Here is a 54765-nt window from a genome sequence, read left to right on the forward strand (position 1 = left end):
AACGATGTTGCATGACGGTTCGGGCTGGGGCGCTCTGGTTGGCATGTCCGCCGCCATTCTGGCCGAGCGCGGATTTACCGGGGCGCCCGCCATCACAATCGAAGCCGAGGCCGCCGCCCCCCATTGGGCTGATCTGGGACAGTTCTGGCAAATCGAGCATCAATATGTGAAACCCTATCCCATCTGCCGCTGGGCGCATGCGGCGATTGATGGCGTCCGGGCGGTGATGCGGGACAACAGCCTGTCCTCCGGTCAGATTCAATCCATTCAGATCAACAGTTTCCATCAGGCGGCCTGCCTATATGCCGGGATGCCGGGCACGACGTCCCAGGCTCAGTATTCTCTGCCCTTTGCCGTAGCTGTGCAGGCCATTCACGGACGGATCGGTGTAGAACACATATCCGGAACTGGTCTGACTGATCCGGAAGTGGCGGATTTGATGGCGCGCATCCAAGTGACAGAGAACAAGCGCCACAACGCCCGTTTCCCCGAAGGTCGCTGGGCGGATGTCAGCATCACAACCACCGACGGGCGGGTTTGGAAATCCGGAGACATTAACGCCCGTGGCGGTCCCGAGGCACCGATCAGCCGGGATGAGGTTATCGCCAAATATATGGAATTCGCGGCCCCGGTTATCGGAGCGTCGCGCGCCGAGGCGATCCGCAAGGTCATTCTGGGCTGGGTCGCCCCGAACTCCCAATATTCCGAATTGTCACCATATATTTTTGGTCCCTGACGCTTGCCTTTCCGACCAAAGATCCGTGTGGCACATGTCCTGATGCCTATTTCTTTCCGTGTTAGAGCCTGTGTCACTCTTCCTTCAAAGTCGCGAAGAGATCGGTAATCCTCTGTCGAGTTTCCGCGCTGTCCTGCAATAGTGCCTCCGCATCGGCCAATGGTTTTTCTGGAATACGTGCCGGTAAGGCTAAAAGGCCCCGAGTTGTATTCGCAACTCGACTGAACCTCGTCCCGCTATCCCGCTCTGCCTCCTCCGTCAGATCGGCCAGCCAGAACAACCGGTTCGCTTCATCCGTGTGACCCGAGGCGCGCATCAACTCGCCAGCCGCCGCGAAATCACCCGCAGCTTGCAGGGCAGCGGCCCGCAGTGAAACAGCCGCTTCGGTGGAATCTTCGGCCAGTTCCAGCATTGCCTGATGCGGGCGCCGGGCCAGCAGTGCCGCCTTCGCCCGCAACCGGGCCCGTTCCCCACGCTTGAGCCTGTCCTGAGGACGTTTCGCCAGGGCCTGCGCCTGTCGGGCGAAACCCAGCCTGGCCAGCCGGTCCGCAACGACGATTGCCGCATTGGTTGTCAGCTCCTTTATCTGGACGTGCGACAGGCTCAGGGCGCGACGCAGAAAGGTTGCATCGTCGGCCCGTTCAGTCAGCACAAACACCACGCGGTTGAGCGTTTCTGTGGAGGCGTCACCCTCTGTCAGTTCTGCCACCACGTCCAGCGCCGCGTCGAATTCTTGTCCCAGGCTCAGGGCAACCGCGTGCGTTTGTTGCATCATCGGACCGATATCTGATCGGCGAAACTCGACCGTATAGGACTCCGCCAGATCCAGCTCTTGCGGTGAAACTGCGCCGCGTTCCAGCCAGCGTTTGTCGACCAGCCGAGCCAGCGCAAACGGGGCTTCAAGCGTGGCGTCCGGGGCCGCAAGCACTTCGGTCAGCAAGGCTTTGGCCCGGGGGGTATCCTGCTCGGCCGCTGCGACTTTTGCCTTTACCTGCGTGGTGTCGGCGCTGGTCCGAGTCTCAACACGGTCCACCGAGCGCAAGACGCGCCGGGCGGCTTCCAATTTCTGCCCGTCCACCAGAATGTCCGACAGCATCGGTCCGACAAAGCGGCGCAGGTGATCCGGGAGCTGCGCAAAGGTCTGCTCGATTGCCGCCAGATTTGCGTCTTCGTGCAGGTTGCCCTCGGTCAGAGCCGCCCACATGGCGGCATCGCTGGCACAACGCTGAAGCCCGGCAAAAGGATTCGTTTCATTCAGCGGCCTATTGTCCAGAACGCGGGCAATGGTGGCGATACGTTTGGTTTCCAATGACTGCTCGCCCAGCAATTCCAGCGCCCTGATGGCTTCAGAACCGAACCCGGAATAGGCAAATAACTTGGCCAGTTTCAGCGCGCGGGTCTCGTCGACGGTATCGAATTCCTGAAACAGATCCGCCCTCAGCTGCGCAGCTTGTTCGGCAAACGGGCGTTCATCGGACCAGTCGTCAAAGGCAAGCTCGGCGCTGGGCACGCAGGGGGGGCGACGTTCCAGCTGTGGCACATCCGGACCCAAAAGCCCGTTCAGATCGCCCAGAATTGAGGTCACCTGAACGTTCAGTTCCACATCAGATGGCATGAGCAGACTTTGGTTGCCAATAGAGGCCCGTGGCCCCACAGGAGCAATGGTCAGATCGACAATGCCGCGGTCAGCACCCTGCAAAAGACGCGCTGCAAGCTGGTCTTCGAAGCCGCTCGCGTTCAGGTTCAACAAAGGCAATTCCAACGCAGAAATAGTCTGATCCCGAACTGGTGTCTTGCCGTCCTCGGGTGCCTTGGGCAGGGTCAGGGTTGGAATGTCGCTGGTAGGCGGCGGCAGGTAGGTACCCGGCGCGATGTCCACCACAATCATCGTGTTTTTGAACAGAAAGGCCGAAGCAACACAGTCACAGCCAAACTCCAGCTCAAGGGGGGCACCGGGTTCAGCCTGTGAAAGGGCAGCCAGGCGGTTCTGGGTCAGGCGTTGAAACACCGCGCCTGTCTGAAACGCCACATCCTCCAGCGCAACGTTTAGGCGCGCGCCGTTCTTCGTCTGCTTCAAGACCCAGTCGGTGTTTTGCGGAACCTGGACAACCAGTCTGGTATACCCGTCATGTTCGCCCGAGCGCACGGTCACATCCCGCGCGGTGGCGCCGGTGGCTGCTGCCATCAGCGCGGAAACAATCAGCACAATCCGGGTCATGCGGCTGCCTGCTTGAGTTCTTTCAGCGCTTCTTCAAGCTCGGTGAAGTCCGGGCGGTTATGGGTCGGTGTGTTCTGACGCCCGACCTCGATACACATGGCGGCATTGTGGTTGTGCAGGTTGGCGACCAGAACCTCTTTGATCAATTGGTAGAAATGGTTGTCCTCCTCCACTACTGCTTTCAGCTTGCCCGCGAAGGGGCCGACCAGACCATAGGCCAGAAACACGCCCAGAAAGGTCCCCACCAGCGCACCGCCGATCAGTTTGCCTAATACCTCAGGCGGTTGGTCGATCGAGCCCATCGTCTTGATCACCCCCAGAACCGCTGCCACGATGCCCAGGGCGGGCAGGCCATCGGCAACCGTCTGCAGGGCGTGGCTGGAATGCATGGCGTGGTGAAAATTTGCCTCCATCCGCTTTTCCAGCACTTCTTCCACCTGATGCGGGTCGTCGTAATTCATTGATGCGGACCGCATCGTGTCGCAGATCAGATCAACCGCTTCTTTGTCGGCTTGAATCTTGGGATAGGTCAAAAACAGCGTCGAGTTATCTGGGTCTTCGATATGTTGTTCAACCTCGACCGGGTTGGCCTTGGCGATGCGGATCAGCGAAAACAGCAGGCACAGCAGGTCGCGATAATCCTCGGGCTTCCATTTTGGGCCTTTGAACACTTTTCCCATGTCCTTGACCGTGTGTTTGACGGCGCTCATGTCGTTGCTGATCATAAAGGCCCCAACAGCCGCGCCGCCGATCATCATCATCTCAAACGGCAGCGACTTCATGATGATGGCCATCTTGCCGCCCGCAGCCAGATAGCCGCCGAACACCATGGCGAAAATGACGACAATTCCGATTAATCCGATCATGGGTGGTCTCCAGCAAAGTCCTGTGCGGGTTGAAATGCTATTCCTGCGGCGCCGCGGCGTTACGGCCAGCTATGATGACGCTGATTGTATAAGCGGCTTCAGGGCTCAGCCCGGCCAGAACGCCCGCCGCCGCGTCCGGCGGCATCCGTGACAGAAAGCCGGCGGCAAAACTCGGATCCATCGTCTCAAACAGGGCGGCGGCGTCTTTCGGTTTCATGTTCTGATAAACATCCGTCAGGCGCGTCAGGTCGGTCTCGGCGGCCTTTTCGGCGATGGAGAGCGTTTCGCGCAGGGCTTCTTCGGCCTCTTGCAGCGCAACCAGGCGGGTCTCGATCGCCTGATCGGCAATGGCCAGCGCCTTTTCCTTGTTCAGGACTGCTGCCTCGCGCTGTTCCAGCGCCTCTTCCCGGCGCAGCAATTCAGTCAGCAAAACCTGCGCCCCCGGCAACTCGGCCCGCGCCTGCTTGGCTTCGGGCATTGACGGCTCGACGCCTTTCGCCAGCGCGGGACCAGCCTCCAACCCAATGCGAATCGCGGCGGATCCGATCATCAGCAACGAGATGACTGCCAGCACGCCGCTCTTTGGGCGTCTTTCGGTTGGCTTGCGGGTCATGTCGCGACCTCATCCCGGGAACGGTCGTGTCGGAAGAACATCAAGCCATCGGGCCGCTTGGCAGGAGTTGTGGCAGGTGTTTCGGTTTCCTGCTCTGCAGGCTGATCGCCCGCCTCAACTATGTCTTCCGGCTGTGCAGGCTCTTCGCTCAACTCAGTAGTGTCTTCCGGTTCTGCCGCAACTGCTTCAGCATCCGTATCGGGTTTTGCGCTTGTTTCCTCCGGAGGGGTGACAGATTCCTTTTCCGCTTGATTTGCGGCCTTGTCCTCGGGCGGAACGACGTCATGCATCGATGCCATCATCAGCTCGAGGCGCTGGGCAACCGATTCGGCCCGCTGCGTCAGCTCTTTCAGAACCTCACCGGACTGGTCCGACGCCTCACGCGCCGTACCAAGCGACTTTTTCAGCTCATCGGCCTGAGTCGACAGGACAGCAACTGCACCGCCAACGCCCTTTTCCAGATCGGTAAACCGCTTGAGCCGCCGGGACAGTACAAAACAATAAAGACCCGCACCCAGCGCGCCGGCGACCAGCAAAATATCTGCAATCAGCTCCAATTTCGCCTCCTAGTTCAATACGAATTCCATCACGAGGACATCGCGCACGCGTCCCTCGCCGACGACAATTTCAATGCGCCGCAACAGATGTCCGCGGATGCGGATCAGGGCCAGCGAATCCTCAAGATCCGACACTTCGACCGCGCGCAGATAGCCGTTCAGGATGTCCATGATTCGCGGTTTCATCTTCTCGACATCGGCGGCGTATTCGCCGTTCACCTCAAGCTGAGCGTGAAACTTCAGGTGCCGCGAATCGCCTGCGTTCACCGAAACGATGACCGGCGGCAGATCGATGAAACCCACCTGTGGCAACGCCTTGACCGGTTTGCCCTTATCCATTTCCTTGGCCTCTTTCACCGTGGGTTTGCCGCCGAAAGGCAGCATTCCGGACGTGGTCAGGAAATACCCGCCTGCCGCCCCGGCCACGGCCAGAATCACTCCGATAAGAAGACCTTTTTTACCGGATTTTTCAGGTACTTCTGCCTGTTCTGCAGTCGCGTCAGTCATGACGTCCTCATTTGTCCGTTCTGCAATTGTCATAACCCGGCAGGGACTAACCGATTGTTAAGGGCAATCGTCCAAACAGGAGGTGAGCCGGGCAGAATGTCGGCGAGTCGGAGGTGAGCGTGCAGCAGATCGGAACTGTCTGGGCAAGTTTGGACAGGCGTAAGCAAATCATCGTTGCCGGTGCGGTTGTGCTGGTGTTTCTTGGGGTCCTTGCGATGTCACGTCTGGTGACGGCGCCATCGATGACCTTGCTCTATGCGGGGTTGGAAAGTGGCGCCGCAGGGGATATCGTCCACTCGCTGGAACAGCGCGGGGTTCCGTATGAAATTCGCGGCGGCTCGATCTATGTGCCCGGGTCGCAGCGGGATGAGCTGCGCATGACTCTGGCCAGCGAGGGCCTGCCAGCGAATGGCAATCAGGGATATGAACTGCTGGATTCGCTCAGCGGCTTTGGTACCACGTCGCAGATGTTCGATGCAGCCTATTGGCGGGCAAAAGAAGGTGAGCTGGCCCGGACCATAGTCGGCAGCCCCCATGTCAGCCAGGCGCGCGTTCATATTGCCAACGGGTCGACCAACCCGTTCCAGCGCAGCGTGGCGCCGACGGCCTCGGTTTATCTGGTGCCGTCGGGTGCCCAGGTAACTTCCGACCAGGCCAAGGCAATCCGGTTTCTGGTGGCTTCTGCGGTCAGCGGCTTGGTGCCCGAGAATGTCACCGTTGTCGATTCGAACGGAGCGGTGATCGGGGCACAGGAGACAGCCGTGGCCACTGATACAGCAGATGACAAGGCAAGACAGCTGCGTGAACGGGTGATGCGGTTGGTTGAGGCACGCGTTGGTGCCGGGAATGCGGTGGTTGAGGTCAGTGTCGATACGGTGACCAAGACCGAGTCCATTCGAGAACGCCGCTTTGATCCCAATGGCCGTGTCGCCATCAGCACCGATATCGAGGAGCGGTCCGACAGTGCCCGCAACCAGTCTGCTGATGTAACCGTGGCGTCGAACTTGCCGGATGGGGACGGTGCCGGAGGCGACGAATCGAACTCCAACGCAACGCAGACCCGTGAACGGGTGAATTACGAGGTCTCTGAGACCGAGTTGGAGGTGCACAATGCGCCGGGTGCAATCAAGCGACTGACCGTGGCGGTTCTGGTCAATGGCACGCGAAGCGTCGATGCCGCTGGGATCGAGAACTTTGAGCCGATGCCCGAGGCCGAGATGGACGCGTTGAAAGAGCTGGTGGCTTCGGCCGTAGGGTTCGACGAGGCGCGCGGGGATGTCATTACCCTGAAATCGCTGGACCTGCCGCTGGTTGAGCCGCAGGGCACGATGGCCTCGGCCTCGATCTGGCAAAAGGTGCATTTCGACGTGATGTCGGTGATACAGATGGCGGTTCTGGCGATTGTCTCGCTGGTGCTCGGCCTGTTCGTGATCCGTCCGATCCTGACGAATCCGGCGATGGCACCCGCGCTGCTGCCTGCAGGGACCACTCCTGAGCCCGAGGCCTATCTGACCGGTGAAATTTCAACCGACGAGAACGGTCAATTCACCTCGCTGCCGGGCCAGATACCTGCTGGCGACGTTCCGGCGTTGGCCGCTCAGCAGGGCACTGATCCGGTGGACCGTTTGCGCGCGATGATTGGCGACAAACAGGAAGAAACTGTCGAGATCCTGCGCAGCTGGCTTGAAGAAGGGGAGGAGCGTGTCTGATGTCGATTGCCCATCTTCTTGAGGATTTCACCCTGCAGGCCGGTGGTGGCAAACTGCACCTTCTGGACGAGGACGCGCTGGAAGAACAAAGGCTGGCCGCGTTTGAACAAGGCTACAGCGCCGGTTGGGAAGACGCGGTTCAGGCGCAGGAACAGAGCCGGGGGCAGGTTTCGGCCGAACTTGCCAAATCGCTTGAGGATATGTCCTTCACCTATCACGAGGCCGCTACCCGGATGACCCTGTCGCTGGAGCCGATGTTTCAAAGCCTTGTACAGGTTGTTCTGCCCGAAACCTTGGATCGCGGCTTTGCCGCGCGGCTGGTGGAACAGCTGGCGGACATGGCGCGCGAACAGGTCGGTCAGCCGATGCAGATTTTAGTGCCCACAGGTTGCGGGACAGAGGTTGAGGCCCTGTTACCGCAGGATCTGTCGTCGCCCACCCGCGTGATTGAGGACCCGTCATTGGAGCCCGGGCAAGCCCGATTGCAGGTCGGCACCTCTCAACGCGAAGTGGATTGCAGCGGTCTGCTGGCCTCGGTCGCCGGGGCATTCGACGCATATGTATTTGAGGCAAAAGAGGCAGTGAACGATGAGTGAGTCCCAGACCCCGAAACCCGAGAAAGCCAACCCGTTCGAAGCCGTTCCGATCGAGGTCACAGTCTCGGTCGGGCGCGCGCGGCCCTTGATCCGCGACCTGTTGAACATGGGTGAGAATGCCGTGCTGACGCTGGACAAGCGGATCGAGGACCCGGTTGACCTCTATGTCGGCGATCAACTGGTCGCCCGTGGCCTGCTGGAAGAGATGGAGGGCGATCAGGCCGGGCAATTGGCGGTGCGCCTGATCGAGATCGCGGACTTGCAAAACGGAATCGGTTGATGCGGGTTCTGCTTTGGCTGGTTGTCGCGCTTGCGACCCTGTCCCCATCCTTGGCTGTGGCACAGGAGTTGTCGCTGTCACTGGGCGAAGGCGGCTCGATCTCGGCGCGGACCATCCAGTTGATCCTGTTGATCACGGTGCTCAGTCTCGCGCCGGGGTTGGCGATCATGATCACCTGCTTTCCGTTTCTGATCACGGTTCTGGCGATCCTGCGACAGGGCATTGGGTTACAGCAATCACCGCCCAACATGCTGATTGTCAGCCTGGCGGTGTTCCTGACTTATTTCATCATGGAGCCGGTGTTTACCGAGGCGTGGACCACTGGCATCGGGCCCATGGTCGAAGAAACGATGGAGGTTGAGCCGGCGCTTGAAATTGCAATCCAGCCGTTCCGCGCTTTCATGGCTGCGCGGCTGGACCCCGATACGTTTTTTTCCATGGCGGCCCTGCGCCCCGGTGGCGACGCCATCGCGCTGTCACCCGAGGCACCGCTGTCGATCCTGATGCCGTCCTTCATGTTGTCCGAGGTTGCCCGCGCCTTTCAGATTGGATTTCTGATCTTCCTGCCTTTTTTGATCATTGATCTTGTGGTGGCGGCGGTCCTGATGTCGATGGGGATGATGATGGTGCCACCCGCGACCGTATCGCTGCCGTTCAAACTGGCGTTTTTCGTCATCGCGGATGGCTGGTCGCTGATCGCCGGAGCACTGGTGCGCAGTTACATGACCTAGAGCGGTCATTGCCGGGTGATCTGCAGCCGCGCACGCAGGCCCTGATCCCCGGTCTCGAATCTGAGAGAGCCGCCATGCTGTTCGGCAATCGTAGCCACGATGGTCAGGCCAAGGCCGAACCCGTCCGAGGACCCGATATTGGACCCGCGGCGAAACGGGGCCATCAGCGCCTCGATATCTGAAACGGAGAGATCGGCCCCCTTGTCCTCGACTGTGATGGTGGCTGTGCGGGCATCTGTTTCCAGTTGCACCTCCGCATGGCGGCCATATTTCAGAGCGTTGTCGATCAGGTTGGTCAATGCGCGTTTCAGCGAGATCGGCCGCCCCATGACCAGCATCCGTCGCGTTTCCGGCAGCGACCCGCGCCCGCGTCGCGACATGAAAAGCGACGGTGCACCCTCGACGGCGACTGGGGCAGTTTTCCTCAATGACACCGGCAGGTTCATGTCCTGGTAGTCGGCAACCAGAGACTCGACCAGCGCGGTCAGTGAAATCTGACGCGGTTCTTCAACGCTTAGTTCTGATCGGGTGTACGTCAGCACGCTTTCGATCATGCCGGTCATCTGGTCTACATCCGCCTCTAGCTTTTCGCGCAGTTCGTCATCGGGGATCAGTGCTGCCCGCAGGCGAACCCGGGTGGCGGGCGTGCCCAGATCGTGACTGACGCCAGATAGAACGGTGGCGCGCTTTTCCAGCTGCGCCCGCTCGGCGTCCAGATGGTCGTTGACCGCCGAAACGATCTCGCGCAGTTCCGCCGGACCATCGGCGTCATAGCTGTTCGGTCCACCCAGGCGCTTGCGATCGCGCAGAGCGCCTGCAAACCGGGTGAAGGTATCCGAGACATTGCCGACCGAAGTCAGGATGACCGCCAGCGCAACGACCGCAGCCAGAATGGCAGGCAGGCGCAAGTCGGCGGGGGCGGCCTTGCAGCCCCAGACATCGGTACCATCCACCTGCCGCCAGTCATTGCGTCCGAACCGGGCGATCAGGATAGGTTCGCTGCAATAGGTGGCCAGCAGGCGGGTCAGGTTGCCCATCTTCTCGGCCCCGGTCTGATCAATGCGTGAGAGGATATCTGAGACCGGATAGACCAGCCGATCCGACATCACCGCCAGCGTCAATTCGCGGCCGGCCAAAGGGGTATTATTATCGGTCAGGAGCGAAAGGTTGGTGACAAAGCTGCGGTCCGACAGGCCGGGCAATTGCTCGAACTGGCCTGCATCGGCCAGTTGCGCCGCTTCGGGCGACAAGGCTGTAACCGTGACTCCGGGCGGAGGAGTTATTCCGACTCGTAACTCTTCGTAGACGGCAAAGCCTGAAACATAGGCGCGGGTCAGAAACTCATCCCAGGCGCGGGCCGAGGAAAACCACAACCCTGCGGACAACAAGCCCGAGGCAAAAGCCGCCCCGGTCCATATCCAGCCCAGGCTGCGCAGGCGCGGCGCGCGCGCTGTCATGCCTCCTCTTCCACCGACACTTCGGCGGCGAAAACATAGCCGACGCCGCGTTCGGTCCGCAGCAATTGCGGGTCTTTCGGGTTGGTCTCGATCTTTGACCGCAACCGCCCGACCAACACGTCGATGGCGCGGCCCTGCGCCTCGGGTTTGTCCGCACTGCCGGTGACGTCCAGCGCAGCGGCGATCTCATCCCGGGTCAGGGGGATATGCGGGTTGGCCAACAGGACTTTGAGCAGCGCGGTTTCCCGTTGCGACAGGGGCACCAGATAGCCCTCGGGCGAATGCACCTCATCCCGCTTGCCGTCGTAAGTCCAGTCATTGAAGCGAAAGCTTTGCGTGCGGCGGCGATAGGCCAGTGAGGGCGTGCGGCGCGCGCGCTGCATCACAGCGCGAACCCGCGCCAGCAACAGCTGCGGATTGAACGGTTTGGCGATATAGTCATCGGCGCCGACCTCATATCCTGCCATCCGCTGATGATCAGCCGATAGGGCCGAGACCAGAATAATCGGCACATCCTGCTCGGCCCGCAGGCGAGCGCAGATCTCGACCCCGTTCTCATCTCCCAGCATCACATCCAGCAGGATCAGGTCGATCCGGCCTGCGGTCAGGTGCGATCGGATTTCGTTTTCCGAACTGGCAGGCAGGGCAATGAACCCGTTCTTTTGCAGGAACTGAGTCATCATCGACCGCATCTCGGGGTCGTCATCCACCACCAAAAGTCGCGGAATGCTCACGCGGCTTGTCCTCCCAATTTCTGCTCCTCCGACACCATGCATTGTAACGAACGGAAACAGATTCAATGTCAACGTAACACGCTGTAACAAAAGCGGTGAAAATTTGGGCGGTGGGGGAGGTTTAGCGCGGATTCTGCGTTGCCAGACGATGACAGGCTCTCAGTATGGCGGGCATCGCTGTTTCGGCAGCCACAAAGTTCTCAGGGAGGAGACACTAAAATGAATCGTTTTGCATTTGCCACCGTATCGACACTGGCCATCGCGGCCGCGTCGTCCGTTGTGGCCGAGCCACAGGCGGAAGTTCTGCATTGGTGGACGTCGGGTGGTGAGGCCAAGTCGGTGGCCGTATTGCAGGAAGAGTTCGCCTCGAACGGCGGCACCTGGACCGACATGCCGGTTGCTGGTGGTGCAGGGGATGCGGCGATGACCGCGCTGCGCGCACGGGTTTTGTCCGGAAACCCGCCAACTGCCGTGCAGTTGAAAGGCCCCGCGATTCAGGAATGGTATGAAGAGGGCGTTCTGGCCGATATCTCGTCCGTGGCCGAAGCCGAAGGCTGGGCCGATGTGCTGCCTGCGTCGATCGCGGGTCACATGATGTGTGAAGGCACATGGTGCGCAGCTCCTGTGAACGTGCACCGAGTGGACTGGATCTGGGCCAACGCGGATGTCCTGGCGGCCAATGGCATTGAAATGCCGACCACCTGGGACGAATTCAATGCAGCTGCCGTCAAGCTGATGGATGCCGGAGTGATCCCGCTGGCCCATGGCGGTCAGTCCTGGCAGGACGCCACCGTGTTCGAAGCGGTGGTGCTGGGTCTCGGCGGGCCCGAATTCTATCAGAAAGCACTGGTCGATCTGGATCCCGAAGCGCTGACATCGGACACCATGGTGCAGGTCTTTGATCAGATGCGCACGCTGCGCGGTTACGTGGACGAAAACTTCTCGGGCCGCGACTGGAACCTTGCCACCGCCATGGTGATGAATGGCGAGGCCGCGTTCCAGATCATGGGCGACTGGGCCAAAGGTGAGTTTCTGGCAGCAGGTAAGAAACCCGGCGAAGATTTCCTGTGCGCCTCGACCCCCGGCGACGGCTATCTGTACAACGTCGACAGCTTTGCCATGTTCAACGTGGAAGGCGACGACAATCGTGCCGGTCAGGACCTTCTGGCCAAGCTGATAGTGGGACCAAGTTTTCAGAAGGTGTTCAACCTGAACAAAGGGTCTATCCCAGCGCGGACCGACGTGGCGCTGGATGACTTTGACATTTGCGCCAACCTGTCGGCAGAAGACATGGGGTCGACCTCGGCCGCGGGCTCGCTGCTGCCGTCCTATGCCCATGGCATGGCGCTGCGCGGTGCGCAGGCCGGAGCGATTACGGATGTTGTGACCGCGCATTTCAACTCGGATATGTCCTCGGCTGACGCGGTTCAGCAACTGTCGGACGCAGTGGCAAACAGCTACTGATCCGAACCGGTTCTGCCCCTATACTGCGGGGCGGAACCTCTTTTCTCCCGGAGGAAAAAATGTCCGAATGGCTGGAAAACCACCTGCCCAAGGTGGTGCTGGCACCGTCGTTCATCGCCGTATTGATCTTTGTCTACGGCTTTATCGGATGGACGGCCTGGGTGTCACTGACCCGATCGAAACTATTGCCGAAATACGAGATCAAGGGATTCATCCAGTATGAACGCCTGTTCGACTCGCCCCGCTGGGATACGGCAATCAACAACCTGTATATCTTTGGCGCGCTGTTCATCGTGATCGCGATGGTATTGGGCCTGTTGCTGGCCATCCTGCTGGATCAGAAAATCCGCGTCGAAGGGGCAATCCGCACCATTTACCTGTATCCCATGGCGCTGTCGATGATCGTAACCGGCACTGCTTGGAAGTGGATTTTGAACCCCGGACTGGGCATCGAATCCATGGTGCAGGGCTGGGGCTTTACAAACTTTGAATTCGACTGGCTGGTGAACCCCGATTACGCCATCTACACCATTGTGATGGCCGCGATCTGGCAAAGCTCGGGCTTCGTCATGGCGCTGTTCCTCGCCGGGCTTCGTTCAGTGGACGGAGAGATCATCAAGGCCGCGCAGGTCGATGGCATCCCCACATGGCGCATCTACACGGCGATCATCATCCCCTCGATGGCGCCGATCTTCCTGTCTGCCTTCATCGTGCTGGCGCACCTTGCAATCAAAAGCTTTGACCTTGTCATCGCCCTGACGGGTGGCGGACCGGGCTACGCAACCGATCTGCCAGCCACTTACATGTATGCCATGGCGTTTTCGCGCGGCGACATTGGTCAAGCGGCCTCGTCCGCGATGATCATGATGCTGGTCGTCTTCGCCATCGTGGTTCCCTATCTTTACTCAGAGCTGAGGGCGAAAAATGACTGATTTGTCGATGCCCCATACCGAAACCCGCACCCATAGCGCCACCGGCAAGATTGCCCTGCGTTGGCTGCTTTACGTCCTGCTGGGCCTGTTCGCGCTGTATTACCTGATGCCGCTCTTTGTGATGCTGACCACATCTCTGAAAAGCCTCGAGGAGATCCGCACCGGCAGCCTGATTTCGCTACCCCGCGAAGTGAGCTTTGACGCCTGGAAAACCGCCTGGTCCAGCGCTTGCACCGGTATCCAATGTGAAGGCCTGCGGCCTTACTTCTGGAACTCGGTCCTGATCGCAGTGCCTGCGGTGGCGATCTCAACCCTGCTGGGCGCACTGAATGGCTATGTCGTGGCGCAGTGGCGGTTCAAAGGGGCCAATATCATCTTCTCGCTGATGCTGTTTGGCTGCTTTATCCCGTTCCAAGTCGTGCTGCTACCTATGGCACGTCTGCTGGGCATGATGGGGATTGCCGGGACCATTCCGGGCCTGATCTTTGTCCATGTGATCTACGGGCTGGGTTTCACCACGCTGTTCTTCCGCAACTACTATGTCACCATCCCGGCCGAGCTGACCAAGGCCGCCCGCGTTGATGGTGCCGGGTTCCTGCGGATTTTCTGGTCGATCTTCCTGCCGCTGTCGCTGCCCATCATCGTGGTGACCGTGATCTGGCAGTTCACTCAGATCTGGAACGACTTCCTGTTCGGTGTGTCGTTCAGCCAGGCGGGCACGCAGCCCGTGACCGTGGCGCTCAACAACATCGTAAACTCCACCACCGGCGTCAAAGAATACAATGTCGACATGGCCGCCGCGATTATCGCGGGTCTGCCGACGCTGCTCGTCTATGTCGTTGCCGGTAAGTATTTCATCCGCGGCCTGACCGCTGGCTCTGTGAAGGGATAAGACCCATGGCACCCATCCTTGATATCAACAAACTTTACAAGAACTACGGTGCGACCGAGATTCTGAAGGACATCAACATCTCGATCGAACCGGGCGATTTCCTGGTCCTGGTCGGCCCCTCGGGTTGCGGCAAATCCACCCTGTTGAACTGCATCGCGGGGCTGGAGGAGGTCACCGGGGGCACGCTGTCCATTGGTGGAAATGACATGACCCATGTCAGCCCCAAGGACCGCGACATCGCGATGGTGTTCCAGTCCTATGCGCTCTATCCGACCATGTCGGTGGCCAAGAACATCACCTTTGGCATGAAGGTCCGCGGCGTCGATCAGGCCACGCAAGACGCGAAACTGAAGGAGGTCGCCTCACTGCTGCAGATCGAACCGCTGCTGAACCGCCGCCCCAGCCAATTGTCGGGTGGTCAGCGTCAGCGTGTGGCGATGGGCCGGGCGCTGGTGCGCGATCCCAAGCTGTTCCTGTTCGATGAGCCGCTGTCGAACCTCGACGCCAAGCTGCGGGTCGAGATGCGGACCGAGATCAAGAAGCTGCATCAGACACTGGATGCGTCCATCGTCTATGTGACCCACGACCAGATCGAGGCGATGACGCTGGCGACCAAGATCGTGGTTCTGAAAGGCGGAGTCGTGCAGCAGATCGGCACTCCGGCCGAGATCTACAACAACCCGGCCAACCTGTTTGTCGCCGATTTCATGGGCTCACCCGCGATGAACCTGATACCGGCGCAGGCAACCAAGAATGGCTCGGGCACAGAGGTCGCCATCGCGCGTGATACGGGCGAGACTCTGGTGCTTAAAGATACGCGTGATCTGTCGTTGCCCAAGGACGTGATTCTTGGTCTGCGCCCTGAAGATATTGCCGAGGCCGGGTTCCGCGCCGGGGCTGGCGTGCAAGAGGCTGAATGCCTGGTCGATATGGTCGAACCAGCCGGGGCCGACACCTATGTGGTCTCGGAACTGGGCGGCAAGCAGGTCACCGCGCGTCTGCACGCGGAAACCAGCGCGCAGGCAGGCAAGATGCTGAACCTCGCCTTTGACATGAGCAAAGTGTCCTACTTTGCCAAGGAAACCGGCGAGCGCCTAAACTAACAAAAAAAGCGCCGCGCGAACCCGATCGCGCGGCGCTTTTTCAAACTGCAAACCAGGTTAGCCGACCTTGTTCTGGTTCATGTCCTTGATCAGACGATTCAGGTCTCCGCCCCTTGCATCCAGCATCGCCCCGATTTCGGTCCGTTCGGTCAGCAGCATATTCACACCTTCGATGAACATATTGAAGAACTTGTCACGGCCCGATTTGTCCGACACAAGGAAGGTCACCTCGAACGGTGACGAGCCCTGCAGCTTGACCGAGGTGCGCACCTCATAGCCTGCCTTGATCTTGCGGGCATTGCGCACGGTCACCTGACCGCCAATGAATTCGCGGAAGCGACGGCCGTATTTGCTTGAGATATAGCCTTGAAATGCCTTGGTAAATTGCTTCAGCTGCGATGGGCTGGCCGAGCGGCCGTCCGCCCCCAGCACATAGCGCGCCATGATCGGCACATCGGCATATTGCACGAAAATCTTCTCGAAATCGCGGATCATCGCTTTTTCGGATTTGCCCGAGGCGATCACGCGGTTGATATCATCCACGACACTGACAACCAGTGCTTTGGCGCTGGCTTCGGTCTGGGCAAAAGCGGGAAAAGCGGTCAGCATAGCACCAGCAAGGCCGGTGGCGATAAAACCGCGTCTGTTCAGATGGTTATTCGGCATATGGGTCCTCGTAAGGGTCTAGATAGGGGTCCCTGACAGGGTCGGTTCCGGTATCTGCATAGGGGTCGTCATACAGACCCAGATAGGCTTCCTCATCATCCCGTGCCAGTTCGAAGCGACGGTTTTGAATATAAATTGTCTGTGCCTGCGCGTAGCTGTCGGCGCTTTCATACAGGATCGAATCGATGGTGTCCGAGAACCGCCCCCGGTCGCCCATCCGGCGTACAACCTCGGCATAGACGCCAATGTTATCGACTGGCCGGACCGGAGAGAAATTGATTGGGTTCGAGAACAGGTTGACGATGACGCCAATAGAATCCCGCTGCGTTGAGGGGCCATAGAACGGCAACTCGACATAGGCGCCCTCGCCGACGCCCCAAACGTGCAGGGTTTCGCCGAAATCGGTATCCACCGGCGGCAGGTTCAGCTCGGCGGCTGGGTCAGACAGACCTGCGCCCCCCACCGTGGTGTTGATCACGAATCGCAGCAGCGCATTGCCGGATTGCTTGATATTGCCTTGCAGCAGGTAGTCCAGCGCCTGCCCGGGCATCGTCAGGTTTTCAGCAAAATGGTTGAAGCTGGTCACCATCGGATCAGGCACGATTTTCACGTAGCCTTTCGAGGCCGGCCGGAACAGGAACCTGTCCACGCCAAGATTGAATTTGTGAATGCCCCGGTTGGTGTTTTCGTAGGGATCGAACACTTCATTCGGAGGCGTACCCTCTGGCGGCCGCGTGGCGCAGGCGCTCAGGACTGTCATCAGGGACAGTACGATCAGGTGCTTCAGGCGGGATCTGCTCAACACGGTCTTAGCCACTCCAAACCATTCGGGGTCATTGGCCCGAATTATCAATCAATACTGCCTATGGCCACATAGCGCGACCCAATCCGAGTTAACATATACGTTCCAATACAAGTATGAAACAGATAGCGTTTAACCTGCCCGATGGGCCGAGGTAAAGCGACACCGCTTCAACTGTCCGGAATAAGAAGAGTTACGCCCACCTTTCGGGCACGTCCATCCCCGTTTTCAGTCTTTCCGAACCTGACCTTCCCGGTTAGCTTCGCCGCGACTCAGGATATGGAGGAAACCTCATGAGCATCGCAGCGAAACTGGAAAGCCTCGGCGTCACCCTGCCGGATGCACCGGCACCGGCGGCAAACTACGTGCCGTTCGTACGGGTCGGCAATATTGTTTATGTATCGGGCCAGATTTCCAAAGATGATGATCTGATAACCGGCAAGCTGGGCGATGATATGGGGGTCGAGGCCGGTGCGGCGGCGGCAAAGGTCTGTGCCATCAACCTGTTGGCGCAGGTCAAGGCGGCCTGCGGCGGCGATATTGACAAGCTGGTGCGCGTGATCAAGTTGACCGGTTTCGTGAACTCGACCGCAGATTTCACCGCGCAGCCGCAGGTGATCAACGGTGCATCTGATTTCCTGGTCGAGGCGCTGGGCGATGCCGGTCGTCATTCCCGTTCCGCCGTCAGTGCTGCCGCGTTGCCACTGGGCGTGGCCGTTGAAATCGAAGGTATCTTTGAGGTCCAATGACACCGTCCCTGCCTTCCGTGTTCCTGCAGACCCCGATCGCGCATCGGGCGCTGCATGACAAATCGGACAACCGCCCGGAAAACAGCCGGGCGGCCATTCAGGCCGCGATAGAGGCCGGATATGGGATCGAGATTGATCTGCAACGGACCTCGGACAACCGGGCGATGGTGTTTCATGACTATGACATGACGCGTCTGACCGGACAGTCGGGTCCGATTCAGCAGATCTCGGCAGCACAGGCGCAGGCCACGCGGCTGCTGCATGCCGATGACGGCATCCCCACGCTGGACGAGGTGCTTCAGATGGTGGGCGGCACGGTACCGCTGCTGATCGAATTCAAGGATCAGGACGGCGCGATGGGAACTGATGTCGGACCGCTTGAGGCAGACGCCGTTCGGGCGTTGCAAGGCTATGACGGACCGGTGGCGCTGATGTCTTTCAATCCCAACTCCGTTGCCGAGCTGGCGCGTATTGCCCCGCATCTTCCGCGCGGCATCGTGACGTGCTCGTATCAGCCCAAAGTCGAACTGTTGCCGCAGAAGGTCTGCGATCACCTGCGTGACATTCCCGATTTCGACCGGGTCGGCGCCAGTTTCATCAGCCACGAGGTCGCAGACCTGTCCCGCCCCCGTGTGGCCGAGCTGAAAGCGCGGGGTGTGCCGATTCTGTGCTGGACGGTCCGGTCGCCTGAACAAGAGGCACAGGCGCGCGAGGTTGCCGACAATGTGACCTTCGAAGGGTATTTGGCCCCGCATCCGGGTTGAACCCTTCCCCCACCGTCACAGATAAAGGTCAGACGCGGAGGGCACATGGATCAGGCGCAAATCGAAGTTCAGGTTCTGGGATCGCTGTCGCAGATTTCTGCTGAGGATTGGGACAGTTGCGCCTGCCCCGAGGCTGCCGATGGCGGGCGACCGCTGGACCCGTTTACCACCCACCGGTTTCTCTTGGCGTTGGAAAACAGCGGGTCGGTTGGGCGTGGTACCGGATGGCAACCGCAACACCTGACTGCCCATCTGGACGGGATAATGATTGGCGCGGCCCCGATGTATGCCAAATCGCACAGCCAGGGCGAATATATCTTCGATCACAACTGGGCGCATGCCTACGAAAATGCAGGTGGTCGGTATTATCCCAAGCTGCAGATTGCCGTGCCCTTCACCCCAGCAACCGGGCGGCGCTTTTTGGTACGGCCGGGATACGAGGTGGTGGGAATGTCGGCGCTGGTGCAAGGCGCGGTGCAACTGGCCGCCGACAATCGGGTGTCGTCACTGCACGCCACATTCTGCACCGAGGATGAGGCCATTGCCGGTGAGCAGATGGGTCTGATGCTGCGCACTTCGCAGCAGTTCCACTGGCTCAACGATGCATTTGCGGATTTCGACGGGTTTCTGCGGGCGTTGTCCTCGCGCAAACGCAAGAATATCCGCAAGGAACGGACGCAAGCCTGTGGGTTCGGAGGTCAGATTCGCACTTTGACCGGCGATGAGCTGCGACCGGAACATTGGGATGCCTTCTGGCGCTTCTATCAGGACACCGGATCACGCAAATGGGGCGCACCGTACCTGACCCGTCAATTCTTTGATATAGTGCATGAAACCATGGCGGATGACATAGCCTTGGTGCTGGCGGAGCGCGACGGCTATCCGATTGCCGGGGCGCTGAATTTCATCGGGCGCGAAACGCTCTTTGGCCGCTATTGGGGCTGCGTCGAACATCACCCCTGCCTGCATTTCGAATTGTGCTACTATAGGGCGATTGATTTTGCCATTGCCCATGGTCTGGCCCGGGTTGAAGCCGGGGCGCAGGGTGAACACAAGCTGGCACGAGGCTATATGCCCGCGCGCACGCATAGCTTGCATTGGGTCGGTGACCCCGGTTTTGCCGATGCGATCCGAAAATATCTGGACGCCGAGGCCGCAGCAGTGGGAGAAGAGATCGAGATCCTGACGGAATACGGCCCGTTCAGGAAATTGAACCCGGAGGAACAGCAATGACCGAACTATTGTCGATCGAGACCCGCGGGCCGCTGCTGGACCCGCTGTTCAAGAATGGCTGGACCATGGTCGAAGGCCGGGATGCGATCACCAAGACCTTTATCTTCGAGGATTTCGTCCACGCCTTCGGCTGGATGACGCAGGTGGCGATATTTGCCGAGAAATGGAACCACCATCCTGAATGGTCCAATGTCTACCGCACGGTCGAGGTGACGTTGGCCACTCATGACGTGGGCGGTCTTTCCGCGTTAGACGCAAAGCTGGCGCGCAAAATGGACAGTCTCTGCTAGCGGTTACCCTCACCGACGCCACCCGCCAATGCAGCGGTCACACCCATTTGGCCGAATTCAGCGGGGGTAACGGTGCCGTTGCTGACATCGATGTCGCCCGGAATACGCGTTGTCCGGTTGCCGATCTGGCGCACGCTGCGTGCGGCCGGATTGATATCCAGACAGCGATTGTTGTAGCAGGTCAGCCCGGACGTATTGATCTGAATGCGCGTCTGCCCGTCCGGCCCGGTTACCACCGGCGCCTGTGGAACGTCACAGGCCGCCAACAGGCTCAGAAAGCCGAGAAGTCGCCATTTTTGCATGATACGCCCCCGTGTGGATGACCTCGCTGAGCGCGAGGTCGTCCAGTTTAATCCAGCTGGCCGTTCTGGTTCTTGTCAGCCGACAGGAAATCATCGTTCATCTGCGCGTCGTATTCCGCCCTTGAGATAAAGTCATCGTTGTTCCGGTCAACCTCCTGAAACTGTTTGATGTCCAGAAACGGTTTGGCCTCCTGCAATCCCAACGAACCGTTCTTGTCCTCATCCATCTCCTGGAATGCATAATCGGAAAAGGCGTCGAACTCGTCCCGGGACAGGAACCCGTCATTGTTCGCGTCGATGGCTTTCAGCTCGTTTTCATGCAGCTCGCCCACGGTTTCTGCCGAGGCGGCACCGGCCAGCAAAACGGCCGCGGCGATAATAAATCCACGTGTCATTCCGGTTCTCCTCAACATGCGTATCTGTTGCCTTCAATGGCACCGGCGGCAGCACCTGCCGCTGTCAGGATGGATTTGCCTGATCCGCCGCCGAACTGGTTGCCGATGGCGCCGCCAATCAGCGCACCGCCCAGCGAGCCGCTGAGACAAGCGATTTCGTGCTGGCGCGCCGCCTGTTGTTGCGGGGTCGGGGCTGGGCCGCAGGCGGCCAGCGCCCCCGCAGAACCGAGCAAGAGTGTAATGATTTTCAGCTTCATCGAAAAACTCCCTGATTGTATTGTTCGAATATTGGCAGATCAGGGCGTTGCATCAAGTTAAATGGCAGTCATGGCCCCGGGTGCCCCCGGAGCCAACTGGTATCAGATGACGTCCAGCAGACCCTCGCCCGCCGAAATTTCGCAGGCACCGGGGTTCTCTTCTACATTCAACGCCACCACCTTGCCGTCCTCGACCAGCATGGCATAGCGCTTGGACCGGGCGATCAGCCCGGCGGGCGGGGCGTCGAAATCCATGCCGATGGCCTTGGTGAACTCGGAAGCTGCGTCGCCCAGCATTGTCAGACCGGCCTCGGTGGCGCCGGTGGCCTCACCCCAGGCTTTCATCACGAAGGGGTCGTTGACCGAGACGCAGATGATCTCGTCCACGCCCTTGGCATCGAACTGGTCCTTGGTGCGCATGAAGCTGGGCACATGGGCCGAATGGCAGGTCGGCGTAAAGGCGCCGGGCACCGCAAAGATCACAACTTTGCGCCCTTTGGTCTTGTCTGAAATCCGCACCTCTTCGGGGCCGTCCGCGCCCAGTTGGGTCAGCGTGGCGTCGGGCAGCATGTCACCTGTTGAAATCATTTTAAGCTCCTGTCGTTTGGATTTGCAGAGTCGGGCTCAGCCGCAATATAGGTGGTCGTGTGGATGAGACCACGTGAATTCGACAGGGCGGGAGGAACATGAGCCATATTGTCGTGATCGGTGCGGGGCAGGCGGGGTCTTCGCTTGTCGCCAGGCTGCGCAAGGACGGGTTTGACGGGGACATCACCCTGATCGGAGCCGAGCCGCATTTGCCCTATCAGCGCCCGCCGCTGTCCAAGGCCTATCTGCTGGGCGAGATGGAACTGGAACGCCTGTTCCTGCGTCCCGAGAGTTTTTACGTCGAGAACAATATCACCCTGCGTCTGGGCCAGCGTGTCACCGCGATTGACCCGCAGGCCAAGACTGTGACCGTAGGGGATGAGGTCATCTCTTACGACGACCTAGCGTTGACCACCGGGTCGGACCCGCGTTACCTGCCGGCCGCGATTGGCGGCGATCTAGAGGGTGTCCACGTGGTGCGCGATCTGGCCCATATCGACGAGATGGAGCCCCGCGTGACCGACGGTGCGCGTGCACTGATTGTCGGTGGCGGCTATATCGGGCTCGAGGCCGCAGCGGTCTGTGCCAAGCGCGGGGTCAAGGTGACCTTGGTTGAGATGGCCGACCGTATTCTGCAACGGGTGGCCGCGCCCGAGACCAGCGATTATTTCCGCGCGCTGCATACCGAATACGGCGCCGATATCCGCGAAGGCGTCGGGTTGGAGCGTCTGCTCGGTGAAAACGGCAAGGTGGTGGGCGCGGTTCTGACAGATGGCACTGAGTTGCAGGTCGATTTTGTCGTCGTCGGCGTTGGCATTGCCCCCTCGACCCAGCTGGCCGAGATGGCTGGGCTGGAACTGGACAACGGTATCAAGACCGACGCCCATGGCCGCACGTCCGACCCGTCGATCTGGGCGGCGGGCGATTGTGCCTCATTCCCGCATGGCGGTGCCCGTATCCGTCTGGAAAGCGTCCCAAACGCGATCGATCAGGCCGAAATCGTGGCTCAGAACATGCTGGGCGCGACCAAGGACTACGTTGCAACGCCGTGGTTCTGGTCGGATCAGTATGACGTCAAGCTGCAGATCGCTGGCCTGAACACCGGATATGACCGCGTGGTGACGCGGCAGGGAAACGGCCAGACCGTCTCCTTCTGGTATTACAAGGGCGACCAGCTTATTGCCGTGGACGCGATGAATGATCCACGCGCCTATATGGTCGGCAAACGTCTGATTGAATCGGGCAAGACCGCCGATCCTGCTATCGTGGCCGACGCGAGCGCGGACCTGAAGCCGCTGCTCAAGGCGTGAGGATCATCGCCGGAGAGTTCCGGGGCCGCGCCTTGGCCTCGGTTGGCAAAGGGGATGCGGGCGCACATCTGCGCCCGACCACCGATCGCGTGCGCGAGAGCCTGTTTAACGTGCTTAGCCACCAGATCGACTTTGACGGGCTGCGCGTGCTGGACCTGTTTGCGGGCACTGGCGCGCTGGGGCTCGAGGCTCTGTCACGTGGCGCGGCGCATGTGACATTTGTAGATGATGGGCGCGTGGCGCAGGGCCTGATCCGCAAGAATATCGACCTGACCCGCAGCGCCGACCGCACCGATCTGATCCGCCGGGATGTCACGCGGCTGGGCCAAAACCCCGGCGCGCCCTATGATCTGGTCTTTCTGGACCCACCTTACGGCAAGTCCATGGGGCAGAAGGCTTTCGCTGCCCTGTCGCAGGGGTGGATTGCCGACGATGCCCTGATCGTGTGGGAGGAAAACGCTCCGATGCAACCGCCCGAGGGGTTCGCCCTGCAAGACAGCCGAAAATACGGCGACACGCATATCACCCTGATGTGGAGCGATACCCCGAATGCATGATCTGGTCATTTTCGACTGCGACGGCGTTCTGGTCGATAGTGAGCCGCTGTCTAATCAGGTGCTGGTCGACAATCTCGGGCGCTATGGTCTTGATCTGACCCTTGAGGACAGCGTGGGTTTTTTTGTTGGTGGCACCATGATCGGTGTTCGGGACAAGGCCCGGGAGCTGGGCGCGGACTTGCCGGATGACTGGGTCGATGAGGTCTATGCCGAAACCTATGACCGCCTACAGCAGGGCGTGGGCTTGATGCCGGGTGTTTCGGATTTGCTGACCACGCTGGACTCATGCGGCGTCCCCTATTGTGTTGCCTCAAACGGCAGCCCGGACAAGATGAAAATCACGCTGGGGCAGAACGGACTGTGGGATCGTTTTCAGGGCGTGATGTTCTCGGCACATGTGTTGGGCACGGCGAAACCCGACCCGACAATGTTCCTGACTGCGGCGGAACAGTTCGGCGCCTTGCGGCCGGTGGTCATCGAAGACAGCGCCAGCGGTGTGACCGCCGCAATCCGCGCCAATATGCGCTGTCTGGCCTATGCACCGCAGGGGGGCGGTGAAAAGTTGGCCAGGCTCGGTGCTGAAGTGATCACCGATATGGCCGAGGTTCCGGTGCTTTTGGGGATTTGACCGGGACGTGCTAGAATTCAAGCATGGACCGCGCCCTGACACCTCCGATCTGGACTGTTCCGCAGGAAACCGACGCAACCACCGGACCCGAGCGGAAACCCACCCGCGCGCCGGTGTTCATCCACGACGCGGTGACGCCATGGGGGCAGGAAACCCTGTTGCTGAAACTGATGCGCGATCAGGCCGCCGATCAGGAGGAGTAGGTCGGGTGAAATTTGTCGCCCGGTGACAGGGTAAAGATATCGACCCCATCTGCCGTCACGCCCACCGAATGTTCGAACTGCGCCGACAGCGACTTGTCTCTGGTCACCGCGGTCCAGTCGTCGGCCAGCGTCTTGGTCTCGGGGCGGCCCAGATTGACCATTGGTTCGATGGTGAAGAACATGCCCTCTTCCAGAACGGCACCGGTGCCGGGACGGCCATAATGCAGCACGTTGGGCGGCGCGTGGAACACCCGGCCCAGACCGTGACCGCAGAAATCACGCACAACACTCATCCGGTGCGCCTCGACATAAGCCTGAATGGCGTGGCCGATATCACCGAACGTATTGCCCGGCTTGACCATCTCTATCCCCTTGAACAGGGCGTCATGGGTCACCTGGATCAGGCGCTCGGCCTTGCGCGGCAATTTGCCCGCCACATACATGCGGGACGTATCGCCGAACCAGCCGTCAACGATGACCGTGACGTCGATATTCAGGATATCACCATCCTTCAGCCGCTTGTCGCCAGGAATTCCGTGACAAACCACGTGATTCACACTAATGCAGCTGGCGTGCTGATAGCCCTTGTAGCCGATGGTGGCCGAGGTTGCTCCCGCGTCCTCGACCATTTGCGTGATCAGACCGTCGATCACGCCGGTGGTCTGGCCGGGAAAGACGTGCTCGGCAATGTCATCCAGAATCCGCGCGGCCAGGGCTCCTGCCGCGTGCATGCCGGCAAAGTCACCCTGTTCATAGATGCGGATACCGTCTTTGGTCAGACGGCCACGATGTTCCTTCATGGATGCGAGGCTCCAAATGTTTCGCGCGGCATTTCTTTTACGCTGCTTGTGCAGAAAGTACCAGAGGGTGTCGGGTCGCAATGTCAGAACCACCCACCCGATCACATGTAGACCATCAGGTAATAATGAACTAGCACAAGGCAAGTCCGGGCGGGCACACGAAACAGAGAAGGGCAGGCCGATGCAAAGAAAAGCTGACCAGTTGAGGGCCGAGATTGCCAGCATCAGTGAGCTTCTCAAGGCCGGGCGACCGGATCGCGCGTTCAAGCGGGCCACCAAGGCTGCCAAGAAATGGCCAAAAGCTGCGGCCTTGCCAAGACTTGCGGGCATCAGCGCGGTGCAGCAGCAAAAACCCAAACTGGCCCAGACCCATTTCCATCAGGCCTGGCGACTGGATCCCGAAAACGCCGAGTTGACCCAGAACTATGCGCTCAGCCTGGTTCAGGGGGGCGATCCCGCCGATGCGCTGACGTTTCTGGATAAGGTCGCTGCGCGCGGCCCTCTAAGCCCCGCCCTGCAGTTCATCCGCGCGCTGGCCCTGCTGCAAGAGCAGCAGCCGGAACAGGCGCTGGCCGATGTCGAGCAGGTCTTGAGTCGCGAGCCTGCCAATCCGAACGCACAGATCCTGAAGGCGGACATTCTGGATTCGATGCACCGCTGGGGCGACGCTGTCGAGGTGCTGACGGCGCTGGTCAAAAAACAGCCGAGATTCTTTCCCGGCTTGCTGCGGCTGGCCAGATCGCAACTGGGCCTGGGTCAATTGGGCGACGTTCTGAAAAATACCCGCGCAACCCTTGCTTTGGCGCCAGAACATCCGGACGCGCTGGAAATGATGGCCGGACTGCCGAACCTCACTTTTGACGACATAGCCACGCTGCAGGCCCGGATTTCCAATACGCTGGAACGCGGCCTGGCAGCCAACCCTGAGGACGAGGTGAAACTGCGTTTTGCTGCGGCCAATCTGGCGCGCCGGCAAAAGAACACTGCGCAGGAAATGCAGCACCTGGCTGAGGCCCACAAACTGCAGCGCAACGGGTTCGAAGCCTGGGAAGAACGCAGCGCCAAAGACTGCGCCAAACGGCTGGCCGCCCCTTTGCCCGCTGCCGGGTCTGAACCATCCGCAGGCATCCCCCGGCCGATTTTCGTGGTCGGCCTGCCCCGGTCCGGCACCACGCTGGTCGAGCGTATTCTGGCCCGCCATTCCACCGTTCAGGGTCTCGGAGAGCTGCCCTCGGTCCATCAATGGGCCCGGCAGGCCGAAGCGCAGCCGCCGGAATGGCGTGAAATCAATGGGCTGACAGATCACTACATGGCAAAGCTGCCCGCGCTGTCCGGGAATGCCAAGGCCTTTGTGGATAAAGCCCCCGGCAACTATGCCTTTCTGGGTGAGATCGCGCAGGCGTTCCCCAACGCCGTGATCCTCAACGTGTTGCGCGATCCGCGCGATGTCGCCCTGTCCATGTGGCGCGCGAATTTCGGAGCGGGTGGGCTGTACTACACCCATGACCTGAACTGGATGGCGGCCGAGGCCAACCGGTATCAGCGTTACATGCGCCACTGGCATCAGCTTATGCCGGGCCGCATCCACGATATCCGGTATGAGACTTTGGTGGGCAACCTAAAGGGCACAGCCGAAGAACTGGCGCGGATTTGTGATCTGCCTTTCGAGGACGCCATGCTGACGCCGGACCAATCCGCGAATGCGATCAAAACGGCCAGTAACTTGCAGGCCCGGCAGCCGGTTAACACAGCCTCTGTCGGAGGCTGGCAAGCGGTGGCGGATCAGTTGGAGCCGTTTGTGCAAGGTTTGGACACGGATCTGTGGCCGCAGGTTTTTGATCGGCAATCTAAAGCTTAGTCTAATACAAGAGCTTTACACGGTGGGAATCCAAGCCAACGGGCGCTGAGCCCTGAGTCCTTGATCGCAACTTTCAAACGATCCGAGAAAAATACGCGGCTTCTGATGCTGCGATCCATCCAGAAGTCTAGATCACAGGCGGACGACGGGTCGACCGCAAGCTTGTTTTTGTCTTCAGGGATTGACCTCCACGCTAATCCCTTGGTTCCAACCGGTCTAAGCCCAATAGATTGATCCGGGACGAGTGTTTTTCGGTTCTCCAAAATATGCATGAAAAACCATCGCCGCCCAGGATAGGGCGTTTCTTGGTCGTATTCGCGCAACTCTACCTCATGAAACCGGGTTCGGCCGAGCCCAAACTGCTTCAGCAGATCACGCATCGACTCCGACACAAAAATCAAACCCAAATGGCCCGTAAAAATATCCGGCAGATTTTCCTTCTTTTTCTTGGGGAGATCGCGAAATTCGAAATAAATGTAGTCCGGATACTCGGACACATCTATGTCCTGCGCATCTTCGTTTCTTTTTCGAAACGCCACATACCCGGACGGTCGTGGAGCATCCAGATGGACCTCGACGGGCTGGACATTGCGGGTGCCGTACAGAAGGAGGGATTCCCAAACTTTCTTATGTGTCACTGCTTCCTCAAAGTGCGGTAATTGCGTAGAATTTCATCAATACGTTAATTGCAAGCTATCCTATGCGGTTTACGACCCAAACACCTTCTGGCGAAATCTCAGTCCCATAAACCAACCGCTCCACCCCCTGTGCCTGTGCGGCCTCGAACGCTGCCGCATAGGTCGGGTCGATATCTGTGGCTAGCGCGAAGCTGTCGCAATCGGTGCGCTGCACCAGGTACAGCATGATCGCCCGGTGTCCCTGTGCCACCATCGCCGCCAGCTCACCCAGATGTTTTGTGCCGCGGGCGGTGACGCTGTCGGGGAACTCGGCCAGACCCGGCTGGCGCGACAGGGTGACGCTTTTGACCTCGACGTAAGCGTCCGGCAGGCCCGGCTGGGTCAGCAGAAAGTCGATGCGGCTGTTTTCACCGTACTTCACCTCGGGGCGGACAGTTTCATAAGCGGCCAGTTCGGGGATTTCACGTGCCTCCAACGCGGCGCGCAGGGCCTTGTTCGGGACCGACGTGTCGACCCCGGTGAAATGGCCATTTTCATGATCGACCAGCCGCCAGCCGTATTTCAGCTTTTTCTTCGGGTCGTCATTGGGCTCCAGCCAGGTTTTCTCACCCGGCTCTGCCAGCCCCATCATTGAACCCGGATTTGCGCAGTGGGCGGTGACCTCGCGCCCGTCCTCCAATGTGCAATCCGCCAGAAAGCGTTTGTAGCGGCGGATCAGGCGGGCGGGGACAAGGGGGGTTTCAAATCGCATGTCTCAGGGCCTATACCTGCCCTAACGGTCGATCAAGAGGGGGGCACGCACCATGGCCAATCCAACCGCCGCAATGCTGGTGATCGGGGATGAGATACTCTCGGGCCGGACCCGCGATGCGAATATGCACTATCTCGCTGGGGAACTGACCAAACATGGCATCGACCTCAAAGAGGTGCGGATCGTCAGCGACGATGCCCCTGCGATCGAGGCGGCGGTCAAGGCTTTGTCCGACGGCCACGACCATGTTTTCACCAGTGGCGGGATTGGCCCGACCCATGACGACATTACCGCCGATTGTATCGCCCGCGCCTTCGGGGTGCATATCGACATTCGCGACGATGCGCGCGCCCTGTTGCAGGCGCATTATGACAAGTCGGGATTGGAGTTTAACGAGGCCCGCCTGCGCATGGCACGCATCCCGGACGGAGCGGAATTGATCGACAATCCGGTCTCGACTGCGCCGGGGTTCACTATCGGCAACGTGCATGTGATGGCAGGGGTGCCGTCGGTGTTTCAGGCGATGGTGGCCAGTGTGTTGCCCGGCCTGACCGGGGGCAGCCCGTTGTTTTCCCAGACTCTGCGTGTGAACAGGGGCGAAGGTGATATTGCGGCCACTCTTTCCGCGCTGGCCGAGGAGTTTTCAGACCTGTCCATCGGGTGTTATCCGTTCCAGATCAACGGTGTTTTCGGGGCGAACGTGGTGTTGCGTGGCACCGATGGCGCGCGCATCGATGCCGCCACGACCCGGCTTGCGAAAGAGCTTGAATTGTGAACGTCAACTGGGCGGACATCGTCGATGGCACATGGCCTGCTGCGCGGTATGATCGGCTGGGGCCGTTTCAACTGCGTCAGGGGCAAGGCGGTGGGTCGCGCGTATCTGCAGCCAATGCGCTGGGTCCGGCAAGCGAGGCTGATATCGATGCCGCCGAGGCTGCGATGCAGGCGATGGGGCAAAAGCGCATCTTCTGCCTGCGCCCGGGGGATGAGGCGCTGGATAACCAACTGGCCGCGCGCGGGTATCAGGTTCTGGATCCGGTCAACATCTATGCCTGCCCGACCGATCACCTGACGGGTACGCCGATCCCCCGTGTCAAGGTGTTCCTCACGCCCGAGCCGCTGGCGATCATGCGCGAAATCTGGGCGAAGGGCGGCATCGGTCCCGAGAGGCTTGCCGTGATGGAACGCGCGCAGGGTCCGAAAACCAGCCTGCTTCTGCGCCACAGTGATCATCCTGCCGGGACCGGTTTTGTTGCTGTTCACGGCGGGGTCGCGATGGTTCACGCGCTGGAAATCCTACCCGATCATCGCCGTCAGGGCCTTGGCGGCTGGGCAATGCGCGCCGCCGCCTTCTGGGCACGGGAAAATGGGTCAGATACGCTCAGCGTGATCTGCACCAGGGCAAACGCCGGGGCAAACGGGCTTTATCACGCGCTCGGGATGGAGATTGCCGGCGAATACCACTACCGTCAGCTTATTTGAGGAGAAAGCCCGACGTGACCGACCAAACCGCCCCAACTGCGCTGGACCTGCCGATGGTGGACCCGCTGCCGCCCGAGACGCAGAAATACTTTGATATCTGCGTGGATAAGCTGGGCTTTGTGCCGAACGTGCTGCGGGCCTATGCGTTTGACATCGACAAGCTGAACGCCTTCACCGCGATGTATAACGACCTGATGCTGGGCGATAGCGGCCTCAGCAAGCTGGAACGTGAGATGATCGCGGTGGTCGTATCGGCGATTAACAAGTGCTTCTACTGTCTTGTGGCGCATGGCGCGGCGGTGCGGCAATTGTCGGGTGATCCGCAGCTGGGGGAAATGCTGGTGATGAATTACCGTGTCGCGCCTCTGGACACGCGCCAACGGGCGATGCTGGACTTTGCCGCCAAGATGACCTCGGCAAGTACCGAGGTCGAGGAACCCGACCGCCAGCGCCTGCGGGATGTGGGGTTCACGGATCGCGACATCTGGGACATCGCCAACGTGGCCGGCTTTTTCAACATGTCAAACCGGGTCGCCAGTGCCACGGCGATGATTCCGAACGACCAATATCACGCGCAGGCCCGATGATCCGCTTTGCCTCACTGATCCTGTTGCTGTTGGTCGGGCCGGGTATCGCGCAGGACCTGACGTTGCCTTCGGGCGCACGCCAGATCAGCGACCGGGTCAGCCCGCTTGACAGCTATGACCTGCCAACCGGCCCGTTTGCCGATGGCACCTTGCCGACGCGGCAGGTTGAGGGGCGGGTTGAACGGATCACATGGCGCTTGCAATCGGGCTCCAGTACGACGCTGCAATTGCTGGCCCCACTGCGCGATCAGATCGTCGCGCAGGGCTATGACGTGCTGTTCGAATGCGAGGCCCGCACCTGTGGTGGGTTCGATTTCCGCTTCGGAACCGAGGTTGTTCCGACCCCCGACATGTATGTGGCGATTCAGGATTACCGCTTTCTGTCGGCCACCCGCGGCGACGATGTGCTAAGTCTGCTGGTCAGTCGCAACCCGCCCAGCGGGTACGTTCAGTTGATCCGGGTCTCTCCGGTTGACGCCGAGGCCCCACCACCTCTGGTGATCGAGGAAACGGCCGATGTATCCGGCGGGTTACTGGCCGCGTTGGAACAGAACGGGCATGTGATTCTGGACGATCTGCATTTCCGCACCGGAGAGATCACGCTGGGCGATGGCCCATTTGCCTCACTAAACCGGATCGCGGCCTATCTGGCCGACAACCCCGGTACGCGGCTGGCGCTGGTCGGTCACACGGACGATTCCGGCGCGCTGGATGCCAATATCTCGGTCAGCACGGGTCGGGCGCAGGCGGTCCGGGCTCGCCTGATCGAGTCGCATGGGGTTGCTGCCGACCGGGTTGAAGCCCGTGGCATTGGATATCTGGCCCCCCTGACCTCGAATGCCACGCCCGAAGGCCGCGACCTGAACCGCCGGGTCGAGGCGGTTCTGCTGGTCAATTGACCCCGGTGACACAGGTCTGACAGGCGAGCCGATCGAATACGAAAGGAGCCCACATGACTGACCAGACACCAACGCCGCAGGCATTGATCATTGGCGCGGGGACCGGTCTGTCGGCCTCGTTCGCGCGGGCATTGGCACAGGGCGGATATGCCGTGCATCTGACGGCCCGCGACGTGTCCGATCTGGCACCCTTGGCCACCGAGACAGGGGCGAGGCTGCATCAGTTGGATGGCACGGAAGCCCAAGGCGTGGCGGCGCTGGTTGCCGGTCTGCCGGGAGAGCTGCGGGTTGCGTGTTATAACCCTTCGGCCCGGCAGCGTGGCCCGATCACCGAGCTTGATCCGGAAACGGTACGCAAGGCGGTAGAAGTCACCGCACATGGGGCGTTTCTGCTGGGTCAGGCCGCCGCCCGCCGGATGTTGGATCAGCCGATGCGCGACAACCGACGTGGCACGATCCTGTTCACCGGCGCCTCGGCAGGGGTCAAAGGTTTCCCGCTTTCGGCACCTTTTGCCATGGGCAAGTTTGCGCAACGGGGGCTGGCGCAGTCCATGGCACGCGAACTGCACCCCCGAGGCATCCATGTGGCCTGGGTCAATATCGACGGCGGTATCCGCAATCCGGACCGGGTTGCAGGGGCTGACACGCCCGACTCGATGCTGGACCCGGATGCCATCGCACGGGAGTACATGCATCTGATCCATCAGGACCGCTCGGCCTGGAGCGATGAGTTGACCCTGCGCCCGTGGGTTGAACGGTTCTGAGCGGACAAAAAAAGGCCCGCGCAGATGCACGGGCCGTCGAGGTTCACCGGGGGAGATATTACCAGTCCATCGGGCCCTTTTCGTTGAAAGACTCGACAAGAAAATCAATAAATGCCCGCACCTTTGGCTGGGTAAAGCGGCCGGGCGGGTAGACGGCATAGACGCCCTGCACTTCGTCGGGCAACGACGGCATCGCATCCAGAACCGCACCGGATTTCAGCGCGTCCGCGTACAGGTAGCTGGGCAGATATGCGATCCCCAGCCCGGAGATGGCCGCATTCAACAGCGATTGCCCGTCATTGACGCTCAGCCAGCCTGCGGTGCGCACCTGCCGTTTTTCACCCGAAGGTGCCGTCAGTTTCCACACATTGCCTGAGGATTGGCTGGAGTAGTGCAGCAACTTGTGTTCGTTCAGGTCGTCGATCTTCTGCGGACGTCCGAATTTCTCGATATAGCTGGGCGCGGCGACCATCCGTTTGACAGTTTCCGTCAGCTTGCGGGCGCGCAGAGTGCTGTCTTCCAGCTCACCAATGCGCACGGCAACGTCGAACCCTTCCGAGATCAGCTCCACATAGCGGTTGTTCAGCACCATGTTCACGGTGATATCCGGATAGGCTGCGAGGAAATCCGAAAGAACCGGCGACAGGTGATTCACGCCGAAATCCGTCGCCACGCTGATCCTTAGCAGGCCCGAGGGGGCCGACTGCATCGAGGTCACCAGCGCATCCGCCTCGCCCGCGTCGTTCAGCACGCGGCGGGCACGGTCGTAATAGGCCAGCCCGATCTCGGTGGGGGACACGCGGCGTGTCGTACGGTTGAGCAGCCGTGCGCCCAGTCGGGCCTCAAGGCTGGACACGTGCTTTGACACTGCCGATTTGGAGATGCCCATCTTCTTGGCCGCATCGGTGAAGCCACCCTGGTCCACCACATTGGCAAAGGCTTCCATTTCGGTAAGTCGATCCATTCTCGTTCCCCGGGTGCAAAATCTTTGCCTGACTGTCGCCTTCAATCTGGGCGGAAACAGGGCAGACATGGGATAATATCAGGGATTTGAATCAGATCGTTTGCAGATGGGAAACGCGGAAACAATGGTTTCCGGTGCCGCTACAGAGCCTGCAAGACAAGGATTTTCGGCGTTTATGTCCGAATGTGTTAAGATGAGAATGGCAAATTTGTGACCACGGAGGAGATCATGAAAGCCTTGCTTGCCCCAGCTGCCTTGTGCCTGTTCGCAACCCTTGCGACGGCCGGAGGGGAAACCGCATCCAACCCCGAAGCTAAAGTCTATTTCGTGAATCTGGCAGATGGGGACACCGTTCAATCCCCGGTAACTGTGGTCTTTGGCCTCAGCGGCATGGGCGTGGCCCCCGCCGGGACCGAGAAGGAAAACACCGGCCATCATCACCTGCTGATCGACCGCCCACCGCTGGGTGAGGGCGAAGACGGCGCGGATGAACTGGCCAACGGTCTACCCTCGGACGACAACCACCTGCATTTCGGCGGCGGCCAGACTGAGGTGACATTGGACCTCGCCCCAGGTGAGCACACGCTGCAACTGGTGCTGGGCGATGCGGGCCACGTGCCGCACGCCACGCCGATTGTGTCCGAGGTGATTACGATTACAGTGGAATAATTACCGGGATCGGCCATGAACCCGGTTTACAATAATCTGGATGTCGGAAACTCTGTCGGCCAAAACAGGAGGCCAAAATGTCGCTGGAGTTCTTTCTGACATCCTTGATTGTGGTGTTGTTGCCCGGAACCGGAGTGATTTACACGCTGGCTGTTGGCCTTGGGCGTGGGTTTCGCGCCAGCCTTGCGGCGGCGGCGGGATGCACAATAGGCATCGTACCGGCAGCTCTGGCCAGTATCATCGGGCTTGCGGCCCTTTTGCATACCAGCGCGCTGGCCTTTCAGATCATCAAGTATCTGGGTGTCCTCTACCTGTTTTATATGGCTTGGGGTATCGTCAAAGAAGGCGGAGCAATGGAGGTAAATGCCGAGAAATCCTCGGCAGGTCACCTCAAGATCGCGGTGACCGGGACGTTGATCAACGTACTTAATCCCAAACTGTCCCTGTTTTTTCTGGCCTTCCTGCCTCAGTTTCTGCCAGCCGGCACGGCGAATGCCGGTATGGAACTGGCCAAGCTGGCCACCGCCTTTATGGCGATGACCTTTGTGGTCTTTGTCGGATACGGTGCCTGCGCTGCCCTTGCACGGGATTACGTCATTCGCAAACCATCCGTGATGGCCTGGATCAAACGGTGTTTCGCGACAGCGTTCGGTGCGTTGGGCGTCAAGCTGGCGCTCTCTGAGTAATCAGAGAGCCGCAGCCAGCCGTGTTCCCTGATTGATCGCCCGTTTGGCGTCCAGCTCTGCCGCGACATCCGCACCGCCAATCACATGCGGGGTGATGCCGCGGTCGATCAGCGCATCTGCAAGGCTGCGCTCGGACACCTGCCCAGAGCACAGGACAATTGTATCCGCCGCAATCACGGTGGGGTCGGCGCGTTCTTCGCCAAAACTGATATGCAGGCCATCCGCGTCAATGCGCTCGTAATTCACGCCGCCGACGAAATCGACGTCCTTCATCTTCAGCGTTGCGCGGTGAATCCAGCCGGTCGTCTTGCCCAGCCCCTTGCCATGCGCCTGTTTCTTGCGCTGCAGCAGAGTGACGTCGCGCGCAGGGGCTTCGGGTTGCGGGCCTTCCGGCGCCAGCCCCGAGCGGTGCTGTTCCGGGTCGGTCACGCCCCATTCCTTCATCCAGGCGGGCAGATCGGTGGTGATGCTGTGGCCGTTCTCCAGCAGGAATTCCGACACGTCGAACCCGATACCGCCTGCGCCGATCACGGCAACGGTTTTTCCAACCTCGGCCTTGTCGCGCAGCACGTCGATATAGTTGACGACGTTGTCACGGTCCTGTCCCGGAATTTGAGGGTCGCGCGGCGTGACACCGGTGGCGATAACCACCTCGTCAAAGCCGGTCAGGTCGTCGGCGCCGACCTCACGGTTCAGCTCCACCTTGACGCCCAAATCAGCCATCATGGTGCGGTACCAATCGACCAGCCCCCAGAATTCTTCCTTGCCCGGCACCTGTTTGGCCATGTTCAGCTGACCGCCGATCTCGGCAGCGCGGTCGAACAGGGTCACGTCATGGCCGCGCTGGGCGGCGGTCATGGCGGTGGAAAGTCCGGCCGGACCGGCACCGACGATCGCAACGGTCTTCGGCGTCTCGGCCTGGCCAATCTCCAGCTCAGTTTCGTGGCAGGCGCGCGGGTTGACCAGGCACGAGGTCAGCTTGCCGCTGAAGGTGTGATCCAGACAGGCCTGGTTGCAGGCGATACAGGGCGCGATCTGGGCGGACTGACCGGCCATCGCCTTGTTCACGAAATCCGCATCCGCCAGCATCGGGCGCGCCAGTGACACCATGTCGGCGCAGCCGGTGGACAGAACCTCTTCGGCCACTTCAGGTGTGTTGATCCGGTTCGAAGTAATCACCGGGATACCGACCTTGCCCATCAGCTTTTTGGTCACCCAGGCGAAGGCCGCGCGCGGAACGCTGGTCGCGATGGTGGGAATCCGCGCCTCGTGCCAGCCGATGCCGGTGTTGATGATCGTGGCCCCGGCCTGTTCGATCCGCTGGGCCAGTTCCACCACCTCTTCATGGGTCGAGCCATTGGGGATCAGGTCAATCATCGACAAGCGGTAGATGATGATGAAATCGGTGCCTACGGCCTCACGCGTGCGGCGCACCACTTCGATGGGCAGGCGCATCCGGTTCTCATAGGACCCACCCCAGCGATCCTCACGCTTGTTGGTGTGGGTCACAAGGAACTGGTTCAGGAAGTACCCCTCGGACCCCATGATCTCGACACCGTCATATCCGGCCTTCTGGGCCAGAACGGCGGCGTTCACGATGTCGCTGATCTGTTTCTCGATGCCTTCCTCGTCCAGTTCATTCGGCGGGAAGGGCGAGATCGGAGACTTCACCGGGCTGGGTGCCACGCATTTGGGACCATAGGCATAGCGCCCCGCATGCAGGATCTGCATGGCGATCTTGCCGCCCGCCTCATGCACTCGCCGCGTGATGATCGAGTGGTTCGCCACCTCTTTGTCGTTGGTCATCATCGACGCGCCGGGCAGAACCGAGCCTTCGAGGTTCGGGCCAATTCCACCCGTCACCATCAGTCCAACGCCGCCACGGGCCCGGTCGGCATAAAACTCGGCCACTCGGTTCCAGTCGCCGGTCTCTTCCAATCCCGTGTGCATCGAGCCCATCAAGACGCGGTTCTTCAACGTGGTAAAGCCCAGATCCAGCGGGGCCAGCATGTTTGGGTACGCAGTCATGGCGAACTCTCCCTCCCGATTCTTCTGCGATAGATTGACGTTCACGTCACCTTTGTCACGCAGAACCTAACGTCACACCCTTTGCTGTTCCTGAAGCGCTTGATACAGAGTTGCCAGACCAATGTACGAGGCCGCGCATGACCCCAGAAGAGATCGCCAAACTGCCCTATCGCCCCTGCGTCGGGCTGATGCTGATGAATGCCGAGGGTAAGATCTTCGTCGGCCAGCGCAATGACCGCCACGTGGATGCGTGGCAAATGCCTCAGGGTGGCGTGGACAAGGGTGAGGCCCCCCGCGATGCGGCCCTGCGCGAGTTGTGGGAAGAAACCGGCGTCACCGCTGCTCTGGTCGAGGTCGTGGCCGAGACCGACGGTTGGCTGCCCTACGATTTGCCTCACGACATTGTGCCAAAGATATGGAAAGGTCGCTATCGCGGGCAGGAACAGAAATGGTTTCTGCTGCGCTTCACCGGCAGCGACGATCAGATCAATATCGAAACCGATCACCCGGAATTCACCCGCTGGAAATGGCAGGAACCCAGCAAGCTGATTGATGAGATCGTGCCGTTCAAGCGCGAAGTGTACGCGCAAGTGGTGGACGCGTTTGACAGCTATCTGGGCTAAGGGCGGCACCACATCCTGCTGATCACCCCGCGACAACTTGCCGTGAAGGGGCGTGGTTCGGGTTGCGGCACATCTCTAGCTTGGAGGGCATGAAAGACACTGCCCACCCCCAACCCGTCACCGATCCCGCTGGGCGGACATTTAACGGCACGGACCAGCGCGCACCATTGCGCCGTGGGCTGCAAAGCTGCGGTGAATACGGTTCGGGCCAGACGGCGGGGCGGTTTTATCCGATCGCATGCGTCGCACTTGAGGTCACGCAGCGCTGCAATCTGGATTGTACGCTGTGTTACCTCTCGGACCGGGCCGAGTTGACCTATGATCCGCCGCTCGCGGTCCTGTTTGCGCGTCTGGCAACGATCCGAAGCCACTACGGCGCCGGGGTTTCGGTGCAGCTGACCGGGGGTGACCCGACCCTGCGAAAGGTCGAGGACCTTGCAACGCTGTGCCGCGAAATCCGTCGGTTGGGGATGCGGTCCTGTCTGATGACCAACGGTATCCGTGCCAGCCGGGCGTTTCTGACGCGGCTGGCAGCAGCGGGGCTGGACGATGTGGCCTTTCACGTGGACATGACGCAGGAACGCAAAGGGTTCCGCAACGAGGTTGAGCTGAACACCGTCCGCCGCGCTTACATCCGCCGGGCACGCGGGCTGGGATTGCGGATTCTTTTCAATACGACCGTTTTCAGCGGCAATTTCGATGACCTCCCGGCCCTTGCGCGGTTCCTGCGGGATCGTCCCGAGGTCGCCTTTGTCTCGTTCCAGATGCAAGCCGACACCGGGCGCGGCGTCCTGCGTGCGCGACCTGATGCGATCACACAGGACAGCGTCGCACGTGCGGTCGAGGCGGGTTATGAGGCGCCACTGCATTTCGGCACAGCTGCGGTAGGGCATTCCAAATGCAACCGCTATGCCAGTGTCGTCACCGCCGGAGGCCGCGCGGAGTCGTTGTTGTCGAACCGGCGTCTGGTGCATCGAGTGATGGCCGCATTGGAAGGAGCGGACGACCAGCAGGATGCCCATATGCGTATTCGTCCCAAACTGCTGCGCGCGATCCGGTGTCACCCTTTGCTGGCGTTGCGTGCTCTGGCACACTTGGCAGTTAGCGTGGCCCGTCTGGGGCCGGGGTTGTTTCGCGGTCCGGTACGGCGGCAGGCGGTGTTCATTCACAACTTCATGGCGGCGGATGCGTTGGATGACGACCGCTGTGCCTCGTGCGTGTTCATGGTAGCGACAGCGAATGGCCCCTTGTCGATGTGCGTGCATAATGCCCAACGCGATCACCATCTGGCCAGCCCGGACCAGATCGACGGACCCACCGGCCCAAGCTGGTGGAACGCGGCTGTGCCCAGTTTGTCTGCGCGTTCGGATTTGCCCGACCTGAGCGATCCGGCATCGGCGCCGCTCAAACAGTTGAAGGGCCAGATGCGGGCCTTGCGCCAGGCCCGGAAGGACGCCTCATGAAAAAGCTGCTGATCGTGATGTTGCTGCCCCTGTTGGCCGCCTGCGCCAGCGTCGAACGTTTGGCATTGCCGGCACCCGAGGTGCTTCCGGGGCAAACCCTGACCCGTTTTGCCTCTGCGCCGGGTCAGCGGCTCGACCACCGGGACTGGAGCGCCTTTCTGTCCCGCTATGTCGCCCCGGATGCGATGGGTGTGAATCGAGTGGCCTATGGGCAAGTAACCCTGGCGGATCGGGCACGGCTGGACGAGTATCTGACAGAACTGCAAGCCGTGGACCCAACACGGCTGACCCGTGATCAGCAACTGGCATATTGGATCAACCTTTATAATGCGGTGACGGTGGACGTGATCCTTGAGAACTACCCCGTCGCTTCAATCCGCGTCATCAAGGATGGCCCTCTTTCCATCGGCCCCTGGAACCGCCCGCTGGTGCAGGTTGCGGGGCAGACCCTGAGCCTGAACGATATCGAGCACCGTATCATCCGGTCCACTTTCGATGAGCCGCGCATTCACTACGCATTGAACTGCGCCGCTGTAGGGTGCCCAAACCTGATGGACCGCCCCTGGCAGGCCGAGACGCTGGAGCGTGACTTTGCCGCTGCCGAGCGCGCCTATATCAACGATCCGCGCGGGGTCCGGTTTGACGAACGCGGAGGACTGATCCTGTCGAAGATCTACATCTGGTTCAGAGGGGATTTCGGACGCGATGAACGCGCAGTGATCGCCAATATCACAGAAGCGGCAGATTTGAACCTGCAGGCACGGCTAAATGAAACTTCGCGCGTGGCTGCATATGAGTACAATTGGGCGCTAAACGACGCAACTGTCACGGAATAACAGTGATTCAAGCCGATTCTTGAAGAGATTTTTTTCGATGCGCGTTGACCCAGAATTACACAAACAGAGTCCGCAAATGAGGTGCAGCAGGCTTCAGAAGTGGTTACTGAAGGCTGCTTTATCAGCTTAAAAAACGTTAAAGTCCTCTAAACACAAAATTTTTACTGCAAAAGTGTCCAAAATGTGGCACGGTTCGCTGAGGTGTACTTTGTTTTCGTATGAAGTTTTGAAACGGGGGAAACGTAGTGAGTTTTCTGGGACTATGTAAGGTTGCCACGGTAGCAGTCTGCTTAACGGCTGGATCCGCTTATGCCTCAACCGTTAATTTCTTGGTTGGTGCGGGATCAGGCACAACTTCCACGTCAAGTTGTACCAATTGTAATTTGACCATAACTCCAAACGCATCGTTGGTTGGTACGGCATTCTCGCTCGGCGTAGGGGAAACAGAGCGTGTGGCTTTGTTTGATGTCCTTTTGAGCGACGCTGGCCTTTTCTCGGGCGGTGAGTTTGAGGTGGATACCACCTTAGCATTTGATATCCCGGGTGGATCAATCAGTAGTTCGGGTGATGCCGATTTTATTAGCTTTTTTGGCTTCATTACTCTCGGCAGTTTGGATTGGACGCAGAGCGCGTTTAATGTTGCCTTTGGAAACGGAGGTTTGTACAGCGTCGCGCTCGAAGAGGGCATCGGATTTGTGTTGGGCAAATCCAAAACAATCTATGCGGACGTGACTTTGGAAGTCTCACCGGTTCCGCTGCCAGCGCCATTTCTGCTGCTTTTAGGTGGTATCGGCGGACTTGGTTTAGTGCGCATGCGCCGGAAGAGGTCATCTGCCTCACCCGCGTGATTTTTTACGCCTTAACAACCTACGCAGCGGTTCACCATTAACTGTGAGCCGCTCGTTTCATTTTTGGAAGGCAAGTTCTAAGGGCGATCTGTTCCCTCCGAACGGTCTTGACGTGATGCTCAAAATTCAGCCCAACCAACCGGTTGGGCTAACACGTTTCCCTATTTTTTAAGTGGCAAGTTGCGAAGGGTCTTGTGCCCAAAGTCCATCTTGGTTTCTGCGAACTTACAGCAACTCTTCGGCGCGCAGCAGCTCCTGCATGTTTGCCTCGGGGCGCGGGCCGATATGGCTGATCACCTCGCGGGCGCAGACATTGCCGATCTTCGCGCAGGTCTCGTAATCGCGGCCCGTGGCCATGCCGAACAGGAATCCGGCAGCAAATTGATCGCCTGCACCGGTTGCGTCTACCGGCACCACTTTTTGCACCGGCACATCGATGCGCTGACCGTCATGCAGAACCGTTACGCCATCGCCCGAGCGCGTGCAGACAACCAGAGGGCAAATCTCGGCTGTTTTCGCCAACGCCTCCTCCAGATCGTCGGTTTCGAACAGCGATTTGATCTCGGCCTCGTTACCGATCACGAAATCCAGTTCATTCTCAATCAGCAGCAGGAAATCGACCCGGTGGCGTTCAACACAGAACGGGTCCGAAATGGCGATGCCTGTCTTGCCGCCGCCCTTATGGCAATCGCGCGCGGCCTCAAGAAATGCCGCTTTGCCCTTTTCCTTGTCAAACAGATAACCCTCAAGGAACATGATCTGGCTTTTGCCCGCCACGTCACTGGAGACGTCTGCCGAGGATAGCTCGGACGAAATCCCCAGATAGGTGTTCATCGACCGCTCGCCATCGGGTGAGACAAAGATCATCGAACGCGAGGTCGGCAGTTCGCCGCCCGGGACCGGAGGGTTCACGAAGTCTACGCCATCCTCGTTCATCGCATCCGCATAGAACCGGCCCAGGGCGTCGTCATGTACCCGGCCGATGAACGCCGCATCCAGACCCAGCGCACCGGCTCCGGCGATGGTGTTGGCCACGGACCCACCTGGCGTCTGCACCCGGCCTTCCATCGAGGCATACAGAACTTCGCCGCGTTCCTGCTCGATCAGCTGCATAATGCCTTTTTCGATGCCCATAAGTTCCAGGAAACTGTCATCGGCCTGGGAAATCACGTCCACAACGGCATTGCCGATGCCAACAAGCTGGTAGGTTTTCATAGATTTTTTTCCTCAAATTCGCAGAGATCGCGGATGATACAGGTCCCGCACATGGGTTTGCGGGCTTTGCAGTGATAGCGGCCGTGCAAAATCAGCCAGTGATGTGCATGGAGCTGGAAATCGGTCGGGATATTGTCCTCGATGGCGCGTTCGACCGCGTCCACATGCTTGCCGGGGCAAATGCCGGTACGGTTGCCGACGCGGAAGATATGCGTATCCACCGCCTGCGCCGGGTACCGCCACCACATGTTCAGCACCACGTTGGCCGTCTTGCGCCCGACGCCTGGCAGCGATTGCAGCGCGGCGCGGGAATTGGGCACTTCACCATCGTAATCTTCGACCAGAATGCGGCTGAGCTTGATGACATTCTTGGCTTTCTGCCGAAACAGCCCGATTGTCTTGATATGCTCGATCAGACCCTCTTCACCCAGGTCCAACATCTTTTGTGGCGTGTCGGCGATCTTGAAAAGTTCTTTGGTGGCCTTGTTCACCCCCGCATCGGTCGCCTGCGCCGACAGCGCCACGGCCACGACCAGCGTATAGACGTTTACATGGTCCAGCTCGCCCTTGGGTTCGGGGTCAGCCTCGTGAAAGCGGGTAAAGATCTCGCGGATCTTGTGATATCCGAGTTGTTTTGCCATCCGGCCCTTAATGCCGATCAGGGGCGTTTGACACAAGCCCAAAGCCAATGCGCATGTTCCGGGTCGCGAGGGCATGTCCCGCGCGCTATGCTTTATCCCAGACAATGAGGTGAGAGACATGAACGTCCAGACCCCCGAAAGCGGCTATCACTACAACGTCATGCGGCGCGCGATCGATTTGATTGATCAGGGCGGCGAGGGCTTGAGCCTTGAGGAACTGGCCCGCCAGATGGACATGAGCCCGGCGCATTTCCAACGCCTGTTCTCACGCTGGACCGGCGTGTCGCCGAAACGGTATCAGCAATATCTGACATTGGGCCATGCCAAGGCGCTGCTGCGCGAACGGTTCACCACATTGGAAACCGCTCATAACGTGGGGCTTTCCGGCAGTGGTCGTTTGCACGATCTGTTCCTGAAATGGGAATCCATGAGCCCCGGTGAATACGCCCGCAAGGGCGCGGGCCTGACGATCTATTGGGGCTGGTTCGAAAGCCCCTTTGGCCCGGCACTGGTCATGGGCACCGACAAGGGTATCTGTGGCATGGCTTTCGGCGCTGAAACCGGTGAGGAAGAAGCGATGGAGGACATGCTCGGTCGCTGGCCGCAGGCGGAGTTTGTCGAGGACCCGATGCGCCTGCGCCCTTGGGTGCTGAGCGCCTTTGGTTCGGTCAGCGACCGGTTGGAACCGACGCCGCTGTACCTGATCGGCTCACCCCTGCAGATCAAAGTGTGGGAGGCGCTGATGCATATCCCCTCCGGCCTGGTCACGACCTATTCCGAGATCGCGGAACGGGTGGGCTCGCCGCAGGCGGTGCGGGCCGTGGGTACGGCGGTCGGGCGCAACCCGGTCAGCTGGTTGATCCCGTGCCACCGCGCGCTGCGCAAATCCGGTGGATTGGGTGGCTATCATTGGGGTCTGCCGGTCAAACGAGCGATGCTGGCTTTTGAGGCTGCGCAGGCGGATGCCTGATTGACAGATGGCTTGGCCGGTGCCAAAGATCGCGACAGGTTTGGGTCCCCTGCCGTTCGCGGCCAAAGGCTTTGGTGAAACCCTGTCAAAATCATCTGATGCCCTTTCACGGCGCGCGGATGGCAATGCGAACCCCGTCCATTTCTCGCGCCCGTCAAAGGAAACGAGGCAGATGATGAATGAACCTACTACAATAGCTCCGCTGCAGGAACTTAAGGCGCAGGCTAAACGCTTGCGCCAAAAACTTTTGGGTGAAGGCGTCCAGATATCCCACAGCAAAGCTCTGGAACTGATCGCACACCAATATGGTGCACGCGACTGGAATACCCTTCATGCGCAGGTTGGGAACCGGATGGATCTGCGCGTCGGTGATCGCGTTTCCGGTCGATACCTGGGTCAGTCTTTTTCTGCCGAAATCCGTGGGATGACTATATTGAGCGATGGTTCCCACCGCCGTCTAACGCTGCAATTTGACGAACCGGTTGATGTTGTCCGGTTCGACAGTTTTTCGTCTTTTCGGCAGCGAGTGACGGGTGAAGTAGGTTGGGATGGCCGATCTGCACGGAATACATCGGACGGCGAACCGCAACTTGTGGTGCGCCCGGAGTAAAAAAGGGCGAGGCGCAAGGCCTCGCCCGATTTTTCAGAAATTTGGGTTTGGCCTACTCCGCTGCCCAGCCGCCGACAGCTTTGACTTCCAGAAAATCTTCCAACCCCCAGACGCCGCCTTCGCGCCCGTTCCCGGACTGTTTCATACCTCCGAACGGAGAGCCCGCACTGCGCGACTGGCCGTTCATTTCCACCATGCCGGACCGCAACACACGGGCCATGCGGTTGGCCCGCGCACCGTCCTGAGTCTGGACATAGTTGGTCAGGCCATAGGGCGTGTCATTGGCGATCTCGATCGCCTCTTCTTCGGTGTCGAAGGGGATCATGGTCAGGACCGGGCCAAAGATCTCCTCGCGCGCGATGGTCATCTGGTTGTTGGCATCGGCAAAAACCGTAGGCCGCACGTAGTATCCCTTGTTCAACCCCTCGGGCCGGCCGGTGCCGCCTGCGACCAGACGGGCGCCTTCATCGATACCCTTCTGGATCAGGTCCTGAATCTTGGTCCACTGCACTTCGTTTACCACCGGGCCGATATGGCGACCTTCTTCCAGTGCCGGTCCGACCTTGACCATATTTGCCACCTCGGCTGCTGTCTCAACCGCCTGATCATAGATCGGCCGCTGCACCAGCATCCGGCTGGGGGCGTTACAGCTTTGGCCGGTGTTCTGCATCATGTGCAGTACGCCGCGTTTGACGGCCTTTTCATCCGCATCCGCAAAGATCACATTCGCGCCCTTGCCGCCAAGTTCCAGATGCACCTTCTTGAGCGTATCCGCAGCCGCCTTGGAAATCGCCGTACCCGCGCGGGTCGAGCCGGTAAAACTGACCATATCCACATCCAGATGCGCCGACAGTTGCGATCCGACGCCGACACCATCGCCATTGACCAGATTGAAAACACCGGGCGGGAAGCCGGCCTCGTCCATCATCTCGGCAAAGATCATCGCATTCAGCGGGCTTTGTTCCGACGGTTTCAGGACCATGGTGCAACCTGCAATCGCCGCCGCTCCGACCTTGAGCGTGATCTGGTTCATCGGCCAGTTCCAGGGCGTGATCAGCGCGGCAACGCCGACGGCCTCATAGATGATACGGTCATTGGGGGTGTGGTCGCCCAGCGGGCGGTCGAACTGAAACGCTTTGGCGGCGCGGATGAAGTTCTTCAGATGATACATCCCGGCGCCCGACTGCGCGCTGCGCGACAGGTCCAGTGGCGCGCCCATCTCAAGCGACATCGCCTGCGCCAGATCCTCGGAACGGGTCTGGTAAATCTCGACCAGCTTCTCGACCAGCGCGAGCCGGTCCGCGACCGGTTTCGCCATCCAGCCGGGCAGGGCGGCCTTGGCGGCGGCGACAGCGGCATCCGTGTCTGCCTGCGCACCCAGTGAAATCACTGCACAGGGCTCCTCGGTCGAGGGGTTGATCACGTGAAAGTCATTGGCCGCCGATGGGGCGACCCATTGACCGTTGATATAGAAATCGCGTTTTTCGATCATGGCGCATCCTCCTGTGCCAATAGCCCGCAGCCGGGTTTCGCGGCCACTCTGGCACCCGGGCCGGGGTACGGCAAGCAGCAATTTGATCAAATTATTTCCCAACCCAAAACGGTTTAACAATCGCACAAAGTGTTTAGGTTGACGGCAACCGACTCGGGTTTTTCACAGGAGAGGAGATTTACCATGGGTTTGCGCATCAACGACACGGTTCCGAATTTCACCGCAGAAACGGATCAGGGCACCATTCAGTTCCATGACTGGATCGGTGACAGCTGGGCCATCCTGTTCTCTCACCCCAAGGATTTTACCCCTGTCTGCACCACCGAATTCTCGGCTGTGGCGCAGCTGAACGACGAATGGGCGGCACGGGGCACCAAGGTGATTGGTGTATCGGTGGACAATGTCGAGGACCACAAGAAGTGGAAGAAAGACATCGAAGAATACGGCAAGGCCAATCCGGGCTTCCCGATCATCGCTGATGACGGGCTGGCCGTGTCCAAGGCCTTCGACATGCTGCCCGCCGAGGCTTACCTGCCCGATGGCCGTACTCCTGCGGACAGCGCCACAGTGCGGTCGGTCTTTATCATCGGGCCGGACAAGCAGCTGAAGTTGTCGATGACCTATCCGATGACCGTGGGGCGGAACTTTGCCGAGATCCTGCGCGCGCTGGACGGGCTGCAGATGTCGGCCAAAGGCGTGGCGACTCCTGCCAACTGGATGCCGGGTGAGGATGTAATCATCCCACCTGCGGTATCGAACGACGAAGCGAAAGAGAAGTTCGGCGAGTTCGAGACGATCTTCCCCTACCTGCGCAAGACCAAGGCGCCGTCGTAAGACGCAGCCGGGTCAGGGGGGCTGTCTGCCCCCCATCGCGCCATGGCGCGCGATTTCCCCGAAGGTGTTTTCAGTCAGATAATGCAGGCGGGCGCTGCGGGTGCAGGTGGAGCTGCGCCCGATAAATCGCGCGTTTGACTTCGCGGGTCAGCTTGTCTGACAGCGGCGGTTTGGTCTGGATGGTCGAGCCGCCGATTTCGCCCGCAACCTCCTGATTACCGCTGCCTTGCAGGGCATGGATCGGCTGGCCGGTCAGCCAGTGCATCTGCAGGAATGTGTCCACAGGCCGGTCGATCTGGTTGGTGGCGGCCAGCAGGCGTTCGGCGGCGCGCCGTCCCACCAGCTGACACACACATTGCAGGCCGATCACCTTGGGCAGGATCAGGCGCAACCCGTTCTGCTCGGCCAGGGTTTGGGCGGGCACCTCGCGTTGCTTCACCGGGATGCGGATATAGTGATCTGGCGTGGCGATCGAGGCCAGCAGGTCCAACGCCTTAGCCATGCGGCCCGGGTCGATGCGCAGGTCATCCTCGGTGATGACGGCCAAGTCGATCTTTTCCTCGACCAGTTTGCGCCAGATGCGACGGTGGCTTTCGAAGACGCCGATCTCGGCCGGGCGCAGAGTAAAGGGGTAGTGGGGGCGGTGCAGGTTGCCCGGATGCGGTTGGACCCCGGCGATCTGGTCCGGGTCGCGGCCGTTCACAGCTTCGAACAGTTCGGCATTGGGCAGGTCGGCGCATAGCTGGTCGGCATTGAGCCGTCGGGCCGTGCTGGAGGACATATGGATGACAAAGGATCGCATGATCCCGTGCATAGAACACGGGACCATGGGGGGGAAGAGAAACCGGAGAGAAACTCTGCCCCTTAGCGCTCAGAAGCTGTAGCGCAGGCCGACATTGACGCTGAAGGCGTCGATATCGTCTTCGACCGTGCCGGTGGAGGCACCATTGGGGGCCAGCCGCTCGGATGACACGTCGAACGCGCGGGAATAGCGGGTGTCCAGTGTCAGAGCCGTGGTTGAATTGATCTCATAGGCGACACCGGCAATGACTTGTGCCGCAAAGGTCGTATCACTGTCATCCAGTGCCACGCCCGGACCATAGACGAAATCCACATCGGAATAGGTGGCGCCCAGACCCAGCCCGACATAGGGGGTGAAAGCGCCTGCCTGTTTGAAATCAACCAGAACATTGGCAAACAACGAGGTCTGCGTGAAATCGCCAGAGATGTTGCCTTCGGCCCCCGGCCCATTGCCCGAGAAGCCCACGCCATCCACGTCGCCGTCACGGTAAGACAGTTCCAGTTCGATCCTTGTACCAATTGTATCGCTGGACCATCGTGGAATTTCGGTGCCAATCGCGACACCCAGCCCGTAGCCGGCGTCGAAATCCGTGTCCACAGATTGCGACGACCCGTTGACGGTGCCGCTGAAGTCGCTGTCCTGCAGCTGGCTGTAGCCGGCAAAGCCCTGAATATACAGGCCCTCAGACAAGCTCTGCGCGGTCAGTCCCGATGCGCTGATCGTCAGGGCTGCCGAGGCCAATATGAGACGCGTAACCATAACCATGTCCTTTGATCCGAGTTTGGTATGGCGCACATGTGGGCGAAGCAGGTGGGAAGGAAAGGCGCGCGGCCATCACTTCGATTCACAGGATTTTGGGACTGTGTGAGTGAATAAATGCGCCCCTTGAGCGGAGCGTTGGATGAACAGGTCAGTGTGCTGAATTTGACCGGTCAGCCCCCTGTTTGACCAAAGGTTCGGACAGCAACTCATCGATGAAAAAGCTGAGCAATTGCAGGCGCCCGGCGACGCCCGCCTTGCGATAAACAGCGGCGCTTTGGGCCTTGATCGTGCCCTCTTTGGTCTGCCGCAATTGGGCGATTTCCGCGATTGAAAGCCCCTTGATCGACAGCAAGGCTACGTCGCGTTCTGCGTCGCTGAGGTTCCAGTCGCTGAATTGGGTATCGATGATCTGTGCCAACGCGCCCTGCGCTATGCTCAACTGCCGTTGCATCTGGCGCACACGCCTGTTCTGGGATCGGATCAGTGCAATGGTCGCGGCTAGGCCTCCTATCAGGGCCAGTGCCAAAACCAGCTCAAAACTGTGCAGGTGACGAAAGCCCGCGCTTTCCCCTCCGGTCCAGTCCAGTATCGCGTCGGTCATGAAAAAGGCGGCGCAGACAGCCTGCACCACCAGAAGGAGCCAAAGCAATGACGTTTGAGTTGGCTTCATGCGGCCCCTGTGAAATCACCCGATCAGTCATCGTCCTTTTCGAGTTCGATGGCAGTAACCACGCCGTCGGTCTTGGACAGGACCAGTTCAGTTTCCACGCCATCTTTGAGAAGTTCAACCTCGATCTCGCCGTCTTCGAACTCGATTTCTTCGATCTGGTATCCCTGTGCCTCAAGGGCCGTGCGGATGTCAGCCTCGGTGGTGCCCAGTTTGTCACCCAGCCCGACATTGGCAAGTGCAAGAACGGGCGCGGTTGCGATCAATCCGGTTAGAGTCAGCAGTTTCAACGTTTCCATATCGCATCTCCTTTTTTACGTTGTGGCGATGCGAGTGAGCTGGGGGTGATGCGACAGTGTTGCGATTGGCTTTTGGTTGAAATGGCGGGATTTGAACAAAGGTTTATGCGGGAAATCAGGCTTTGGCGAAGTCCTCCCGGCTAGGGTACCGTGCCACAAAAAAAGACCCCGGCGTTTTCACCGGGGTCTTTCGTGTTTGCGATGAAAGGGCAGATTACTCTGCGCTTTCCTCTTTCTTCTCTTTCTTCTCGGGAACGATCTCTTCGCCGGATTCCTGATCGACGACTTTCATCGACAGGCGCACCTTGCCGCGATCGTCGAAGCCCAGCAGCTTGACCTTTACTTCCTGACCTTCTTTCAGAACGTCCGAAGGATGGTTCAGGCGGCGGTTTTCGATCTGGGACACGTGGACCAGACCGTCGCGCTTGCCAAAGAAGTTCACGAAGGCGCCGAAGTCGACGATCTTGACCACTTTACCGGTGTAGATCTGGCCTTCTTCCGGCTCTGCAACGATCGAGTGGATCATCTCATAGGCCTTCTTGATCGATTCACCGTCAGGCGAGGCGATCTTGATGACGCCGTCGTCATTGATGTCGACCTTGGCGCCCGAAACCTCGACGATTTCGCGGATGACCTTACCGCCCGAACCGATGACTTCACGGATCTTGTCGGTCGGGATGTTCATGGTTTCGATGCGCGGGGCGTGGACCGAGAATTCGTTGGTCTCGGACAGGGCTTTGCCCATCTCACCCAGGATGTGCATCCGGCCGTCCTTGGCTTGCGCCAGGGCTTTCTCCATGATCTCGGGCGTGATGCCCGCAACCTTGATGTCCATCTGCAGCGAGGTGATGCCGTTTTCGGTGCCAGCCACTTTGAAGTCCATGTCGCCCAGGTGGTCTTCGTCACCCAGAATATCCGACAGGATGGCATAGTTACCGTCATCTTCCAGGATCAGGCCCATGGCCACACCGGCAACCGGTGCTTTCAGCGGGACGCCCGCATCCATCATCGACAGCGAACCACCGCAAACCGATGCCATCGAGCTGGAGCCGTTGGATTCCGTGATCTCCGACACGATACGGATCGTGTAGGGGAAGTCGGTCGCCGCAGGCAGAACCGCCTGCAGGGCGCGCCATGCCAGCTTGCCGTGGCCGATCTCACGACGGCCGGGGCCACCGACGCGACCAACTTCACCAACCGAATACGGAGGGAAGTTGTAGTGCAGCAGGAAGTTCGATTTGAAGTTGCCATGCAACGCGTCGATGAACTGTTCATCGTCGCCGGTGCCCAGTGTGGTCACGGCCAGCGCCTGCGTTTCACCGCGGGTAAACAGGGCGGATCCATGGGTCCGGGGCAGCATCGAGGTTTCTGCAACGATCGAACGGATATCGGTAGTCGAGCGACCGTCGATCCGCTTGCCGCCCTTAACGACGTCGCCGCGCAGAATGCCAGCTTCCAGCTTCTTCATCGCGGAACCGAGGTTGCCGTCTTCCAGCTGCTCTTCTGTCAGCGCTTCTTTGATCGCTTCACGGGCAGCGGCAACAGCGGCGGTGCGTTCTTGCTTGTCGGTGATCGCGAAGGCGGCGCGCATCTGCTCTTCACCTGCGGCCTTAACAGCAGCATACAGTTCCGAGTAATCCGGCGCTTCGAATTCAAACGGCTCTTTCGCGGCGTCTTCGGCCAGCGAGATGATCAGGTCGATGACCGGCTGGATCTGCTCGTGGGCAAAATTCACGGCGCCCAGCATTTCCGCCTCGGACAGCTCATAAGCTTCCGATTCCACCATCATCACGGCGTCTTTGGTGCCGGCGACAACCAGATCCAAACGCTGTTCAGGGTTCAGGCGCAGGTCCTGCATGTCGTCGACGGTCGGGTTCAGAACGTATTCACCGTCTTCGAAACCAACGCGGGCACCGGCGATCGGACCCATGAACGGCGCGCCGGATATGGTCAAAGCGGCCGAAGCAGCGATCATCGCAACGATGTCGGGGTCGTTGACCAGATCGTGGCTCAATACGGTGCACATCACCAGAACTTCGTTCTTGAAGCCGTCAACGAACAGCGGGCGGATCGGACGGTCGATCAGACGCGCGGTCAGAGTCTCTTTTTCGGTCGGGCGCGCCTCGCGCTTGAAGAAGCCACCCGGCACCTTACCGGCGGCATAGTATTTTTCCTGATAGTGGACGGTCAGCGGGAAAAAGTCCTGACCCGGTTTTTGCTGCCGTGCAAAGGTCACGTTCGCCATGACGCTGGTTTCGCCCAGTGTCGCGATCACGCTGCCGTCGGCCTGACGGGCAACCTTGCCGGTTTCCAGTGTGAGCGTCTCTTCGCCCCACTGCATAGATTTCTTCGTTACATCAAACATGTGCGTATCCTAGATGGGAGCACTCCCGCCCCTGCGGGTCTCCCGTTTGCTTGGCGGCCCCATTGCCGCCGACCCCATTTTACTTTCGTCTGAGTGCCGGGATCAGGGCACAACGTCTCAGATACCGCGCGCATACATGAGATTGCGGTCAAAGGAAAGGGAAACCGCATGGCATAAAACGCCGATAAGCCTCGGAACGGCGCGTTCGTGCCTTAAAGAGACCGCTCCCGCGATTTACGCAACGCACGGATGTCTTGCGCGGGTTCTGCGTCTGGCGTTTGTGCCGGGTTTTCCGCGTCGAAGTCCTCGGACTTCAGAAACGCCAGTGCCGAGATCGACCAGAGCCAGGAATACAGCCACAGCAACGCCCCGCTTGCGGCGACCCCTCTTAGAATGATCTCAAGGTCGAAATTTGGCAAACTCTGCGCCGTAACGATCGAGACAACCGACACAAGGATCGGCAACAGGGCGTATAACGCCGTGAAAAAACCGAAATAGAGCTGCAAGAAGAGCGAGGCAAAAAACACGCAGAACAGTGGAACAAAGCTGCGTCCGAACCCGTTGAAAAACGCGTGACTTGGAGCACGGTGACCAGCGGAATGTGCAGCGCTGGCCATAGGCACGGCCATGGCCGCGTAGAACGCGGCCAATACGAAGGACATCACGATCAGACTGCTACCTACGGAGAGGAATGCAAATGCAATCTGTGTGGATTCCGCGGCATCCTGAAGGGCGGTCCATGAGAGAGGCTCTCCCACTTGCCACATGGCAAAAGCCATTGCGGATAGTTTGACCAAAACGGCCAGTACAGTAATTACCGCAGCACAGAACAACCCATACAACACCGAATACAGGGCCATGGCTCGGTAATCCGTGTGTCGTTTCTTCCCTTTCAGTTCCAGGGCTGTACGTATCCCGAACAGGGTGAAAAAGGCAGTTGTGACCGGCTCGCTGATATACCCGGCCATCCCGAGGGTGAAGATCCCCAGAACAGTCCAGACAAGCGTTGATGCAAGGCTGATCAAAAGTACGGGGACGATCATGCGCAGTGTTACGCGGAACGAAAGCAGAAGAGAGTTGAGGATGAGCATCATGGGTGCGAACTGTAAATCCGGTTGTTCTGGGGCGTTCGAGGAGGTTTCTGGCGGGGCATTTCCGTCGTGCAAACGCCACTAACAACGAATGACTATGGAGCAGAGAACTACCCAAAGTTGAGTTGCTTGCAAGAGAAAAAGGGGCACGCGATGAATGAGTTTCCGGGTATCAGTAACCAAAGGCGCGAACCCGGGATATGGGGTCCAGGGTCGGTTTACCTATCAGTCAAGCGTACCAATAAAGCTACGGTCCACACCTCGCGGAAATGGCTAATTCCGTCGCTTATATTCCGGCATGTGAATGCGTTTTGTGAAAAAGTGGTTGCAGTGTAGGCTGTTACCACTGAACCCGCGGTCGAAAGGACGGAAACTCGCCAGGGGATAGAACACTCATATCCGTCGGCCGCCCGAATACCTTGGCGTTTGCATCTGCGAACAGAGGGGCATCGAATGGCTCAAAGCAAGAAAATGCTGGATCCGGATCCACGGATCTATGATTTCGAAACAGAGTACGAACTGGGGCAGGATAACGTCCGCCCGTTCGGTCTGGACATCCACAATCCGGTCTTCCTGATATCCAGTATCCTGATTTTTGCCTTCGTTCTGATCGCATTGGCAAATCAGGAAGCTGCGGCAACGTTTTTCGGCTGGCTCCGGCCTTGGCTGACCAGCACGTTTGACTGGTTCCTGGTTTTGTCGGTTGATGCAATCACCCTGTTCTGTCTGGTGCTGATCGTCCTGCCCGTCGGCAAGGTTCGGATTGGTGGCAAGGATGCCAAGCCCGACTATTCCTATGCCGGTTGGATCGCGATGATGTTCGCCGCCGGTATCGGTATCGGGCTGCTGTTCTTTGGTGTAATGGAACCCGTCTACTACAACTTTGCTGAGGACGGTAACGCGGTCCCGCTTGGCATAGATATCGCGGTACCCGGCAATGAATATGCCGGTATCGTGGGTACCATCCACCACTGGGGTCTGGAAGGTTGGGCAGTTTATGCCGCCGTCGGCCTGGCCTTGGCGATTTTCAGTTACAATCTGGGTCTGCCGCTGACGCTCAGATCTGCGTTTTATCCGATTCTGGGCGAACGTGTCTGGGGTTGGTGGGGTCATATCATCGATACTCTGGCGGTCTTTGCCACATTGTTCGGTCTGACCACTTCGCTGGGCCTTGGCGCACAGCAAGTGGCGGCAGGATTGAACGAGGTGTTCGGCATAGAACCCAGCCCGACCGTCGTTGTTTTGTTGATCATTGGTATCACCATGATCGCCCTGGGCTCGGTCCTGCTGGGTATGGATGCGGGTGTCAAACGGCTGAGTGAGATCAACATGATCATGGCCGTGGGCCTGTTCATTTTTGTGATCGTGGTGACGGGTGTCGGCACAGCCATTGCGCGGTATTTCAACGTGATGGTGGATTATGTGTTCCACCTGCCCGCATTGTCGAACCCGTTCGGGCGAGAAGACACCAGTTATTTCCACGGCTGGACAACCTTCTACTGGGCATGGTGGATTGCATGGTCGCCGTTTGTGGGCATGTTCATCGCTCGCATCTCGAAAGGCCGCACGGTGCGTGAATTCGTGATCTGCGCCCTGCTGGCGCCTACGGCGGTTTGCGCTCTTTGGATGTCGACCTTTGGCGGTGCTGCCATTGACATGCTGAACGCGGGCGGAGCCGAAGGTGTTCGTGCCACGGTTATCGACAGCTATGCCCCCGAAGGCGCGCTGTTCGGTTTCCTGAAAGAGCTGCCGCTTTACGGTATCATCGCCCCCATCGCGCTGATCCTGATCGTGGTGTTCTTTGTCACCTCGTCGGATTCGGGCTCGCTGGTGATCGACACGATCACCGCAGGCGGCAAGATGGACGCACCGGTGATCCAGCGCGTGTTCTGGTGCACGCTTGAAGGTCTGGTCGCTATCGCCCTGCTGCTCGGAGGCGGCCTGTCGGCCCTGCAAGGCGCCGCGGTCTCGACCGGCATTCCGTTTACGCTGGTGGTTCTGATAATGTGCTACTGCCTGTGGCTGGCACTGAAATCCGAACGGGCAAAGATGTAGGGACGTTAAGAAACGCGAAACGCCCGCCGCTTAGGCGGGCGTTTTCATATGGCCGATAGCGGTTCCAAACCTGTGAAGGGGTTTTCTGGAAGCAAGGGGGGTCTAAGGTAATGAGTTATTTTGATCTGGGAACTTATTCGCGACCGATCTCAACATCTTCCAAAGACGCACAGCTATGGTTCGATCGCGGTTTGGCGTGGACCTATGCCTATAACCACGAAGAAGCGATCGAGTGTTTTCGGAAAACGCTGGCAGCCGATCCGAATTGCGCCATGGCCCATTGGGGCATCGCATATTGCATCGGCCCCAATTACAACAAGCCTTGGGAAACCTTCGAAGATGAGGAAAAGCCGGACTGCGTTGCGCTGGCAAAGGCCTCAATCGACGCGGCTAGCCGACTACGGGATCAGCTATCGGCGGTCGAGCGTGCGCTGATCGACGCGTTACCATCGCGCTATCCCACCTCTTCGGAAGTCGAGGATTTCAGCCCGTGGAATGATGCTTTTGCCGACGCTATGCGCAAGGTGCATGCGGCTTTTAGCGACGATCTTGATGTTTGCGCCCTGTTTGCCGAGTCTCTGATGAACCGCACGCCATGGCAGCTTTGGGATTTGCCAACCGGCGAGCCGGCGGAAGGCGCGGACACGCTCGAGGCCATCTCGGTCCTCGATACGGCTTTTGACAGCCTGCCCGGGGCATGGCAGCACGCGGGGCTGTTGCACATGTATATTCACCTCATGGAAATGTCGCCGCACCCCGAAAGGGCGCTGCGTCAGGGTGATGCGCTTAGCACACTGGTCCCCGAAGCCGGGCATCTGTTGCATATGCCAACCCATATCGACGTTCTGTGCGGCGATTACATGAATGTGGTTCTGCGCAACCACACTGCTATTGTCGCGGATCGGAAATTTCTGGACCGTGAGGGAC

General features: G+C 59.5%; 60 protein-coding genes and 1 pseudogene (2 of these 61 running past the window's edge). 34 read left to right on the forward strand and 27 right to left on the reverse strand.

Annotated elements, in window-relative coordinates:
- On the forward strand, positions 1–736 hold the 3' portion of the coding sequence (locus tag ACR1XY_RS09125; protein ID WP_480592381.1) for an MmgE/PrpD family protein. The gene continues 608 nt to the left of window position 1, outside the view; only the last 736 of its 1344 coding nucleotides appear in the window; its start codon lies off the left edge, out of view; the stop codon is at positions 734–736.
- A 73-nt stretch (positions 737–809) separates the two neighbouring features.
- Here ACR1XY_RS09125 and ACR1XY_RS09130 read toward each other — a convergent pair whose 3' ends face one another.
- From ACR1XY_RS09130 to ACR1XY_RS09150, 5 genes are read right to left on the reverse strand one after another with little or no spacing between them, the layout of a single operon-like run.
- Positions 810–2954 carry a hypothetical protein gene (locus ACR1XY_RS09130; RefSeq protein WP_480592383.1) on the reverse strand — a complete coding sequence of 715 codons (2145 nt, stop codon included), beginning with the start codon at positions 2952–2954 and terminating at the stop codon, positions 810–812.
- Complete coding sequence (motA, locus tag ACR1XY_RS09135) at positions 2951–3820, reverse strand: flagellar motor stator protein MotA (RefSeq protein WP_480592385.1); 870 nt, start codon at positions 3818–3820, stop codon at positions 2951–2953. The genes ACR1XY_RS09130 and motA overlap by 4 nt, the downstream gene beginning before the upstream one ends.
- A 37-nt stretch (positions 3821–3857) precedes the next feature.
- On the reverse strand, positions 3858–4433 hold the full coding sequence (locus ACR1XY_RS09140) for a MotE family protein (RefSeq protein WP_480592387.1): 576 nt from the start codon (positions 4431–4433) through the stop codon (positions 3858–3860).
- On the reverse strand, positions 4430–4990 hold the full coding sequence (locus ACR1XY_RS09145) for a hypothetical protein (protein WP_480592389.1): 561 nt from the start codon (positions 4988–4990) through the stop codon (positions 4430–4432). Before ACR1XY_RS09145 ends, ACR1XY_RS09140 begins: the two co-directional genes overlap by 4 nt.
- Before the next feature lie 9 nt (positions 4991–4999).
- Complete coding sequence (locus tag ACR1XY_RS09150) at positions 5000–5497, reverse strand: flagellar basal body-associated FliL family protein (RefSeq protein WP_480592391.1); 498 nt, start codon at positions 5495–5497, stop codon at positions 5000–5002.
- A 119-nt stretch (positions 5498–5616) separates the two neighbouring features.
- Here ACR1XY_RS09150 and fliF point away from each other — a divergent pair, with 119 nt between their 5' ends.
- The 4 genes from fliF to fliP are packed head-to-tail and all read left to right on the forward strand — an operon-like array spanning position 5617 to position 8813.
- A complete protein-coding gene (fliF, locus tag ACR1XY_RS09155) occupies positions 5617–7206 on the forward strand; it encodes a flagellar basal-body MS-ring/collar protein FliF (RefSeq protein WP_480592393.1) in 1590 nt (529 codons plus the stop codon).
- Positions 7206–7802, forward strand: coding sequence for a FliH/SctL family protein (locus tag ACR1XY_RS09160; protein ID WP_480592395.1), 597 nt, complete (start codon positions 7206–7208; stop codon positions 7800–7802). Before fliF ends, ACR1XY_RS09160 begins: the two co-directional genes overlap by 1 nt.
- Positions 7795–8082 (forward strand): FliM/FliN family flagellar motor switch protein, encoded by a 288-nt coding sequence (locus ACR1XY_RS09165; protein WP_480592397.1) that lies wholly within the window; start codon positions 7795–7797, stop codon positions 8080–8082. The genes ACR1XY_RS09160 and ACR1XY_RS09165 overlap by 8 nt, the downstream gene beginning before the upstream one ends.
- Positions 8082–8813 carry a flagellar type III secretion system pore protein FliP gene (fliP, locus tag ACR1XY_RS09170; protein ID WP_480592399.1) on the forward strand — a complete coding sequence of 244 codons (732 nt, stop codon included), beginning with the start codon at positions 8082–8084 and terminating at the stop codon, positions 8811–8813. The genes ACR1XY_RS09165 and fliP overlap by 1 nt, the downstream gene beginning before the upstream one ends.
- Positions 8814–8818: 5 nt before the next feature.
- On the opposite strand, the gene ACR1XY_RS09175 is transcribed toward fliP, so the two are convergent.
- On the reverse strand, positions 8819–10270 hold the full coding sequence (locus ACR1XY_RS09175) for a sensor histidine kinase (RefSeq protein ID WP_480592401.1): 1452 nt from the start codon (positions 10268–10270) through the stop codon (positions 8819–8821).
- Positions 10267–11004, reverse strand: a complete 738-nt coding sequence (locus tag ACR1XY_RS09180; protein WP_480592403.1) for a response regulator transcription factor — start codon at positions 11002–11004, stop codon at positions 10267–10269. Before ACR1XY_RS09180 ends, ACR1XY_RS09175 begins: the two co-directional genes overlap by 4 nt.
- A 219-nt stretch (positions 11005–11223) precedes the next feature.
- Between ACR1XY_RS09180 and ACR1XY_RS09185 the strand changes: the two genes are divergently transcribed.
- From ACR1XY_RS09185 to ACR1XY_RS09200, 4 genes are read left to right on the forward strand one after another with little or no spacing between them, the layout of a single operon-like run.
- Positions 11224–12468 (forward strand): ABC transporter substrate-binding protein, encoded by a 1245-nt coding sequence (locus tag ACR1XY_RS09185; protein ID WP_480592405.1) that lies wholly within the window; start codon positions 11224–11226, stop codon positions 12466–12468.
- Positions 12469–12527: 59 nt separating this feature from the next.
- Positions 12528–13400 carry a carbohydrate ABC transporter permease gene (locus tag ACR1XY_RS09190; protein WP_170387762.1) on the forward strand — a complete coding sequence of 291 codons (873 nt, stop codon included), beginning with the start codon at positions 12528–12530 and terminating at the stop codon, positions 13398–13400.
- A complete protein-coding gene (locus ACR1XY_RS09195; RefSeq protein ID WP_480592406.1) occupies positions 13393–14292 on the forward strand; it encodes a carbohydrate ABC transporter permease in 900 nt (299 codons plus the stop codon). The genes ACR1XY_RS09190 and ACR1XY_RS09195 overlap by 8 nt, the downstream gene beginning before the upstream one ends.
- 5 nt (positions 14293–14297) lie before the next feature.
- Entirely contained in the window at positions 14298–15395 is a 1098-nt protein-coding gene (locus ACR1XY_RS09200; protein WP_480592408.1) for an ABC transporter ATP-binding protein, read from the forward strand.
- A 57-nt stretch (positions 15396–15452) separates the two neighbouring features.
- Here the strand turns inward: ACR1XY_RS09200 and ACR1XY_RS09205 are convergent, their stop codons facing one another.
- Together ACR1XY_RS09205 and ACR1XY_RS09210 are read right to left on the reverse strand one after the other, a co-directional pair.
- Positions 15453–16061, reverse strand: a complete 609-nt coding sequence (locus ACR1XY_RS09205) for an MlaC/ttg2D family ABC transporter substrate-binding protein (protein ID WP_480592410.1) — start codon at positions 16059–16061, stop codon at positions 15453–15455.
- Positions 16051–16821, reverse strand: coding sequence for an MlaA family lipoprotein (locus ACR1XY_RS09210; protein ID WP_480592568.1), 771 nt, complete (start codon positions 16819–16821; stop codon positions 16051–16053). Before ACR1XY_RS09210 ends, ACR1XY_RS09205 begins: the two co-directional genes overlap by 11 nt.
- A 335-nt stretch (positions 16822–17156) precedes the next feature.
- Here ACR1XY_RS09210 and ACR1XY_RS09215 point away from each other — a divergent pair, with 335 nt between their 5' ends.
- From ACR1XY_RS09215 to ACR1XY_RS09230, 4 genes are read left to right on the forward strand one after another with little or no spacing between them, the layout of a single operon-like run.
- Positions 17157–17612: a RidA family protein gene (locus ACR1XY_RS09215; RefSeq protein ID WP_480592412.1), complete on the forward strand. Its 456-nt coding sequence runs from the start codon at positions 17157–17159 to the stop codon at positions 17610–17612.
- On the forward strand, positions 17609–18376 hold the full coding sequence (locus ACR1XY_RS09220; RefSeq protein ID WP_480592414.1) for a glycerophosphodiester phosphodiesterase family protein: 768 nt from the start codon (positions 17609–17611) through the stop codon (positions 18374–18376). The genes ACR1XY_RS09215 and ACR1XY_RS09220 overlap by 4 nt, the downstream gene beginning before the upstream one ends.
- Before the next feature lie 45 nt (positions 18377–18421).
- Complete coding sequence (locus ACR1XY_RS09225) at positions 18422–19609, forward strand: GNAT family N-acetyltransferase (protein WP_480592415.1); 1188 nt, start codon at positions 18422–18424, stop codon at positions 19607–19609.
- Complete coding sequence (locus ACR1XY_RS09230; protein WP_480592417.1) at positions 19606–19899, forward strand: 4a-hydroxytetrahydrobiopterin dehydratase; 294 nt, start codon at positions 19606–19608, stop codon at positions 19897–19899. The genes ACR1XY_RS09225 and ACR1XY_RS09230 overlap by 4 nt, the downstream gene beginning before the upstream one ends.
- Here the strand turns inward: ACR1XY_RS09230 and ACR1XY_RS09235 are convergent.
- The 4 genes from ACR1XY_RS09235 to ACR1XY_RS09250 form a co-directional block, all read right to left on the reverse strand.
- Complete coding sequence (locus ACR1XY_RS09235) at positions 19896–20201, reverse strand: hypothetical protein (RefSeq protein ID WP_480592419.1); 306 nt, start codon at positions 20199–20201, stop codon at positions 19896–19898. The genes ACR1XY_RS09230 and ACR1XY_RS09235 overlap by 4 nt on opposite strands.
- A gap of 47 nt (positions 20202–20248) precedes the next feature.
- Positions 20249–20596, reverse strand: a complete 348-nt coding sequence (locus ACR1XY_RS09240; protein WP_480592421.1) for an EF-hand domain-containing protein — start codon at positions 20594–20596, stop codon at positions 20249–20251.
- An 11-nt stretch (positions 20597–20607) separates the two neighbouring features.
- Entirely contained in the window at positions 20608–20853 is a 246-nt protein-coding gene (locus ACR1XY_RS09245) for a glycine zipper 2TM domain-containing protein (RefSeq protein WP_480592423.1), read from the reverse strand.
- A gap of 102 nt (positions 20854–20955) precedes the next feature.
- Positions 20956–21441 (reverse strand): redoxin family protein, encoded by a 486-nt coding sequence (locus ACR1XY_RS09250; RefSeq protein WP_480592425.1) that lies wholly within the window; start codon positions 21439–21441, stop codon positions 20956–20958.
- A 98-nt stretch (positions 21442–21539) separates the two neighbouring features.
- On the opposite strand from ACR1XY_RS09250, the gene ACR1XY_RS09255 reads away from it, so the two are divergent.
- The 4 genes from ACR1XY_RS09255 to ACR1XY_RS09270 are packed head-to-tail and all read left to right on the forward strand — an operon-like array spanning position 21540 to position 24139.
- The gene (locus ACR1XY_RS09255) at positions 21540–22751 is read left to right on the forward strand and encodes an NAD(P)/FAD-dependent oxidoreductase (RefSeq protein ID WP_480592427.1); all 1212 of its coding nucleotides are present in this window, start codon (positions 21540–21542) and stop codon (positions 22749–22751) included.
- Complete coding sequence (gene rsmD, locus ACR1XY_RS09260) at positions 22748–23308, forward strand: 16S rRNA (guanine(966)-N(2))-methyltransferase RsmD (protein ID WP_480592429.1); 561 nt, start codon at positions 22748–22750, stop codon at positions 23306–23308. The genes ACR1XY_RS09255 and rsmD overlap by 4 nt, the downstream gene beginning before the upstream one ends.
- Positions 23301–23936, forward strand: coding sequence for an HAD family hydrolase (locus ACR1XY_RS09265; RefSeq protein ID WP_480592431.1), 636 nt, complete (start codon positions 23301–23303; stop codon positions 23934–23936). The genes rsmD and ACR1XY_RS09265 overlap by 8 nt, the downstream gene beginning before the upstream one ends.
- A gap of 23 nt (positions 23937–23959) precedes the next feature.
- A complete protein-coding gene (locus ACR1XY_RS09270; protein ID WP_480592433.1) occupies positions 23960–24139 on the forward strand; it encodes a hypothetical protein in 180 nt (59 codons plus the stop codon).
- Here ACR1XY_RS09270 and map read toward each other — a convergent pair.
- Positions 24127–24939: a type I methionyl aminopeptidase gene (gene map / locus ACR1XY_RS09275; protein WP_480592435.1), complete on the reverse strand. Its 813-nt coding sequence runs from the start codon at positions 24937–24939 to the stop codon at positions 24127–24129. The two genes, ACR1XY_RS09270 and map, sit on opposite strands and share 13 nt — an antisense overlap.
- Before the next feature lie 181 nt (positions 24940–25120).
- Between map and ACR1XY_RS09280 the strand changes: the two genes are divergently transcribed.
- Positions 25121–26797: a tetratricopeptide repeat-containing sulfotransferase family protein gene (locus tag ACR1XY_RS09280; protein ID WP_480592437.1), complete on the forward strand. Its 1677-nt coding sequence runs from the start codon at positions 25121–25123 to the stop codon at positions 26795–26797.
- Here the strand turns inward: ACR1XY_RS09280 and ACR1XY_RS09285 are convergent.
- Complete coding sequence (locus ACR1XY_RS09285) at positions 26794–27435, reverse strand: imm11 family protein (RefSeq protein WP_480592439.1); 642 nt, start codon at positions 27433–27435, stop codon at positions 26794–26796. The genes ACR1XY_RS09280 and ACR1XY_RS09285 overlap by 4 nt on opposite strands.
- A gap of 55 nt (positions 27436–27490) precedes the next feature.
- Positions 27491–28186, reverse strand: a complete 696-nt coding sequence (gene sfsA / locus ACR1XY_RS09290; RefSeq protein ID WP_480592441.1) for a DNA/RNA nuclease SfsA — start codon at positions 28184–28186, stop codon at positions 27491–27493.
- 52 nt (positions 28187–28238) lie between these two features.
- Between sfsA and ACR1XY_RS09295 the strand changes: the two genes are divergently transcribed.
- The 5 genes from ACR1XY_RS09295 to ACR1XY_RS09315 are packed head-to-tail and all read left to right on the forward strand — an operon-like array spanning position 28239 to position 31918.
- Positions 28239–28961: a competence/damage-inducible protein A gene (locus tag ACR1XY_RS09295; protein WP_480592442.1), complete on the forward strand. Its 723-nt coding sequence runs from the start codon at positions 28239–28241 to the stop codon at positions 28959–28961.
- Complete coding sequence (locus ACR1XY_RS09300; protein WP_480592444.1) at positions 28958–29668, forward strand: GNAT family N-acetyltransferase; 711 nt, start codon at positions 28958–28960, stop codon at positions 29666–29668. Before ACR1XY_RS09295 ends, ACR1XY_RS09300 begins: the two co-directional genes overlap by 4 nt.
- A 14-nt stretch (positions 29669–29682) precedes the next feature.
- Positions 29683–30255, forward strand: coding sequence for a peroxidase-related enzyme (locus ACR1XY_RS09305; RefSeq protein WP_480592446.1), 573 nt, complete (start codon positions 29683–29685; stop codon positions 30253–30255).
- Positions 30252–31154: an OmpA family protein gene (locus tag ACR1XY_RS09310; protein ID WP_480592448.1), complete on the forward strand. Its 903-nt coding sequence runs from the start codon at positions 30252–30254 to the stop codon at positions 31152–31154. Before ACR1XY_RS09305 ends, ACR1XY_RS09310 begins: the two co-directional genes overlap by 4 nt.
- A gap of 53 nt (positions 31155–31207) precedes the next feature.
- Entirely contained in the window at positions 31208–31918 is a 711-nt protein-coding gene (locus tag ACR1XY_RS09315; protein WP_480592450.1) for an SDR family NAD(P)-dependent oxidoreductase, read from the forward strand.
- 58 nt (positions 31919–31976) lie between these two features.
- Here ACR1XY_RS09315 and ACR1XY_RS09320 read toward each other — a convergent pair whose 3' ends face one another.
- The gene (locus ACR1XY_RS09320) at positions 31977–32882 is read right to left on the reverse strand and encodes a LysR family transcriptional regulator (protein WP_480592452.1); all 906 of its coding nucleotides are present in this window, start codon (positions 32880–32882) and stop codon (positions 31977–31979) included.
- Between the two features lie 228 nt (positions 32883–33110).
- Between ACR1XY_RS09320 and ACR1XY_RS09325 the strand changes: the two genes are divergently transcribed.
- A complete protein-coding gene (locus tag ACR1XY_RS09325; protein ID WP_480592454.1) occupies positions 33111–33551 on the forward strand; it encodes a DUF4399 domain-containing protein in 441 nt (146 codons plus the stop codon).
- A 77-nt stretch (positions 33552–33628) separates the two neighbouring features.
- Positions 33629–34237: a LysE family translocator gene (locus ACR1XY_RS09330; protein ID WP_480592456.1), complete on the forward strand. Its 609-nt coding sequence runs from the start codon at positions 33629–33631 to the stop codon at positions 34235–34237.
- Here ACR1XY_RS09330 and ACR1XY_RS09335 read toward each other — a convergent pair whose 3' ends face one another.
- Positions 34238–36265: an FAD-dependent oxidoreductase gene (locus ACR1XY_RS09335; RefSeq protein WP_480592458.1), complete on the reverse strand. Its 2028-nt coding sequence runs from the start codon at positions 36263–36265 to the stop codon at positions 34238–34240.
- 137 nt (positions 36266–36402) lie between these two features.
- Between ACR1XY_RS09335 and ACR1XY_RS09340 the strand changes: the two genes are divergently transcribed.
- The 4 genes from ACR1XY_RS09340 (at position 36403) to ACR1XY_RS09355 (ending at position 40035) form a co-directional block, all read left to right on the forward strand.
- Positions 36403–36888, forward strand: coding sequence for an RNA pyrophosphohydrolase (locus ACR1XY_RS09340; RefSeq protein WP_480592460.1), 486 nt, complete (start codon positions 36403–36405; stop codon positions 36886–36888).
- 89 nt (positions 36889–36977) lie between these two features.
- The gene (locus ACR1XY_RS09345) at positions 36978–38351 is read left to right on the forward strand and encodes a radical SAM protein (protein WP_480592462.1); all 1374 of its coding nucleotides are present in this window, start codon (positions 36978–36980) and stop codon (positions 38349–38351) included.
- Entirely contained in the window at positions 38348–39187 is an 840-nt protein-coding gene (locus ACR1XY_RS09350; RefSeq protein ID WP_480592464.1) for a DUF547 domain-containing protein, read from the forward strand. Before ACR1XY_RS09345 ends, ACR1XY_RS09350 begins: the two co-directional genes overlap by 4 nt.
- Before the next feature lie 452 nt (positions 39188–39639).
- A complete protein-coding gene (locus ACR1XY_RS09355) occupies positions 39640–40035 on the forward strand; it encodes a VPLPA-CTERM sorting domain-containing protein (RefSeq protein WP_480592466.1) in 396 nt (131 codons plus the stop codon).
- A gap of 225 nt (positions 40036–40260) precedes the next feature.
- Here the strand turns inward: ACR1XY_RS09355 and ACR1XY_RS09360 are convergent, their stop codons facing one another.
- Positions 40261–41250 (reverse strand): adenosine kinase, encoded by a 990-nt coding sequence (locus ACR1XY_RS09360; RefSeq protein ID WP_480592469.1) that lies wholly within the window; start codon positions 41248–41250, stop codon positions 40261–40263.
- Positions 41247–41891, reverse strand: coding sequence for an endonuclease III (gene nth / locus ACR1XY_RS09365; protein ID WP_480592470.1), 645 nt, complete (start codon positions 41889–41891; stop codon positions 41247–41249). The genes ACR1XY_RS09360 and nth overlap by 4 nt, the downstream gene beginning before the upstream one ends.
- A 118-nt stretch (positions 41892–42009) precedes the next feature.
- Between nth and ACR1XY_RS09370 the strand changes: the two genes are divergently transcribed.
- Together ACR1XY_RS09370 and ACR1XY_RS09375 are read left to right on the forward strand one after the other, a co-directional pair.
- Positions 42010–42861 (forward strand): methylated-DNA--[protein]-cysteine S-methyltransferase, encoded by an 852-nt coding sequence (locus tag ACR1XY_RS09370; RefSeq protein WP_480592472.1) that lies wholly within the window; start codon positions 42010–42012, stop codon positions 42859–42861.
- 172 nt (positions 42862–43033) lie between these two features.
- A complete protein-coding gene (locus tag ACR1XY_RS09375) occupies positions 43034–43471 on the forward strand; it encodes a glyoxalase superfamily protein (RefSeq protein WP_480592473.1) in 438 nt (145 codons plus the stop codon).
- Between the two features lie 52 nt (positions 43472–43523).
- Here ACR1XY_RS09375 and ACR1XY_RS09380 read toward each other — a convergent pair whose 3' ends face one another.
- Positions 43524–44963 carry an aldehyde dehydrogenase family protein gene (locus ACR1XY_RS09380; RefSeq protein WP_480592475.1) on the reverse strand — a complete coding sequence of 480 codons (1440 nt, stop codon included), beginning with the start codon at positions 44961–44963 and terminating at the stop codon, positions 43524–43526.
- A 183-nt stretch (positions 44964–45146) separates the two neighbouring features.
- On the opposite strand from ACR1XY_RS09380, the gene ACR1XY_RS09385 reads away from it, so the two are divergent.
- On the forward strand, positions 45147–45797 hold the full coding sequence (locus ACR1XY_RS09385; RefSeq protein WP_480592477.1) for a peroxiredoxin: 651 nt from the start codon (positions 45147–45149) through the stop codon (positions 45795–45797).
- Between the two features lie 481 nt (positions 45798–46278).
- Here ACR1XY_RS09385 and ACR1XY_RS09390 read toward each other — a convergent pair.
- The 6 genes and pseudogenes from ACR1XY_RS09390 to ACR1XY_RS09415 all read right to left on the reverse strand — a co-directional run.
- A pseudogene (locus ACR1XY_RS09390) lies at positions 46279–46626 on the reverse strand (glycosyltransferase family 25 protein); the annotation flags it as partial.
- Positions 46627–46668: 42 nt separating this feature from the next.
- Positions 46669–47358 (reverse strand): outer membrane protein, encoded by a 690-nt coding sequence (locus tag ACR1XY_RS09395; RefSeq protein ID WP_480592478.1) that lies wholly within the window; start codon positions 47356–47358, stop codon positions 46669–46671.
- Between the two features lie 151 nt (positions 47359–47509).
- Positions 47510–48031 (reverse strand): helix-turn-helix transcriptional regulator, encoded by a 522-nt coding sequence (locus ACR1XY_RS09400; RefSeq protein ID WP_480592479.1) that lies wholly within the window; start codon positions 48029–48031, stop codon positions 47510–47512.
- 23 nt (positions 48032–48054) lie between these two features.
- Positions 48055–48327 (reverse strand): PepSY domain-containing protein, encoded by a 273-nt coding sequence (locus ACR1XY_RS09405; protein ID WP_480592481.1) that lies wholly within the window; start codon positions 48325–48327, stop codon positions 48055–48057.
- Positions 48328–48541: 214 nt separating this feature from the next.
- Positions 48542–50692, reverse strand: coding sequence for a polyribonucleotide nucleotidyltransferase (pnp, locus tag ACR1XY_RS09410; RefSeq protein ID WP_480592483.1), 2151 nt, complete (start codon positions 50690–50692; stop codon positions 48542–48544).
- 212 nt (positions 50693–50904) lie between these two features.
- Entirely contained in the window at positions 50905–51735 is an 831-nt protein-coding gene (locus tag ACR1XY_RS09415) for a hypothetical protein (RefSeq protein WP_480592486.1), read from the reverse strand.
- Between the two features lie 501 nt (positions 51736–52236).
- Between ACR1XY_RS09415 and ACR1XY_RS09420 the strand changes: the two genes are divergently transcribed.
- A complete protein-coding gene (locus ACR1XY_RS09420) occupies positions 52237–53838 on the forward strand; it encodes a BCCT family transporter (RefSeq protein WP_480592488.1) in 1602 nt (533 codons plus the stop codon).
- A 110-nt stretch (positions 53839–53948) separates the two neighbouring features.
- Positions 53949–54765: the start of a hypothetical protein gene (locus ACR1XY_RS09425; protein WP_480592490.1), read on the forward strand. 830 nt of this gene lie beyond the right edge of the window; only the first 817 of its 1647 coding nucleotides appear in the window; it begins with the start codon at positions 53949–53951; its stop codon lies beyond the right edge, outside the window.

The organism is Ruegeria sp. AD11(2025), from assembly GCF_056542405.1.

Excerpts from the sequence above, each read along its gene's own strand:
- ACR1XY_RS09130 (WP_480592383.1), bottom strand. The coding sequence starts at position 2,954 with ATGACCCGGATTGTGCTGATTGTTTCCGCGCTGATGGCAGCAGCCACC.
- motA (WP_480592385.1), bottom strand. The coding sequence starts at position 3,820 with ATGATCGGATTAATCGGAATTGTCGTCATTTTCGCCATGGTGTTCGGC.
- ACR1XY_RS09140 (WP_480592387.1), bottom strand. The coding sequence starts at position 4,433 with ATGACCCGCAAGCCAACCGAAAGACGCCCAAAGAGCGGCGTGCTGGCA.
- ACR1XY_RS09150 (WP_480592391.1), bottom strand. The coding sequence starts at position 5,497 with ATGACTGACGCGACTGCAGAACAGGCAGAAGTACCTGAAAAATCCGGT.
- ACR1XY_RS09160 (WP_480592395.1), top strand. The coding sequence starts at position 7,206 with ATGTCGATTGCCCATCTTCTTGAGGATTTCACCCTGCAGGCCGGTGGT.
- ACR1XY_RS09165 (WP_480592397.1), top strand. The coding sequence starts at position 7,795 with ATGAGTGAGTCCCAGACCCCGAAACCCGAGAAAGCCAACCCGTTCGAA.
- fliP (WP_480592399.1), top strand. The coding sequence starts at position 8,082 with ATGCGGGTTCTGCTTTGGCTGGTTGTCGCGCTTGCGACCCTGTCCCCA.
- ACR1XY_RS09175 (WP_480592401.1), bottom strand. The coding sequence starts at position 10,270 with ATGACAGCGCGCGCGCCGCGCCTGCGCAGCCTGGGCTGGATATGGACC.
- ACR1XY_RS09185 (WP_480592405.1), top strand. The coding sequence starts at position 11,224 with ATGAATCGTTTTGCATTTGCCACCGTATCGACACTGGCCATCGCGGCC.
- ACR1XY_RS09190 (WP_170387762.1), top strand. The coding sequence starts at position 12,528 with ATGTCCGAATGGCTGGAAAACCACCTGCCCAAGGTGGTGCTGGCACCG.
- ACR1XY_RS09195 (WP_480592406.1), top strand. The coding sequence starts at position 13,393 with ATGACTGATTTGTCGATGCCCCATACCGAAACCCGCACCCATAGCGCC.
- ACR1XY_RS09200 (WP_480592408.1), top strand. The coding sequence starts at position 14,298 with ATGGCACCCATCCTTGATATCAACAAACTTTACAAGAACTACGGTGCG.
- ACR1XY_RS09205 (WP_480592410.1), bottom strand. The coding sequence starts at position 16,061 with ATGCCGAATAACCATCTGAACAGACGCGGTTTTATCGCCACCGGCCTT.
- ACR1XY_RS09210 (WP_480592568.1), bottom strand. The coding sequence starts at position 16,821 with ATGACAGTCCTGAGCGCCTGCGCCACGCGGCCGCCAGAGGGTACGCCT.
- ACR1XY_RS09215 (WP_480592412.1), top strand. The coding sequence starts at position 17,157 with ATGAGCATCGCAGCGAAACTGGAAAGCCTCGGCGTCACCCTGCCGGAT.
- ACR1XY_RS09220 (WP_480592414.1), top strand. The coding sequence starts at position 17,609 with ATGACACCGTCCCTGCCTTCCGTGTTCCTGCAGACCCCGATCGCGCAT.
- ACR1XY_RS09225 (WP_480592415.1), top strand. The coding sequence starts at position 18,422 with ATGGATCAGGCGCAAATCGAAGTTCAGGTTCTGGGATCGCTGTCGCAG.
- ACR1XY_RS09230 (WP_480592417.1), top strand. The coding sequence starts at position 19,606 with ATGACCGAACTATTGTCGATCGAGACCCGCGGGCCGCTGCTGGACCCG.
- ACR1XY_RS09235 (WP_480592419.1), bottom strand. The coding sequence starts at position 20,201 with ATGCAAAAATGGCGACTTCTCGGCTTTCTGAGCCTGTTGGCGGCCTGT.
- ACR1XY_RS09240 (WP_480592421.1), bottom strand. The coding sequence starts at position 20,596 with ATGACACGTGGATTTATTATCGCCGCGGCCGTTTTGCTGGCCGGTGCC.
- ACR1XY_RS09245 (WP_480592423.1), bottom strand. The coding sequence starts at position 20,853 with ATGAAGCTGAAAATCATTACACTCTTGCTCGGTTCTGCGGGGGCGCTG.
- ACR1XY_RS09250 (WP_480592425.1), bottom strand. The coding sequence starts at position 21,441 with ATGATTTCAACAGGTGACATGCTGCCCGACGCCACGCTGACCCAACTG.
- ACR1XY_RS09255 (WP_480592427.1), top strand. The coding sequence starts at position 21,540 with ATGAGCCATATTGTCGTGATCGGTGCGGGGCAGGCGGGGTCTTCGCTT.
- ACR1XY_RS09265 (WP_480592431.1), top strand. The coding sequence starts at position 23,301 with ATGCATGATCTGGTCATTTTCGACTGCGACGGCGTTCTGGTCGATAGT.
- ACR1XY_RS09270 (WP_480592433.1), top strand. The coding sequence starts at position 23,960 with ATGGACCGCGCCCTGACACCTCCGATCTGGACTGTTCCGCAGGAAACC.
- map (WP_480592435.1), bottom strand. The coding sequence starts at position 24,939 with ATGAAGGAACATCGTGGCCGTCTGACCAAAGACGGTATCCGCATCTAT.
- ACR1XY_RS09280 (WP_480592437.1), top strand. The coding sequence starts at position 25,121 with ATGCAAAGAAAAGCTGACCAGTTGAGGGCCGAGATTGCCAGCATCAGT.
- sfsA (WP_480592441.1), bottom strand. The coding sequence starts at position 28,186 with ATGCGATTTGAAACCCCCCTTGTCCCCGCCCGCCTGATCCGCCGCTAC.
- ACR1XY_RS09295 (WP_480592442.1), top strand. The coding sequence starts at position 28,239 with ATGGCCAATCCAACCGCCGCAATGCTGGTGATCGGGGATGAGATACTC.
- ACR1XY_RS09310 (WP_480592448.1), top strand. The coding sequence starts at position 30,252 with ATGATCCGCTTTGCCTCACTGATCCTGTTGCTGTTGGTCGGGCCGGGT.
- ACR1XY_RS09315 (WP_480592450.1), top strand. The coding sequence starts at position 31,208 with ATGACTGACCAGACACCAACGCCGCAGGCATTGATCATTGGCGCGGGG.
- ACR1XY_RS09320 (WP_480592452.1), bottom strand. The coding sequence starts at position 32,882 with ATGGATCGACTTACCGAAATGGAAGCCTTTGCCAATGTGGTGGACCAG.
- ACR1XY_RS09325 (WP_480592454.1), top strand. The coding sequence starts at position 33,111 with ATGAAAGCCTTGCTTGCCCCAGCTGCCTTGTGCCTGTTCGCAACCCTT.
- ACR1XY_RS09330 (WP_480592456.1), top strand. The coding sequence starts at position 33,629 with ATGTCGCTGGAGTTCTTTCTGACATCCTTGATTGTGGTGTTGTTGCCC.
- ACR1XY_RS09335 (WP_480592458.1), bottom strand. The coding sequence starts at position 36,265 with ATGACTGCGTACCCAAACATGCTGGCCCCGCTGGATCTGGGCTTTACC.
- ACR1XY_RS09340 (WP_480592460.1), top strand. The coding sequence starts at position 36,403 with ATGACCCCAGAAGAGATCGCCAAACTGCCCTATCGCCCCTGCGTCGGG.
- ACR1XY_RS09345 (WP_480592462.1), top strand. The coding sequence starts at position 36,978 with ATGAAAGACACTGCCCACCCCCAACCCGTCACCGATCCCGCTGGGCGG.
- ACR1XY_RS09350 (WP_480592464.1), top strand. The coding sequence starts at position 38,348 with ATGAAAAAGCTGCTGATCGTGATGTTGCTGCCCCTGTTGGCCGCCTGC.
- ACR1XY_RS09360 (WP_480592469.1), bottom strand. The coding sequence starts at position 41,250 with ATGAAAACCTACCAGCTTGTTGGCATCGGCAATGCCGTTGTGGACGTG.
- nth (WP_480592470.1), bottom strand. The coding sequence starts at position 41,891 with ATGGCAAAACAACTCGGATATCACAAGATCCGCGAGATCTTTACCCGC.
- ACR1XY_RS09370 (WP_480592472.1), top strand. The coding sequence starts at position 42,010 with ATGAACGTCCAGACCCCCGAAAGCGGCTATCACTACAACGTCATGCGG.
- ACR1XY_RS09375 (WP_480592473.1), top strand. The coding sequence starts at position 43,034 with ATGATGAATGAACCTACTACAATAGCTCCGCTGCAGGAACTTAAGGCG.
- ACR1XY_RS09380 (WP_480592475.1), bottom strand. The coding sequence starts at position 44,963 with ATGATCGAAAAACGCGATTTCTATATCAACGGTCAATGGGTCGCCCCA.
- ACR1XY_RS09385 (WP_480592477.1), top strand. The coding sequence starts at position 45,147 with ATGGGTTTGCGCATCAACGACACGGTTCCGAATTTCACCGCAGAAACG.
- ACR1XY_RS09395 (WP_480592478.1), bottom strand. The coding sequence starts at position 47,358 with ATGGTTACGCGTCTCATATTGGCCTCGGCAGCCCTGACGATCAGCGCA.
- ACR1XY_RS09400 (WP_480592479.1), bottom strand. The coding sequence starts at position 48,031 with ATGAAGCCAACTCAAACGTCATTGCTTTGGCTCCTTCTGGTGGTGCAG.
- ACR1XY_RS09405 (WP_480592481.1), bottom strand. The coding sequence starts at position 48,327 with ATGGAAACGTTGAAACTGCTGACTCTAACCGGATTGATCGCAACCGCG.
- pnp (WP_480592483.1), bottom strand. The coding sequence starts at position 50,692 with ATGTTTGATGTAACGAAGAAATCTATGCAGTGGGGCGAAGAGACGCTC.
- ACR1XY_RS09415 (WP_480592486.1), bottom strand. The coding sequence starts at position 51,735 with ATGATCGTCCCCGTACTTTTGATCAGCCTTGCATCAACGCTTGTCTGG.
- ACR1XY_RS09420 (WP_480592488.1), top strand. The coding sequence starts at position 52,237 with ATGGCTCAAAGCAAGAAAATGCTGGATCCGGATCCACGGATCTATGAT.